General features: G+C 68.7%; 52 protein-coding genes and 1 tRNA gene (2 of these 53 cut by a window edge). 17 read left to right on the top strand and 36 right to left on the bottom strand.

Translation table 11 applies throughout. The features are described 5' to 3' along the window. Nucleotides 1–443, top strand: partial view of a winged helix-turn-helix domain-containing protein gene (locus EFY87_RS12675; protein WP_123271846.1) — the 3' end only. Its footprint begins 547 nt before the window's first position; 443 of the gene's 990 nt are visible here — the last part of the coding sequence; its start codon lies off the left edge, out of view; the stop codon is at nt 441–443. Between the two features lie 312 nt (nt 444–755). Here the strand turns inward: EFY87_RS12675 and EFY87_RS12670 are convergent, their stop codons facing one another. The 4 genes from EFY87_RS12670 to ftsE all read right to left on the bottom strand — a co-directional run bounded on the left by EFY87_RS12670 (nt 756) and on the right by ftsE (nt 4914). After that, complete coding sequence (locus tag EFY87_RS12670; RefSeq protein ID WP_123271845.1) at nt 756–1118, bottom strand: hypothetical protein; 363 nt, start codon at nt 1116–1118, stop codon at nt 756–758. Nucleotides 1119–1903: 785 nt separating this feature from the next. Continuing rightward, nucleotides 1904–3226 carry a peptidoglycan DD-metalloendopeptidase family protein gene (locus tag EFY87_RS12665; protein WP_123271844.1) on the bottom strand — a complete coding sequence of 441 codons (1323 nt, stop codon included), beginning with the start codon at nt 3224–3226 and terminating at the stop codon, nt 1904–1906. A gap of 10 nt (nt 3227–3236) precedes the next feature. Further along, the gene (gene ftsX / locus EFY87_RS12660; RefSeq protein ID WP_123271843.1) at nt 3237–4160 is read right to left on the bottom strand and encodes a permease-like cell division protein FtsX; all 924 of its coding nucleotides are present in this window, start codon (nt 4158–4160) and stop codon (nt 3237–3239) included. A gap of 4 nt (nt 4161–4164) precedes the next feature. Further along, nucleotides 4165–4914 carry a cell division ATP-binding protein FtsE gene (gene ftsE / locus EFY87_RS12655; protein WP_123271842.1) on the bottom strand — a complete coding sequence of 250 codons (750 nt, stop codon included), beginning with the start codon at nt 4912–4914 and terminating at the stop codon, nt 4165–4167. A gap of 193 nt (nt 4915–5107) precedes the next feature. On the opposite strand from ftsE, the gene EFY87_RS12650 reads away from it, so the two are divergent. From EFY87_RS12650 to EFY87_RS12630, 6 genes are all read left to right on the top strand, one after another. Beyond that, entirely contained in the window at nt 5108–6109 is a 1002-nt protein-coding gene (locus tag EFY87_RS12650; protein ID WP_123271841.1) for an ABC transporter ATP-binding protein, read from the top strand. Further along, nucleotides 6109–6924, top strand: coding sequence for an ABC transporter permease (locus EFY87_RS12645; protein ID WP_123271840.1), 816 nt, complete (start codon nt 6109–6111; stop codon nt 6922–6924). Before EFY87_RS12650 ends, EFY87_RS12645 begins: the two co-directional genes overlap by 1 nt. A 66-nt stretch (nt 6925–6990) precedes the next feature. Further along, complete coding sequence (locus EFY87_RS21170; protein ID WP_281276204.1) at nt 6991–7125, top strand: hypothetical protein; 135 nt, start codon at nt 6991–6993, stop codon at nt 7123–7125. 57 nt (nt 7126–7182) lie between these two features. Next, nucleotides 7183–7713, top strand: a complete 531-nt coding sequence (locus EFY87_RS12640; protein WP_148043320.1) for a hypothetical protein — start codon at nt 7183–7185, stop codon at nt 7711–7713. Between the two features lie 337 nt (nt 7714–8050). Continuing rightward, nucleotides 8051–9184 (top strand): sensor histidine kinase, encoded by a 1134-nt coding sequence (locus EFY87_RS12635; RefSeq protein ID WP_123271838.1) that lies wholly within the window; start codon nt 8051–8053, stop codon nt 9182–9184. Next, entirely contained in the window at nt 9181–9798 is a 618-nt protein-coding gene (locus tag EFY87_RS12630; protein WP_123271837.1) for a response regulator, read from the top strand. Before EFY87_RS12635 ends, EFY87_RS12630 begins: the two co-directional genes overlap by 4 nt. Nucleotides 9799–9950: 152 nt before the next feature. On the opposite strand, the gene EFY87_RS12625 is transcribed toward EFY87_RS12630, so the two are convergent. The 9 genes from EFY87_RS12625 to EFY87_RS12585 all read right to left on the bottom strand — a co-directional run bounded on the left by EFY87_RS12625 (nt 9951) and on the right by EFY87_RS12585 (nt 23162). Then, a complete protein-coding gene (locus tag EFY87_RS12625) occupies nt 9951–11465 on the bottom strand; it encodes a SagB family peptide dehydrogenase (RefSeq protein WP_123271836.1) in 1515 nt (504 codons plus the stop codon). 28 nt (nt 11466–11493) lie between these two features. Beyond that, a complete protein-coding gene (locus tag EFY87_RS12620; protein ID WP_123271835.1) occupies nt 11494–13794 on the bottom strand; it encodes a TOMM precursor leader peptide-binding protein in 2301 nt (766 codons plus the stop codon). Next, nucleotides 13791–15491, bottom strand: a complete 1701-nt coding sequence (locus tag EFY87_RS12615; RefSeq protein WP_123271834.1) for a peptidase domain-containing ABC transporter — start codon at nt 15489–15491, stop codon at nt 13791–13793. Before EFY87_RS12615 ends, EFY87_RS12620 begins: the two co-directional genes overlap by 4 nt. Continuing rightward, nucleotides 15488–17521 carry a cysteine peptidase family C39 domain-containing protein gene (locus tag EFY87_RS12610; protein ID WP_123271833.1) on the bottom strand — a complete coding sequence of 678 codons (2034 nt, stop codon included), beginning with the start codon at nt 17519–17521 and terminating at the stop codon, nt 15488–15490. Before EFY87_RS12610 ends, EFY87_RS12615 begins: the two co-directional genes overlap by 4 nt. After that, complete coding sequence (locus tag EFY87_RS12605; RefSeq protein ID WP_158607623.1) at nt 17518–18546, bottom strand: cytochrome P450; 1029 nt, start codon at nt 18544–18546, stop codon at nt 17518–17520. The genes EFY87_RS12610 and EFY87_RS12605 overlap by 4 nt, the downstream gene beginning before the upstream one ends. Before the next feature lie 290 nt (nt 18547–18836). Then, on the bottom strand, nt 18837–19001 hold the full coding sequence (locus EFY87_RS12600) for a thiocillin family RiPP (protein ID WP_123271831.1): 165 nt from the start codon (nt 18999–19001) through the stop codon (nt 18837–18839). A gap of 204 nt (nt 19002–19205) precedes the next feature. Beyond that, nucleotides 19206–21617, bottom strand: a complete 2412-nt coding sequence (locus EFY87_RS12595; RefSeq protein WP_123271830.1) for a class III lanthionine synthetase LanKC N-terminal domain-containing protein — start codon at nt 21615–21617, stop codon at nt 19206–19208. A gap of 39 nt (nt 21618–21656) precedes the next feature. Further along, nucleotides 21657–22769, bottom strand: coding sequence for a peptide chain release factor 2 (gene prfB, locus EFY87_RS12590; RefSeq protein ID WP_123271829.1), 1113 nt, complete (start codon nt 22767–22769; stop codon nt 21657–21659). Nucleotides 22770–22832: 63 nt separating this feature from the next. Beyond that, entirely contained in the window at nt 22833–23162 is a 330-nt protein-coding gene (locus tag EFY87_RS12585) for a hypothetical protein (protein ID WP_123271828.1), read from the bottom strand. A gap of 146 nt (nt 23163–23308) precedes the next feature. Here EFY87_RS12585 and EFY87_RS12580 point away from each other — a divergent pair, with 146 nt between their 5' ends. After that, nucleotides 23309–25240 (top strand): sensor histidine kinase, encoded by a 1932-nt coding sequence (locus tag EFY87_RS12580; RefSeq protein ID WP_158607622.1) that lies wholly within the window; start codon nt 23309–23311, stop codon nt 25238–25240. Next, nucleotides 25240–25902, top strand: a complete 663-nt coding sequence (locus EFY87_RS12575; protein ID WP_220093614.1) for a response regulator transcription factor — start codon at nt 25240–25242, stop codon at nt 25900–25902. The genes EFY87_RS12580 and EFY87_RS12575 overlap by 1 nt, the downstream gene beginning before the upstream one ends. A gap of 42 nt (nt 25903–25944) precedes the next feature. Here EFY87_RS12575 and EFY87_RS12570 read toward each other — a convergent pair whose 3' ends face one another. From EFY87_RS12570 to EFY87_RS12535, 8 genes are all read right to left on the bottom strand, one after another. Then, nucleotides 25945–26163, bottom strand: coding sequence for a methionine aminopeptidase (locus EFY87_RS12570; RefSeq protein WP_245988622.1), 219 nt, complete (start codon nt 26161–26163; stop codon nt 25945–25947). Between the two features lie 10 nt (nt 26164–26173). Continuing rightward, complete coding sequence (locus EFY87_RS12565; RefSeq protein WP_123271826.1) at nt 26174–26653, bottom strand: hypothetical protein; 480 nt, start codon at nt 26651–26653, stop codon at nt 26174–26176. After that, a complete protein-coding gene (locus EFY87_RS12560) occupies nt 26650–27117 on the bottom strand; it encodes a pilus assembly protein (protein WP_123271825.1) in 468 nt (155 codons plus the stop codon). Before EFY87_RS12560 ends, EFY87_RS12565 begins: the two co-directional genes overlap by 4 nt. Further along, nucleotides 27114–27530, bottom strand: a complete 417-nt coding sequence (locus EFY87_RS12555) for a TadE/TadG family type IV pilus assembly protein (protein WP_245988621.1) — start codon at nt 27528–27530, stop codon at nt 27114–27116. The genes EFY87_RS12560 and EFY87_RS12555 overlap by 4 nt, the downstream gene beginning before the upstream one ends. Nucleotides 27531–27534: 4 nt before the next feature. Next, complete coding sequence (locus EFY87_RS12550) at nt 27535–27759, bottom strand: hypothetical protein (protein WP_245988620.1); 225 nt, start codon at nt 27757–27759, stop codon at nt 27535–27537. Nucleotides 27760–27790: 31 nt separating this feature from the next. Beyond that, on the bottom strand, nt 27791–28723 hold the full coding sequence (locus EFY87_RS12545) for a type II secretion system F family protein (protein WP_123271823.1): 933 nt from the start codon (nt 28721–28723) through the stop codon (nt 27791–27793). Further along, entirely contained in the window at nt 28720–29583 is an 864-nt protein-coding gene (locus EFY87_RS12540) for a type II secretion system F family protein (RefSeq protein WP_123271822.1), read from the bottom strand. The genes EFY87_RS12545 and EFY87_RS12540 overlap by 4 nt, the downstream gene beginning before the upstream one ends. A gap of 138 nt (nt 29584–29721) precedes the next feature. Beyond that, the gene (locus EFY87_RS12535; RefSeq protein ID WP_123271821.1) at nt 29722–30945 is read right to left on the bottom strand and encodes a TadA family conjugal transfer-associated ATPase; all 1224 of its coding nucleotides are present in this window, start codon (nt 30943–30945) and stop codon (nt 29722–29724) included. A 339-nt stretch (nt 30946–31284) separates the two neighbouring features. On the opposite strand from EFY87_RS12535, the gene EFY87_RS12530 reads away from it, so the two are divergent. Then, entirely contained in the window at nt 31285–35520 is a 4236-nt protein-coding gene (locus tag EFY87_RS12530; RefSeq protein WP_158607621.1) for a type VII secretion EssC family protein, read from the top strand. A gap of 30 nt (nt 35521–35550) precedes the next feature. Here the strand turns inward: EFY87_RS12530 and EFY87_RS12525 are convergent, their stop codons facing one another. Further along, on the bottom strand, nt 35551–36624 hold the full coding sequence (locus EFY87_RS12525) for an outer membrane protein assembly factor BamB family protein (protein WP_123271819.1): 1074 nt from the start codon (nt 36622–36624) through the stop codon (nt 35551–35553). Nucleotides 36625–36750: 126 nt separating this feature from the next. Here EFY87_RS12525 and EFY87_RS12520 point away from each other — a divergent pair, with 126 nt between their 5' ends. Further along, nucleotides 36751–37551 (top strand): siderophore-interacting protein, encoded by an 801-nt coding sequence (locus tag EFY87_RS12520; protein ID WP_123271818.1) that lies wholly within the window; start codon nt 36751–36753, stop codon nt 37549–37551. 98 nt (nt 37552–37649) lie between these two features. Here EFY87_RS12520 and EFY87_RS12515 read toward each other — a convergent pair whose 3' ends face one another. Both EFY87_RS12515 and EFY87_RS12510 read right to left on the bottom strand, forming a co-directional pair. Then, entirely contained in the window at nt 37650–38861 is a 1212-nt protein-coding gene (locus EFY87_RS12515) for a cysteine desulfurase-like protein (protein WP_123271817.1), read from the bottom strand. A 58-nt stretch (nt 38862–38919) separates the two neighbouring features. Further along, entirely contained in the window at nt 38920–39864 is a 945-nt protein-coding gene (locus tag EFY87_RS12510; protein WP_123271816.1) for an NAD(P)/FAD-dependent oxidoreductase, read from the bottom strand. A gap of 66 nt (nt 39865–39930) precedes the next feature. On the opposite strand from EFY87_RS12510, the gene EFY87_RS12505 reads away from it, so the two are divergent. From EFY87_RS12505 to EFY87_RS12490, 4 genes are read left to right on the top strand one after another with little or no spacing between them, the layout of a single operon-like run. Beyond that, the gene (locus EFY87_RS12505) at nt 39931–40506 is read left to right on the top strand and encodes a helix-turn-helix domain-containing protein (RefSeq protein ID WP_123271815.1); all 576 of its coding nucleotides are present in this window, start codon (nt 39931–39933) and stop codon (nt 40504–40506) included. Nucleotides 40507–40546: 40 nt separating this feature from the next. Next, complete coding sequence (locus EFY87_RS12500) at nt 40547–40936, top strand: ArsR/SmtB family transcription factor (RefSeq protein ID WP_123271814.1); 390 nt, start codon at nt 40547–40549, stop codon at nt 40934–40936. Continuing rightward, on the top strand, nt 40933–41073 hold the full coding sequence (gene rpmG / locus EFY87_RS12495) for a 50S ribosomal protein L33 (protein ID WP_123271813.1): 141 nt from the start codon (nt 40933–40935) through the stop codon (nt 41071–41073). The genes EFY87_RS12500 and rpmG overlap by 4 nt, the downstream gene beginning before the upstream one ends. Then, a complete protein-coding gene (locus EFY87_RS12490) occupies nt 41073–41300 on the top strand; it encodes an uS14 family ribosomal protein (protein ID WP_123271812.1) in 228 nt (75 codons plus the stop codon). Before rpmG ends, EFY87_RS12490 begins: the two co-directional genes overlap by 1 nt. Before the next feature lie 405 nt (nt 41301–41705). Here the strand turns inward: EFY87_RS12490 and EFY87_RS12485 are convergent, their stop codons facing one another. From EFY87_RS12485 to EFY87_RS12455, 7 genes are all read right to left on the bottom strand, one after another. Next, nucleotides 41706–42575, bottom strand: coding sequence for a hypothetical protein (locus tag EFY87_RS12485; RefSeq protein ID WP_123271811.1), 870 nt, complete (start codon nt 42573–42575; stop codon nt 41706–41708). 101 nt (nt 42576–42676) lie between these two features. Then, the gene (locus EFY87_RS12480) at nt 42677–43852 is read right to left on the bottom strand and encodes a Wadjet anti-phage system protein JetD domain-containing protein (RefSeq protein ID WP_123271810.1); all 1176 of its coding nucleotides are present in this window, start codon (nt 43850–43852) and stop codon (nt 42677–42679) included. Then, nucleotides 43849–47247: an ATP-binding protein gene (locus EFY87_RS12475; RefSeq protein ID WP_123271809.1), complete on the bottom strand. Its 3399-nt coding sequence runs from the start codon at nt 47245–47247 to the stop codon at nt 43849–43851. Before EFY87_RS12475 ends, EFY87_RS12480 begins: the two co-directional genes overlap by 4 nt. Beyond that, nucleotides 47240–47818: a DUF4194 domain-containing protein gene (locus tag EFY87_RS12470; RefSeq protein WP_123271808.1), complete on the bottom strand. Its 579-nt coding sequence runs from the start codon at nt 47816–47818 to the stop codon at nt 47240–47242. The genes EFY87_RS12475 and EFY87_RS12470 overlap by 8 nt, the downstream gene beginning before the upstream one ends. Further along, nucleotides 47815–49257 (bottom strand): DUF3375 domain-containing protein, encoded by a 1443-nt coding sequence (locus tag EFY87_RS12465; protein WP_123271807.1) that lies wholly within the window; start codon nt 49255–49257, stop codon nt 47815–47817. The genes EFY87_RS12470 and EFY87_RS12465 overlap by 4 nt, the downstream gene beginning before the upstream one ends. Nucleotides 49258–49367: 110 nt before the next feature. Continuing rightward, nucleotides 49368–50018 carry a class I SAM-dependent methyltransferase gene (locus tag EFY87_RS12460; protein ID WP_123271806.1) on the bottom strand — a complete coding sequence of 217 codons (651 nt, stop codon included), beginning with the start codon at nt 50016–50018 and terminating at the stop codon, nt 49368–49370. 170 nt (nt 50019–50188) lie between these two features. Further along, nucleotides 50189–50497 (bottom strand): hypothetical protein, encoded by a 309-nt coding sequence (locus EFY87_RS12455; RefSeq protein ID WP_148043319.1) that lies wholly within the window; start codon nt 50495–50497, stop codon nt 50189–50191. 332 nt (nt 50498–50829) lie between these two features. On the opposite strand from EFY87_RS12455, the gene EFY87_RS12450 reads away from it, so the two are divergent. Then, nucleotides 50830–52494: an APC family permease gene (locus EFY87_RS12450; RefSeq protein WP_123271919.1), complete on the top strand. Its 1665-nt coding sequence runs from the start codon at nt 50830–50832 to the stop codon at nt 52492–52494. A 44-nt stretch (nt 52495–52538) separates the two neighbouring features. Further along, nucleotides 52539–53429, top strand: a complete 891-nt coding sequence (locus tag EFY87_RS12445; RefSeq protein ID WP_158607620.1) for a universal stress protein — start codon at nt 52539–52541, stop codon at nt 53427–53429. A gap of 334 nt (nt 53430–53763) precedes the next feature. Here EFY87_RS12445 and EFY87_RS12440 read toward each other — a convergent pair whose 3' ends face one another. From EFY87_RS12440 to EFY87_RS12420, 5 genes are all read right to left on the bottom strand, one after another. Then, nucleotides 53764–54195, bottom strand: coding sequence for a PIN domain-containing protein (locus EFY87_RS12440; protein ID WP_220093613.1), 432 nt, complete (start codon nt 54193–54195; stop codon nt 53764–53766). Further along, nucleotides 54192–54419, bottom strand: coding sequence for a FitA-like ribbon-helix-helix domain-containing protein (locus EFY87_RS12435; RefSeq protein ID WP_123271917.1), 228 nt, complete (start codon nt 54417–54419; stop codon nt 54192–54194). Before EFY87_RS12435 ends, EFY87_RS12440 begins: the two co-directional genes overlap by 4 nt. 59 nt (nt 54420–54478) lie before the next feature. Next, nucleotides 54479–55117 (bottom strand): tyrosine-type recombinase/integrase, encoded by a 639-nt coding sequence (locus EFY87_RS12430; RefSeq protein WP_123271803.1) that lies wholly within the window; start codon nt 55115–55117, stop codon nt 54479–54481. A gap of 213 nt (nt 55118–55330) precedes the next feature. Next, nucleotides 55331–55404, bottom strand: a tRNA-Met gene (locus EFY87_RS12425). 149 nt (nt 55405–55553) lie between these two features. Then, a protein-coding gene (locus EFY87_RS12420; protein ID WP_245988619.1) for a UPF0182 family membrane protein crosses the window boundary here: on the bottom strand, nt 55554–57671 show its 3' portion. 918 nt of this gene lie beyond the right edge of the window; 2118 of the gene's 3036 nt are visible here — the last part of the coding sequence; its start codon lies off the right edge, out of view — the gene reads right to left on this strand; the stop codon is at nt 55554–55556.

The raw sequence follows: 57671 nt of genomic DNA, 5'->3' as shown, positions 1-57671 counted from the left end.
GTGGTACGTCGGGGACGCCTATCAGAGCCCGCTTGGCCCGGCGAGTCGAGCTGTTCCCAGTGCTGGCCGGAGCACCGGCGTCTCTGGTCGTCATGGAGCGGTCGCTGCGAGACTCGCTCCAGACGCACGAATGGGCTGCGGTCGGCATCGGGTACCCGTTGCCGGGGCTCGGCACGCTGATCGACGAGACGGGACAACCGCTGCCCGAACAACCGCTGGAGACCCTGGTGGGCAGCATCCGCTCGTCCGTGCTGATGGCGCTGGACCGGCCGCTGGGCATGGGCGAACTTGCCCAGGCAGTGCAACTCACGCCCAGCCGGACCACGTACCACGTGGAGCAACTGGAACGGACCGGCGTCCTCATCCGACAGCGCCAGGGCAACAGAGTGGTCGTCGAACGCACGGCACGAGGGGAGAACCTGATGAACCTCTTCGGCCGCTGAGCAGCCCACGCTACATCGGCGACCGACCCTCCTGTCGGGCGTCGTTAACCTCCTAACCTCCCTCTTTCACGGGATAGTCCGAGACCTGCCGGACTCGCCCGCCAACCCGCAATGACGCGGCTTCATGCAGACGCTCTGCCTGACGCGCGGGGCTCTTGGCGTACCGGTGGGTGGTGTATTGCATGCAGCACCGACGCGCGGTGTCCGGTGACCAGATTGAACGACCGGGTGGCTGCCCATGGCGCGCAGCAGGTGGGACTGAACCGCCGCGGACACCGATGTGCAGCCACCACCACGCGAAGACGGCGAGTGTCACCAGCCGGCAGACCGACAATATTGCCATGCCGGTACGCGCGCGGCGCGGGAGCGCAGGCCGCGCGCCCAGCGACGCATGGGAACCCTGCCGAAGGCCAGTCCGGGCCGGCGCAACCCGACGACGAACTCGCCGGAGGTCTGCCGCAGGTGGGTACCGATGCGCTGGGTCTCTGCAGGCGCGGGTGGAACCGGTGGCGGCCGCTCTCCCCCGGCGGGTAGCTCAGCCACTGGCGGCTCCGCGTCGAAGTTGTATTCGGCTACGTGCCAGGCGATGGTCGGATTCAGTCCGTTGACGACATGAACGATGAACTTGGCCTGGACCGTCGGCCCGATCGCGGACGGCTGCACGTGGCGGATCACGGCCGCGCTGCGGGCCGCTGGACGCGCCCTGGGTCGACGTCGACTCCCACGACATCGTGCCCGAGCTCCGCCATACAGGGCGGCGTGCGTTGCCACCAAATAGCCAGCCCCAAATGCCGCGACATGCCCGCGCTTCCCTTTCGCACTGTTCCAGAACTACGTTAAGCAACGCCGTTAGCGTGATCTTGACGATTGCAAGCCCAGGATTCTGCGGCACGAACGCTTCTTTGAGTGCGCGGTGCCATAGGCTCATTCCGCGCCATCAAGAACACCTCGAATATCCCGTCCGGAGTTTTCCTAGTGAGGTATGTCCTCGCAGCTTCCTCGGAAGGAGTTTAGCCGGAAGCTCGATCGCAATCTGTCCACCGAACGGGGGTCATTTTGGACAGCCGCCCAGTCCATGGAGCCGGCGCGGGCAGGCGATTGCGGGACCACTTCGGCGTGCTGATCCCGGCGCGGTGGACACACGGCCGTCGGGGGAGTCACCACACCCGCATCCTGGACGGCTGGTATACGACAAGGTCATGCAACTCTTGGTGTTCGCGGTCGTCTACGTCAAGATCGACGACACCGCGTACCCGGCCACCACACTCCGTACCCGTCGTGCTCAGTGGATCACCGCTGCCATCTTCGACCACACCGGACCAGGTGTGTCTGCACACGTAGAACCGGATCAACCGTGGAGCTGGGACAAGGTCGCTACTTGCTACGCCGCGGGCGCCGCGCGGCACCGCCGCTATACAGATCGCGCGGTGTGGCGCGCGTGCTGTATACCGAGGAGAGAGCTACGAGATCCAGGGGATGGGGTTGACCCAGCGACCGTTGACCATCACGCCGAAGTGCATGTGGCATCCGGTGGAGCGGCCGGTGGTGCCGGAGTAGCCGATCAGCTGCCCCTTGCTGACGTGCTGCCCGACGCTGACGACTGCCGGACGCTCGAAGTGCGCGTAATAACTGTCCAGGTTGACCCCGTCCAGGTAGCCGTGGTCGATCATCACCACGTTGCCGCCGGCGCTGTCCCAGCCGGTCATCACGACGGTGCCGGCTCCGGCCGCGTGCACGGGCGTGCCGCAGGGGTAGGGGAAATCGTCGCCTTCGTGAATCATCCGCACACCCAGGATGGGGTTCACCCGCCAGCCGAACGGCGACACGATCGAGCCGATCGGTCCGGGCGCCGCCAGCACACCGCCCCCGGATCCACCGCTCGCTCCGGGGCCGCCCGACGGCGGCGTCGTGACCTGGCGCGTCGCGGTCGACGCGGCCCGCTTGGCGGCCTTGGCGGCGGCCAGGTTGCGCTTGCGGATCAGCTCGGCGAGGCGGTTGGACTCTTGCTGCTGCTTCTTCAGGCTGGTCAGCTCGATCTTCTTCTGTTTGTCGAGCGCCTTCTTGTCCGCCGTCTGCTTCTGCTGCAGCGCCACCACGCTGTTGCGGGCATTCGTCGCCGTGGTCTGTGCTTTCTTGGCGGCGGTCTGGGCGTTCTGCGCCTCGATGGTCAGCAGGGCGATGCGGCGACGCGTCGCGCCGAGCCGGTCACCCGCGGCAGTGCCGGCCGCGCGCTCGCTGGACAGTCGGGTGAGCACGCCGCTCTGCTGGCGCATCACCAGGTCCGCCATCGACAACTGGGAGGTAACGTCCCCCTTGTTACTGAGGATGTCGAGGGCCAGCTGCAAGTTGCCCAGTCCGCCCGACATGTAGCTCTGCCGCGCGATGCCGCCGACCAGGACCTGCGACTTGGCTTGCGCGGCCTTGTTCGTCGTCAGATCGTTCTGGTTCTTGGTCTCGTCGGCCTTGGCGATCGCGAGCTCGGCGTTCATGTCGCTCAGGTGGTTGTTCGCCTTCGTCAGGTTGCTGTCCGCCGTCTTCAGCGTCTGCTGTGCTGCCGCGACCTTCTTGTCGGTGGCCACCAGCGCGGCGTTGACCTTGACCAGTTGCGCGGATGTGTCGTCGAGATTGCGCTCGGTGGTGTGGATCTTGCCGTCGACCTGCTTCTTCTGCCGGTCGATGTCGTCGGCGACGGCGGGTGCGGCGATCGCTGTGCACGCGACGGCGATCGCACAGCCGGCCGCGACCAAGCGGACGCGCCGGAAACCGGTGAGAGCGAACGACATACGTGCCTCCTCAGACCCGCAGGTAACGGCGCAGAGTGATCCACGCCGTGGCGAGAGCGATCACGACGGCGCCCGCGAACAGCCAGGGCGCGAAGTCCCAGACGTCGGCGGTGCCGATCATGCTGACCAGGTCGCCGGTCGACGACCCCGAGCTGTGGAACAGTCCCTCGACGCCGTAATGCACCAGCGCCCAGAGCAATCCGACGGCGAGCGCCGCGCCGACGACTGTGGCCAGCAGGATCTCGATGACGAACGGCAGGTAGATCACGGTCGCCGATGCACCCACCAGGCGCATGATGCTGACCTGTCGCCGCCGGGTGTAGGCGACCTGGCGAATTGTGGTGGTAATCAGCAGGATTGCGCAGATCACCATCACGACAGCCAGCGCGACGGCGCCGACACTGATCACGTGCAGCAGCTTGAAGAAGGTCGACAGGACGTTGCTCTGATCGCTGACCGCTTCGACGCCCTGCTGTCCCTCGAAGGACGCGACGACCTCGTTGTACTTGCTCGGGTCGGAGAGCTTGACCCGGTATGACGAGGGCATCGCCGCCGGGCTCACGTCGGAAAGGTAGGGGCTGCCGCGGAATTGCGACTTGAAGCGGTCGTAGGCCTGTTGCGAGGTTTCGTAGTAGACGTGCTCGACCAGCGGCTTCATGCTGTCCAGCTGACTTTTCACCTGATCCTGCTGCGCCTGGGTCGCCGCGCCGTCGGCACAGGACTGCACGTCGGTGGACTGGCTGGTGCAGAAGAAGATCGAAACCTGGACCTTGTCATACCAGAATCCCTTGGCGGTGCTGACCTCGCGCTGCGCGAGCAGCCCGGCACCGAGGAAGAACAGCGACACCATCGAGACGAGCACGACCGAGATGATCATCGAGGCGTTGCGGCGAATGCCGTTGCCGACCTCGCCGAGCAGGAATGTCAGCCGCATGCGCTCAGTCCTCGTCCCGCAACAGGGCTTCGGCGGCGCGTTGGGCGGCACGCTCCCGCTCGCGGGTCTCGTCGGCGGCGTAGGTGCCTTCGGCCTCGTCACGCACGAGTTCTCCGCTGCGCAACTCCAGCACCCGCTTCTTGAAGACGTCAACGATGCCCTGGTCGTGGGTGGCCATCACCACGGTCGTGCCGGTCTTGTGGATGCGGTCGAGCACCGTGACGATCTCCGCGCTGGTTTCCGGGTCGAGGTTGCCGGTTGGCTCGTCGGCGAGCAGGATCGGCGGCTTCTTGACCACCGCCCGGGCGATCGCGACACGCTGCTGCTCACCGCCGGACAGTTCGTGGGGCAACCGCCCCGCCATACCGTCGAGACCGACGAGCTCCAGCGTCTCGGGCACGAGTTGCTTGATCCGGTGGCGCTTTTCGCCGAGGACGCGCAGCACGAACGCGACGTTCTGGTAGACGGTCTTACCCTCCAGGAGCCGGAAGTCCTGGAACACGACACCGATCTCGCGGCGCAGCAACGGCACCTTGCGCTCCGTCATGGGCACCAAGTCGCGACCGGCCACCAGGATCGACCCGGCGGTCGGCGTGATCTCGCGCGTGACCAGCCGCATCATGGTCGACTTTCCCGAGCCGGAGGAGCCGACGACGAAGACGAATTCGCCACGGTCGATCTCGCAGCTGACGTCGTCGAGCGCTGCGGAACCGCCCGCGGCATACCGCTTGGTGACGTGTTCGAGTCGAATCATGCGGAGACGGAGGCCTTTTCGCAGGTTAGATCGCTGGCCGCAACACGGTATGCCGACCCGCGGCCCCCGCCCCGGAGGCGCGCCGGGGGCTGCCTGGGTTGCGGCACCTCAGCCGAGCTGAGTTGACAGATGTCATCGGCATCCGTGACGGCAATGTCTGCCGTCACCGCCCGCCGCGGACGAGGGTGGAGGCATGCCCATCACCCAGCTCCGTCGCCCGGCTTCCGATCCGCGCACGCCCCACTCCCCAGCAGGAGCGAATCCGCGACCACCACAGGTCATTCAGGTGCACGACCTGGTCGTGTCCTACGGCTCGACGCGCGCCGTCGACGGCATCGGCTTCGAGGTGCGTGCGGGCGAGGTCTTCGCACTGCTCGGCACCAATGGCGCCGGGAAGACCACCACCCTGGACGTGCTCGAGGGTTTCCGGCGCCCGGCCGAGGGGTCGGTGTCGGTGCTCGGTGCCGATCCCTACCGGGAGCACGACCGCATCTCTCCGCGCATCGGGGTGATGTTGCAGGACGCTGGGTTCTTCGAGGATCTGAGCGTCCGCGCGACGATCCGGGCGTGGCGCCGCTTTCACCGCCGGGCCCGCAGCGTCGACGACAGCCTCGAACTGGTCGGGCTGACCCACCGGGCACGCGCCCGGGTGCGGCAGTTGTCCGGCGGCGAACGGCGGCGGCTGGACCTGGCGCTCGCGCTGCTCGGTCACCCCGAACTGCTCTTCCTGGACGAACCGACGACCGGGATCGACCCGGAGGGGCGGCGCCATACGCTGCGGATCATCCGGGACCTGGTTGCGGGCGGTATGACGGTGGTGCTCACGACTCACTACCTGGACGAGGCACAGGAGCTCGCGGACCGTCTCGCGATCATGCACCGCGGCCGGATCCAGGTCTCCGGCACCGTTGACCAGGTGCTCGCCCAGCACTGCGGGAGTCGCGTGCGGTGCGCCATACCGGCCGAGGTCGCGGAGGCGCCGGAGGTGCGAGCCGTGCTGCACGCGCGTGGCGCGGAGGTGCAGCGTCACGCGGGTGAGCTGCGGGTCTCCTTCGACACCAGCGACCCCCAGGCAGACCTGCTGCCGCTGCTCACCACCGCGGCGCGCGCGGGCGCGCAAGCACGCGATCTCACCGTCGAACGCCGAACCCTCGAGGACGTCTTCCTCGCCCTCGCCGAGAGTCAGGAGCAGTGATGAGTGACATGACCATCGGGCGCACCCTGCGACTGCTGCCGGCGCAGATCCGGCTCAGCCAGCAGGTCTACTGGCGCGACATCGCCTTCGCCATCATGGGCGCGGTGATGCCGCTCGTGCTCGGACTCGCGCCGGCGGCCCTTGCCTCGGAAAGCCTCGTGTACGAAGGTGTTTCGCAGCGCGCGTGGCTGCTGTCGAGCGGGATCAGCGCGGCCATGCTGTTCGTCGTCTACAACGTCATCAACTCCGCTGCCCGCCGCCGCGAGCAACGCATCTACAAGCGGTTGCGCTGCACGCCGGCGCCGGCGCACTCGATCCTGCTCGGTGAGGCGATCTCCGCCGCCATACCAGCAATCGGTCAGGTCGCGATCATCATGGTCGCCGGGCACTACTGGCTGGGCGTGGCGTGGCCGGTGCACTGGCCCCTGGTCATCGCGACCGTCGTGATCGGCCTGATCTCGTTGGCAATGCTGGCTTTCGGGGTGTCCGGGCTGCTGCCGTCGGGTGAGATCGCGACCTGGATCGTGACACCGGTGCTGGCCGGACTGATGTATCTGTCCGGTGCCTTCGGGGCGATCCCGGACAACCCGGTCCTGCGGTCCATCCACCGCTACGTGCCGTCGGCCGAACTCACCGACGCCATGCGGATCGGCTACCTGGGACGCGACGTGCACGGGTTCACCGTCGGTGCGCCGGTCGACCTGGCCGCTGCCGCACATGCCGCCTACCTGCCGCTGCTGTTGCTGCTCGTGTGGGCCGCGGTCGGCCTGATGCTCTTCAACTCCTTCTTCCGCTGGGAACCGCGTGCGCGGTGACCGGCTACCTACCCGGCAACCCGGGACCGCACCGAGAAATCCGAGATATCACCGAAAGGAACCGCAATGAACATCATGACCTTCATCGATCAATACGGCCTGGTCACCGGTGTCGGATTGGGCACCCTGCTGGCTGCGACGGCCATCGTGCGCAACATCCGCTCCGGCTCCGGCACCCAGGGCTCGCGCGGCCGGCGGTAACCCTGCCGGCCGTGACGGCCGAACCGACGCCATACCGGCACGAAGGAGGTGATCGACGTGGCTGGCTACCGCCTGGCCGGCGCGGTTGCGCTGCGGCTGAGTGATGTTCGCCTCGACGCTGGTGACCCGCCGCTGGAGCTGCAGGTGCAGCCGGGTACGTTGCACGTGCTGCGGATGCAGCCCGCGCGCGGGCATCGTCTGCTGCGCGTGCTTGCCGGTCTGGAGAACGCGTATGCCGGGACCGCGACGACGCTCGCCGGCGTGAGCAGACTGTCCGAGGACGGGCACCCTCCTGTGCTGCAGCTCGTCGCCCTGGCGGAGATCACGCGGCTGCACAGCCCGGCGCACGCCGTGGTCGGACTCACCGACGACCTTGACGCGCCGGCCGGCTCGTCAGACGACCTCGGGGCGACGTCCCCCTCGACGGACCAGCCGCTGCACGACCTCATGTTCCTCGTCGACGTCGAGGGTCACACGGTTCTTGCCGCCGGCCGAACGACCGACGATCCGTCCGGGCACAACCCAGATGACTCGTGTCACCCGCCGTCGATGACGAGAGGCGCCGGATGTGGTTGCGTTCGGCACTGACCCGCGGGCCGGTTCATCGCGCAGAGTGAAGACATAGCAGGACGCCGGAACACATCGGCGGCGACAGTATCCACGCACATCTGAGAAGGATCGACATCATGACGCTCAGCCAGCTCGAGGAAGTCACCGACACCGACACCGAGACCAGCTTCACCGAGGAGCCGATGTTCCTGTCCTGTTGGAGCGGCTTCTGCTGATGCCGGAACCTGCCGCAGCCGGGAACGCCGTGGCAGCCCGTGCGTGTGCTTTGATGTCCCCGGCGTGAAATTTTCACCCTTCACGCCGGGGACATTCGCATGGCTCGCGAAGCAGCGACGAAGTCGAAGGGCGGGACGGGGTGAAGGCCACTTGGCGAAGGCTCGGCGCCGAATCGCGCATCAGTCTCGTGGGCTCGGTTGCGATCGCGTTCTTCCTGTTGCTGGTGGCCCTGAGCCCGGCGATACGGGGCGGATTCGCAAATCACCGGCCGCTGCCGCCGGTGCAGCTATTGCACATCGTCCTCGTCATACTCATGGGCTGGCTGTTCTTCCGGGCTGCCACCGACCTGCTGCTCGGCCGGCCGATGACCCGCCATCAGTGGTGGCTCGTCGGGCTGACCGTGCCGGTGCTGGCCGCCCTGTGGTTCTCCGACTGGACTCTTGGCTGTGTGTGGGCGGCGACGACCTTGCTCGTTGCGGGAGGAGGGTGGGGTCTGGGCGCCCTGGCCCTACTACTGGTCAACCTGGTCGTGGAGGAGCTGCTGGTCCGCGACGACCCGAATCTCCAGCTCACCTTCACGCTCACCATCTTCACGGTCTTCGCGATCTACATTCCGCTGCGGCTTATGCAGACATCCGACCAACTGGTGCTCAGCCGGGAGGAGAACGCCCGGCTGCACGTAGACAAGGAACGCGAACGCATCTCGCGTGACCTGCACGACATCATGGGCCGCACGCTCGTCGCGGTTTCCGTGCGCCAGGAGGCGGCCGCCCGGCTGCTGCAACGCGAGCGTATGCCGGAGGCGCGTCAGCAACTGCAGGCAGCACACGAGATCGTGGCCGACGGCCAGGCCCGGCTACGCGAGATCACCCATGGGCCCACGATCACCGACCTGCGCTCCGAGGTCGAGTCGGCCAAGGCGCTGTGCGAACGCACCGGCATCGAGTGGGACGCGCAGATCGGGGCGGTCGGCACTCCGGACGCCCAACGGCTGTGTGCCGCAGTGCTGCGCGAGGCGGTCACCAACATGCTCAAGTATGCGCACCCCACTACCTGTTGGGTGCGCATACGCGACGAGGGTGACATGCTCGCGTTGTCGATCGTCAACGACGGGGTGCCTCCGACCAGCAAGGTCAACGAGGAGGGCACCGGCCTGGCCACACTGCAGGCGCGCACCGTAGCGCTCGGTGGCACGCTGGAGGCGCTGTCACCCCGCGCCAGCCTGTTCCGGGTCCTGATGCACGTGCCGATTTTCGTCGAGGAGGGGCGATGACCCACGACCCGATCACGATCCTGATCGCCGAGGACGTCGACCTCGTCGCCGAGGCGTTCGAGGTGCTGCTCTCCATCGAGGATGACCTGGAGGTGGTCGGCCGGGTCGACCGCGGCGACGCGGTGCTCGAGGCCGTGGGGCGGCTGCGCCCCCAGGTCGCGATCCTCGACGTCGACATGCCGGGCGCGACCGGTCTGGAAGCGACCGCGCAGCTGCGGGATGCCGGCAGCGACGTGAAGATCCTGCTGCTGACCGCGCTGCCCGGCAGCGGTCATATCCCCCGCGCGCTGGCCGCAGGAGCCAACGGTTATCTGGTGAAGTCGACCACCGGTCAGCGGCTGGTGGAAGCCATCCACGTCATCGTCGAGGGTGGCACCGCGATCGACCCGCAGCTCGCGGCAGATGCGCTGCGCAAGGGGCCGACGCCCCTGACCGAGCGGGAGACCGAGCTGCTGACTCTCGTGGCCAAGGGAGTCGGCACCGACGACCTCGCCGATCAGTTGTTCCTCTCCAAGGGCACCGTGCGCAACTACCTGTCCAGTGCCATGGCGAAACTGCAAGCGAGCAACCGCACCGAGGCGGTCGCGAAGGCCAAGGAGCAGGGCTGGATCTGAGCCGCTAGGCGCTGCGGCACTGGAGCGCTCCCACCACCCGCGAATGACGGCTTCCTCGCCGAATGACGGTGCCATTGCGGCGTCATTCGGCGAGGAAGCCGTCACTGGGCGAAGGCGGCGAAATGCCCCCGGCGGGGTGCAGCGGCGCGGAATCAGCTCCGCCGCTGCGCCGAGCGCACCGACCAGTCCTGGCCGGGGTACTCCTGGTCGCGCAAGTCCACCTCGGGCAGGTCGTGCAGCGATCGCGATCCCTCGGGAGCGGAGCCGATCAGGAACTCGCCGATCGAAGATTCCCGCAGGTAGTCCAGACCGAAGGCGCGCACCGACGTCTGCGCATTGCCGCTGCCCAGCCCGCAGGCGCCGATCTTCATGGCCGACGCCACCAGGTAGAACGTCTGGTAGAGCACGCCCGCGTGCTTGAGCGACACGGCATACGCCATCGAGCGGTACTTCCACTGCAGCCGCTGGAAGCGCGAGGTGATGGTCAGCAGCACGTCCGGGTCGACGTCTCCCCCTGCCGACACCGAGGCCGCCTCGATGAGTTCGGCGCGATCGGCCGCCGAGGTGGCCAGCTTCCGCAGGCGATGTGCGTCCGGTTCGTAGTGGTAGGACGCCGACTCGAGGCCGGCGACCCGCTGCACGGTGAGGTAGACCTCCAGCTCGTATGCCGCGCCGCCCGTCGGGTACGGGCGCTTGCTGCCTTCGTAGGGCATGCCCGGCAACGGTCCGTAGACGTCACGAATGCGGCAGGTTCGGAAGAGGAACTCCCCCAGTTGCTGCAGATCCAGCGGCTGCGCACCGAAGGTGCGGCAGGAATGCCGGGTCTCCATCGCGAGCAGCACCGACGGATCGTGCTGCAGCACCTCCTCGAAGTCCGGGCGCGGCAGATCCACGACCGGGCCGTCGTGCCGGGCTCGCACGGCCGGCTCCGGGTCGATCTCGTCGACATAGGGAAAGATTCCGCCGAACGGTTCGGTAGTGCGCCCGTAACGGGATCGTGAGTGAAACAACAGGTCGTGGAAGTCCCACTGCCGCAGCACCGGGTCCGTGTCCGAGGGGAAGGAAGCGGGGTCGAACGGGTCTGCGGCCACCTCCAGGAACCCCGTGCCGTACAGCAACGCCAGCACCTGCCGGGCGGCCTCCTTCGGCAGCGACGGCACCCTGTCCAGCAACTCTTCGACGCGGATGGCTCGCGCGGACGCGGCGATCAGCTCCCGGACTCGGTCATCGAGGGCGATGACCCTGGCCCCGGCTGCCGGCGACTCACATCGCACTTCGTCATCGGCGCGGTGGGAGTAGGCGAACTTGCTGTGCCGGATCAGCGCACCGTCCGGAACCGGCACCGGTGGGATGCGCTCAAGATCGGTGCGCAGCGACTCCGCGACAGCGATGAGCACCTCGCCGTCATACGCGCCATGTACGACACAGCGACGCACCGGAGCGGTCAGCCGGTCGAACTCCGCGCGCAACTCCTGGTCGATGAGCAGGTCGGTGGGGATCGGCCCGATCTCGCACAGCCGGGTCCGCAACTGGTCGCTCACCCCGGACACCCGCAGGATCGGGCGTTCCCGGTGCCGCACCAGGAACTGCCCCGGTGCGGCGGGCGCGAAATCGACACCGGGCCGCATCGACAAGCGGTCCTGTGGTGGGGAATCGACGATGGACATGATGAATCTCCTTTGCGGTGAGCGGTTTTCAGATGAAGACGCCGATGGGGTTCAACTCAGCCTCGTCCGTGGGGCGATCGGCCCAGCCGAGCTGGACCGGCACGTCATACAGCCGGCCGGGCGCGTAGCGGGGCCAGAAGTGCCGCAACCCGGGCACCATCACCCGCGCGACCGGAAGGCCGATGTCGATGCGCGTCTGGTCGAGCACGAGCAACTCCATGCCATGCCGCTCGACGATGCGCCGGGCCAGGTCGACGTCCTGTGCGAGGTCGTCGGTGGAGACGTCCACGTAGTCACCGGCGCGTGTCGCGGGCAGGTCCGGATCGGGCACCAGATAGGGGTTGCGCTCGATCGTCTCGTGCTTCCAGAAGTCGACCTGCGCCTGATCGCTGAAGGTGTAGCTACCCGACCCGTCCGCGGGCAGGTGTGCCACCGGTCCGATGAACTGGTTCATCTCGCTGAGCGCCCGGCCGATCGCCACCGACAGGTCGAAGTGGCTGCCGAGCGCGAAGAGAATGTCCTGGGCCGGCTTGTCGGTGCGATACGAGACTGCGACTACCGTCGGTATGCCGAGATCGGTCGTCAGGTCCAGCACCCACGCGTCGCGGTGCAGCGCCCGGTACTGCCGCTGCCAGTGACCGAAATACGGGTTGTCGAAACTGTCCAGATCCACCCGCGGCCGGCGCAGCCGGTTGTACCACCAGATCGCCGTCGCGTCACGCTCGACCAGCTCCATGAAACCTTGCAGGATCGCGTCGGCCAGGCTCGACCCGGCCGCACATCCGTTGGAGTTGGACGACGCGTAAAACGGATAGTCGGCGCTGTGGTAGGCGTAGAACATCGTCGCGGTCGGCACCAGTTTGAACCGCTGCTCGCTCATCGACCACACGGGAGTCCACTCGATCAGCGCGTGCGGATCCAGCGGGTCGCCAACCCAGTGGAAGTGCGAGGGCCGCTGGTTCCACTCCGCCCGGTCGCGGAACTGCGCGTCGCTGAAGTGGTGCAGCTCGTTGGGGTGGACGAAATCCTGCGGTGCGAGGTCGGCCGCACGTGCCAGGACTCGCGGCTCGTCGCCGTGGAACAACCCCGAATAGCGCTCGATCGCCTCACCGAGTGCGCTCGCCTTCGCCTGGATCGCGGTCTGCCCCTTGCCGCAGCTCATGCTGCGCAGTCCGGCGCGCAGGTCGGCGAGACCCCGCATCGGCACCGCGAAGTTCTGACCGGCGGTGTAGACGTGCAGTCCTTCCCCCACGCTGGGCGACGGGGTGAGATGGCTGACCGGCCCGGTGATCGGGCTGACCAGCGACTCGTGCGCCGTCACGAACGCCCCGGGGGACATCGCCCGATGCCCGCCGTCGTTGCGCACCGCCTTCGGTTGCGGATCCAGGTGGATCGGCGCGCTCATCCGGCGCTCCTGCAGGCTTGCCTCGCCGCAGACGGGGCACTGGGGCCGCGGGTCGAGGTGGTGGCGCTCGGTCTCCAGCGTGCGCAGGTCGAGCGTCACGACGTCCCCGTCGCGGCGCGCCGTCTCCCGCGGCACCTCCCCCTGGGTGGCCAGGTGCGTCTGCGCCGTGTGTATGGCGAGCCGGAGCGCTGCACCGATGCCGCTGCGCAGCCCCAGCGCCGTCGGGGTCGCGTCGCCGGTGAGAGCTCCGCGCTGCCGCAGGTACGACTGCGGCAGGTTCTTGCTGGCCAGCCGCACGTGCAGGCATTCGAAACAGGCCGTCACTCCGGGGTGCACCAGCGGTCCGACCCAGGCGCTCGTCCCGAAGGGCTTGACCAGCAGCCACGACAGTCCCCGGTGCACCGCGACCCGGTTGATCTCCCTCAGGGCGCTGCGCTGGTAATCGTCCGTGACGACCAGCAGCAGGTCTACCGACGGAGGAACCTCCTCGATGCCGGCATACTCCACGACCGTCGCCTCCGCGTCCTGCCGGATCGGCGTCAGATCGATGTTTCGCGCCTGGCCGATGCGGAGCACGGCGATGGTGGCCGCGTGCAAGCGGCGCACACCGCTGTCGCCATCCCGGCCGAGCGCGTCGAGATAGCCCGCGGCGCCGTCGTCAAGGTTTGGGTCGACCGCCACCACGTGACCGGTGTCGAGCAGTGCCCGGACGGCCCGATCCGCCTGGTCCACACCGAGCTCGTCCGCAAGGGCCTGCACGACCTGCGCCTGGTCACGTGTGCCGTCCAGCAGCGGAGCAGCGGCACTGATCGCGGCGCCGTGCAATCGGGTGCTTCCGCCGGACTCGCTGGCGATGAAGACACCGTCGCCGGGGACACGGGTCACCACCTCGTCGCGCCGGAACCGCAATACAGGTGTACTCATGAGGCAACTCCTTCAAAGGTGGTGTCGGTAATCAGCGCACGGAGCGCGGTGGTGTCACGGGTCGCGACCGGCCGCAGCCGGCCCGCCGAGAGCAGCAGGATCTGGTCGGCGCAGGCGAGGGTCTCCAACCGGTGAGCGACGACGACCCGGGTCATCCGCAGATCCGCAATCGATCGCGAAACCGCTTCCTGCGTCTGCAGATCCAGCGCGCTGGTGGCTTCGTCGAGCACCAGCACGGACGGTTCAGCGACCAGCGCTCGCGCGATGAGGATGCGTTGTTCCTGTCCGCCCGAGAAGCCGGTTGCACCATCGGAGATGCGGGTGTCCAGGCCCATCGGCAGGCGCGCCACGACCTCGCCGAGTCCGGCGCGCGCCAGTGCCTGGGTGATGTGTGCATCGGACACCTCGGACCGGAACCCGCGCACGGCGTCGCGCAGGGTCCCTCGCAGCAGGGCTCCGGTCTGCGGCACGTAACCCAGGTCCCGCCGCAGGTCCGCGTCGTCGATCGCACGCAGGTCGATGCCGTCCAGCTGCACCTGTCCAGCGGTGGGTGTCATCAGCCCCAGGAGCAGGTTGAGCACGGTCGACTTTCCGCTGCCGGACTGTCCGATGATGGCGGTGAACGAACCCGCCGGAATCACCGCCGAGGCGTCGCGCACCAGTGGCTCGATATCTCCGCCGTAGCCGAAGGACACCGACCGGAGCCGCAACTCCCGGCCGGTCGGGCCGCTCGGCGGCAGCTGTGCACGCTCGGCCGCTGCAGCCTCGGCCTGATCCGCGACCATGGGCAGCAAGCGCTCGCCGGCCAGCTGTATGGCGAATACGGCAGGCACGACCGGCAGCAGCCGGGTCACGGCGTTCCCGAGCTGCAGCGCGATCACCGCGATGGTGCCCAGCCCGAGCAGCCCACCACGTTGCGCGAGATCGCCGGAGCACAGGACCGCGAGGAAGATGACGGGTGTCGCCGTCAGCAGCGCGCCTGCGGCGTTCGCGTAGCGCAGCCCGGCAAGGTCGGCGCGCTTCTGGGCGCGGAACACTCGCAGCCATCGGCTCTGCACGAAATCAGTCCCGCCATACGTCGTCACCTCGTCGCGGCCGGTGATGGCCGGGTAGAGCAGCGTCTGCGCGGACTCGACACCGCCCATGACGGCAACGTCGTGGTGTTGCTGCCGCCGGAAGAGCCAGCCTGCCGCGAGCCCGATCATCCCGGCGACGACGAATGCGATGACAGCTAGCCAGGGGTCGACCAGGACCAGCACACCGCAGGTGATGAGGACCGACACGCCAGCCACCAGAGCGTCTATCGCCTCGGCGCCGAGCAGTCGCCGCAGCATCGAGACAGCACCTGCGTAGCTCAGCAGGTCGCGCGTGGAGCGAGCCGTGTAGAAGTCTATCGGCTTGCGCAGCAACCGATTCCAGACATCTTCCTCGACCAGCGAGAGCATCCGGCGCTGCACCGAGCGGCTGGCTGCGCCGGATATCCAGTTGAGCAGGTAGGCGAAGGCAACGAGCCCGGCCGCGATGGCCAGCGCCAGACCGGTGCGTCCCGCCGGCACCAGGACGATGGCGACCAGCAGGGTCGCTGTGACGGTCAGCGCCGAGATCGCCGCAGTGACGACGGCGATCGCGATCAGGGCACGATTGGCGCGCAGCGCCCGGCGCAGCACGGGCCGCAGCACGCTCGTGGTCCGTGTCATGCCACGACCTCCTGCTCGGCGCACCCGGTGATCGTGACGCTGCCGTCGGCGTGGACGGTCAAGGCCCTGAAGCCGGCCGCTGCTTGGGGCACCCGGTGGGCGACCAGGACGACGGCGCTCTCGCACGTGGCCAGATCGGTGACGATCACCTCGGCCACTGCATCTTCGACGGCACTCAGTGCTTCGTCGAGCAGCAGCAAATCGGGTCGATCGGCCAGTGCGCGGGCAAGCGCGAAACGCTGGCGCTCGCCACCGCTGAAGTTGGCGCCGCCGTGGAGCACCACGGCGTCGAGACCGCCACGCCGCCGGACCACATCGTGCAGCCGGACCCGGTCCAGGGCGTCGAGCAGTGCTGCATCGTCCAGTTGCCTGCCGAAGCAAAGGTTTTCGCGCACGGTGCCGTCCAGCAGCGTCGGCCGCTGGGGCACGTAGCCCACGCGCGAGGTGCGCAGCCCGACGTGGCCGCTGCGGGCCGGCAGGAACCCAGCCATCATCCGCAGCGCCGTGGATTTGCCGTTGCCGGAGCCGCCGAGGACGAGCAGATTGTCGCCCTGGCATACCTGCATTGTCAGGGGACCGACCGACCTGGCCCTGGGGCCTGGCACGCTGAAGGACGCTGCGTCGCACCGCACGAGCACGGTCCGCGACAGCTCCGCCGGCGAAGCGGTGGCTGCCGGCTGTGTCTCGGACGGATGTATGTCGGCGGAGTTCAGGTCGTCGACGGCACGCCAGCCGGCCTCCAGACTGGCGCGCCCGTCAGTCTGCAGCTGCTCGATCTGGTGGACGGCGGTGAGGAAGACCGACGTGATCAGGGGTGCGATCACCACTGCCTCGGTCGGCACGTGGTGCAGCACCGCGATCACGACCACGGCGACCAGGGTGCCGGTGTCGATGACCGTCATCAGGCGGGTGCGCCGGCTGGTTACCCGGAACAGCCGATCTTCCACGTCATCGCAGTCCTGCTGGGCACGGGCCCAGCGTTCCCGCACGTCGTCGGCAGCGGCCTCCGCGCGCACGATGTGCATGCTCGCCAGTGACTGCAGCAGATCTCCGTCGCGCCGCATGGTGAGCGCGCCGAGCCGGCGTTCGAATTCCGCGGCACGGTCCTTGCAGACGGCGGTCAGCGCCAGGCCGACGGTCACGCCGATGACGGCGGTGGCGGCGACATACGGCTCGACGAACGTCAGCACACCGACCGTGACAAGTGCTGTGCAGATGGCAGCCGAGCAAGTCACCAGGGTCTGCACCGATGCCCCGAGCACCGTGTCCAGCCGTTGCGGTCGCATGGCGACTTCAGCCAGGAAACGCCGTTCGAGGAAGTCGTTCTTGACGCTGAGCAACCGGGCCGTGAGGTGTTCGACACGCTCCACGGTCAGCCGGCTGATCGCGGCTGCGCACACGCTGGACCCCCACCAGGCGAGCAGCGGGGCGGCAACGGCGACGGCCAGGAGCGTGCCGATCACCAGCCAGACGGGCAGCGTCGCCGCGGTGCCGGAGCGTAGCCAGGAGGCCAGGGCGAGGACCGTGGTGCTGACCACCAGGGCGGCGACCGCCGCCCACAGCAAGCGCGCCTGCTCACCGCGGCGCATCGACAGCCAGAGACGACGGGTCGCCGACACCGGCCGCGCGCACCGGGCGAGATCTGCGCCGGCTTCGAAGGTGAGATAGAGGCCACGGCACTGCGCGACGAAGTCGTGCACGGTCTGTGTCGACCGGCCGGACGCAGGATCGATCACCTGCACGCGGTCGCCGCGCACCTTGCTGACGATGACGAAGTGGTGACCGGCCAGCAGCGCGATCGCCGGCAGGGCGACAGCTCGCGGATCGGTCGCGCGCACCGCCGTGCCGGTGAGGCCGATGGCACGTGCCGCACGCAACAGCCCCGCAGCGGAGGTGCCATCCCGTCCGGCGCCGGCCAACCGGGCCAGGTCCGGAACGCTATGGTGTGCGCCGTGTGCCGCCGCGATGCTGGCGAGAGCCGCTGGACCGCAGTCCGCCTCCTCCAGTTGCGCGATGATCGGGATTCTCATGCCGCGACCTCTCCTCCACGGCCGATCCGCACCAGCAGGTGCTTCGGCGTATTGATGCTGGGAATGTCCTTCCAGACGACGTTCTCCCCGGCCGCGCTCAGACCGGTGCGCGCGAGCCGGTGGACGACCGAGACGACTTGCAACCGTGCGAGCGAGCCACCGAGGCAGCGGTGGGCTCCGTGTCCGAACGACGATGACGGCGGACGGCCGAGCCGCCACTGCAGCGGATCGGGATAGCGGCGCGGGTCCAGGTTGGCTGCGGCGAGGCACAGGAACACCCGGTCTCCGGTCCGCAGCTGGTGTGTCCCGAAGTGAAAGTCCTCAACGACCTCGCGCACGGCATACGGCAACGGAGGGTTGAGCCGCAGCACCTCGTCGACGACTTCCCCGGCGCTGTGCACATCTGCGGCGGCCAGCTCGCCCAGCGCGGGCCGCTCCGTCAGGGCGAGGGCCACATTGGCGAGGGCTGCGGCCACCGTGTCGACCCCGGTCATGAACAGGAGCATCAGCAACGACACGGCCTCGTCCGGTGTCAGCATTTGATCGCGGACACTTCTGGCAATTCCGGCGGAAACTCCTCCCGTACTCATATTCGGGTCGGAGACGAGCTGCGTGAGAGTTCTTTCAAACCACCGAAAATCCGCGGGGATTATCCGCGTGACCGGTTCGGCATATTGAAATGAATACACCGTGCCAAGCATGGCGCGCGCGATCTTCTCAATGCCTGCCCAGTGCTGCACCGGGATGCCCGCCAATGCGGCGGTGGTGCGCAATGGCAGCGGATCTGCCACGGCGGCGACCAGGTCGACGGTGACGCCTTGCGGCACGTGCCGCAAGGCGTCACCGGCGATCGCGTCGACGTCTCGACGAAACGCTTCCACCGCCCGGGAACTGAAGTGCTGCAGCATCACCCGGCGCAACCGGGCATGGTCCGTGGGCGCAGCGAAGGACAGGGAGGTGGTGAAGCGACGAACGAAATCCGTGGCAGCCGCCGAGATGTCCGGCGGGAACTGGGGTGTGGGCATGCGCAGTTGAGGAGCCGCAACAAGGCGCCGTATGTCGTCGGATCCGTACGCCACAGCGATTGGACCAGACTGCAAGAGAACACGTTTCGAGGATGCTGCGGCGAAGTGCGGCCGCATTGCCGGCCCCCTCAGCCCTCCTGGTCGGAGGTGAGCCCACAAGCTAGGCGTAAGACTCGACGACATCGGTCGGCTCCTTTCTGCGGCGGAGGTGCTGACGGTGAGGCCCGGCGGAGCCGGTGGTGAAGTGTGCACGCGGGGCACTCCACCACCGGCTTCCGCACGGCATTCACTCAGAGCGAGCCGAAGGTGCCGAAAGAGGCCGGGCAGCCCGCGGTTCCGAGAGTGCCGGCGGTGCCACCGCCGACTTCGCTCTCCAGCTCCTCGGTCTCGATCAGGGCCTCGACCTCGGGGGTTGCGTCGTCGTTGATCTCGGAGTTCTTCTTGTTGTCGACCATTTGTCTACCTTCCTTGGAAAGGATGCTCCGTGCGAAGCAATCTCGGATTATTTTCTGCTGTCAGCGGGCTTTCCCGCCGACATCACAAAGGTAGGCAATTCGACGGTGCCGACAACATTGCCGGGCGTCACCGGTAGTAATGGGAAAATGTCAGCGAGCCGAAATGACGGTCGTCATGCCGGCGTGGTGATCGTCGGCGGCGGGTCAGGCCAGGCCGAGCACGCGCAGGACCGCCTCGGACCCGGCAAGAGCGGCCAGCACGCCGGCAGATCCGGTCGCCACGTCGCACGACAGCTTGCTGTTCGCGTCCGACAGCGCCACCGCCACATCGCTCCGGCCCGGCAGGGGCGCGACCGTCCACGCCAGCCTGGTGCGGTGCCGCACGACGGCCACGTCATCCGGGTCGCACCAGCCGGCAAGCCCAGCGAGGAGTCCGGCACGACCCTTCAGAAGGCCGCCGAGTGCGCACACAGGAACCGAAAGTGCCTGTCGCACAAGTGGATCCAGCTGTTCATCGCCAAGACGTAGCGACGCCAGCGCCCAGCCCGCGATGCCCTCGCCGAGGGAGGGCAGCAGCAGGGATCCGTGCGGCGAGAGCGTCATCGACCCGCCGGGGGCAGCGCGTCTCGGCTCCTGGGCGACGAGTTCCCGTGCCTGTGCACGCCATTGCGCGGCGGTGCTCGGGTCGGCGTCGTCGCGGAGCTCGGCCGCACGCAGGAGCGCCAACGCCATACCTGCATTGCCCCGCAGCAGACCCGGTCGCGGTCGTGCCGACGCCTGGGGCGCACGCAGTGCTGTGGTCGCCGCCTCCACGAGCTCGGGCACGTCCGCGATCTGCCCGATCTGCAACTGGCACAACGCAATTCCCGTGCTACCCAGACTCCACCCAAGCCCGCCGGCGGCTGTGGGCGACGGCAGCCGCCGCAGCAGGCGCAGTGACTCGTCGACTCGCCCGGCCTCGGCCAGCACCCGGGCAACCCCGTGCAGTCCCTCACCGGCGCCTGGGATCGGTGCGCACCCGCGAGCCTGGTCCGCGAGCCAGTCCAGCCAGTGCCCCGGCACCGGCTGGTCCAATGCCGCGAGCGTCGCAATCACACCGGCGGCACCGTGCAGCACGCTCAGCGGCGCCGCCGGGTGCGCGAATGCACCGACACCACCGGGGAAAAGCCGCTCTGCAGCCGCCGGCGTCGCACACGCGTGGATGCCGCGCAGCAGCGCCTCCCGCAACCGGTCTGCCTCGAGCAACGGCTCGCCGGCCCGCAGGCGGAAGCCCGGCAACAGATCGGCCGCGCCCTCACGGACGATGAGCTCGTGACCACCATCGACGATCGGTGGATGCCCGAGCAAGGACGGCAGGACCGGATTGAGCAGGTACCTCTCGATCGCGTCGGCGGCGACGTCATCGGCGTGCTGGCTCGGGGTCCGGTCACCGAATCCCGGTGTCGCGATGCCCTCGGCGACGAACTGCCCATCCAGCGCGGCACTCTCGAAGTCGATCAATCGCACGTCGCTGCCGTCGACGAGGACGTTCTGCGGGGCGATATCACCGTGCGCCACCCCGAGCCGGTGCATCGCGGCCAGTTGTTCGCGCACCTGACCGACGATGCTGCAACACGTGCGGCGATAGGTGCTGGCTGCCGCCTCGATGGTCGCCTCCGTCGCCGCTGCGGGCGGATGGTTCTGGGCGACCCAGCGCTGCAAGGAGACCCCGGGCACGCGCGTGATCACCAGCACCCGGCTGTCTGCCGTGACGACCGAGTCCAGCACCTCGGGCGCCAGGCCGGTGCCGGCGAGGCGGTGCAGCACCCGCTCCTCGTGTTCGTGTCGCTCCGTCGCGGTCGCGCCACCCAGGTCCACCCCGGCACCCGCGCGCGCGGTCTTGACGACGGCCGGCTCTCCCTGCCACCTGGCGGCATAGACCGCGCCCGCCCCGCTGCGCTGCAGCAGCACCGGCTCGGTCATCGGCAAGGCCGGATCCTCCGGCACCGGCAGCACGTCCAACCAGTCGCGCACGTCCTGCGGCAGCGACACCCCGGCACCGCGACGCCGGTCGTCCCGCTCCCACCCGGCGGACGTGTGCCGGGCGGGTCGCACTCCGTCGTCGAACGCGAGCCAACCCTGCGTGAAGGCCCCGAATCGCAGGTAGATGCCGCTGCGCCCGACGCGCTGCTCTCCCATGATCGCCGGACCACCGCGCCCGGGCAGGGCGTCATACAGCTCGTGGAGGACGCGCAGCAGACCCGCTGCGTCGCTCGGGTAGGCAGTCAGCGTCTTGCCGACCTGGGTCGGCGCGGCGAACTTCGCGCGCGAGCGGCGTTCCACCCGCGCGGACGACAGCACCTTGAATGGCGTCCCCAGCGCGACCAATGCCGTTGCCGCAGTGACCATTTCGGCAACGGTGTACCGAGGGTCGGCGCTCACGTGGATCTTCCATCCGGTCTGCGGCAACCGGTGACCGGCAGGAGACGCATGCGTCCACCAGCCATGGCGTTCGATCGACCACCCATCCGGCACGATGCCAGGCAGGTCGATCAGTGGGGGCTCTCCCAGCAAGTGCGTACCCGACTCGAAGAACACCGAATCGGCATACAGCAGACGCTTTTCACCGGACCGCATTGCACACCCCCATCAATCCGTGGTCGCGCCCCGACCGGGTCAGGCGTTGTCGCGCTCCTGGTTGCGCTTCCACCGGATGCCGGCCTCGATGAAGCCGTCGATGTCACCATCGAAGACCGCGGAGGTGTTGCCGACCTCGTATTCGGTGCGCAGGTCCTTGACCATCTGGTAGGGGTGCAGCACGTAGGAGCGCATCTGGTCACCCCAGCTCGCCTTGATGTCGCCGGCGAGTTCCTTCTTCTCCGCAGCCTCCTGCTCGCGGCGCAGCAGCAGCAGACGCGACTGCATGACCCGCAGTGCGGCGGCGCGGTTCTGGATCTGGCTCTTCTCGTTCTGCATCGAGACGACGGTGCCGGTGGGGATGTGCGTCATGCGCACCGCAGAGTCGGTGGTGTTGACCGACTGCCCGCCCGGTCCGGAGGAGCGGAACACGTCGATCTTCAGCTCGTTCTCGGGGATCTCGATCGAGTCGGTCTGCTCGATCAGCGGCACAACCTCGACGGCGGCGAACGAGGTCTGGCGGCGGCCCTGGTTGTCGAACGGGCTGATGCGGACCAGCCGGTGCGTGCCGGCCTCGACGGACAGGTTGCCGTAGGCGTAGGGCACGTTGACCTCGAAGGTCGCGGACTTCAGGCCGGCCTCCTCGGCATACGAGGTGTCCATGACCTTGGTGGGGTAGCCGTGCCGCTCCGCCCACCGCAGGTACATGCGCAGCAGCATCTCGGCGAAGTCGGCGGCGTCGACGCCGCCGGCCCCGGAGCGGATGGTGACGACTGCTTCGCGCTGGTCGTATTCGCCGCTCAGCAGGGTGCGGACCTCGAGCTCGCCGACCGCCTTCTGCACGTGGGCGAGTTCCTTCTCGGCCTCGGCGATGGTGTCGGCGTCGTTCTCCTCCTGGCCCATCTCGGCGAGCACTTCGAGGTCGTCGATGCGGCTGTCCATCTTCTCGACCCGCTCGAGTTCAGCGTTCGCGCGGGACAGCTGGCTGGTGACCTGTTGCGCGTGCTCCGGGTCGTCCCAGAGATCCGGCGCCCCGGACTGCTGCTCCAGATCGGCGATCTGGGTGCGCAGCGAGTCGAGGTCGGTCACCTCACGGACGGAGTCCATGGTGGCGCGCAGCGCCTTGATCTCGGCGGAAAAGTCAGTAGCCACAACCGGACAGCCTACGGCGTCGGCAAATGTATGCCGCAGGCGCGCTCCGGCCACCGGCCGGAGTCAGTCGACACCGATCACATCGCGACGGGCGGCCCGCCCGGCCCACTGCTCGCGCATCCGGCCGGCGAGAAAGACCAGGCCCATCCCGGCGAGCGCGATGATCAGGTTCACGGCCCCGTAGCTGAGCGGCTTGCCGTCGAAGGCCATGTTGCGCTGCGTGTGCCCGCCGAAGGCCTCTTCGGAGCCCTGCACCCACTCCATCACCAGCGTGCTGGTCTGGTAGGTGAACACGAAGCAGTCCAGGAATAGATAGACGAGCAGCGCCCGTCCTCGCGGGCGCACGAAGTAGCCGATCGGGAACGCGCACAGGATGGTGAAGATCAGGTTCATCGCAACTCCTTGAAAGAATGCCGGCAGGCCCATCGTCCGGCCGTTGCGCCCGCGTCGCATCCGGTCCGGCACGCACTGGGACAACCGGATCGCGCCTGCGGGCCAGCACGCATGCCGCGGGTGCTCCGCTGTGTCACGATGTGGGGGTGCGACCGTCGATCGCGCGGGCGGCGACGGCAGCCGCTGCCGCGGCGCAGGGTCTGTGCATCGTCATCGTGCTGGTCGCCCGCGAACGCGAGATACTGCACGGCTCGGTCGCGGACCTGGCCGTCGCAGTAGCCGGTCTCGCCTCTGTCGGGGGTGGCGTGATGCTGACCCGCCGGGTGCCTGCGAGCGCGGTGGGGCCGGCGCTGGCCTGGTGCGGCGGGTCGACGTCGTCGTGCACCATCCTGGAGACGGTCGCGGACTCCTCCGGCCGCGCCGATCCGCTGCCCTTTGCGGGGCCGCTCGGGCCCCTGGTGAACTCGGTCTGGCCGGTCCAGTTCGCCGGGTTGCTCATGCTGCTGCTGGTGTTTCCCGCCGGCCGGATGAGCTGTCGGCTGTGGCCGGTACCGGCCCTCTTCGCCGCCGGGACGGCAGCCGTCGCGGCCGGCAATTACGGCACCGGCCGGACACCCGACGGAGGCGCCTCACCCGCCGTGGACGGTCCCCACCTGGCCCTCGCCCTGGCCGGCAGCTTGGTCGTCGGGCTCGCGATGGCGTTCGCGGCCGGCGCAGTGACCGTCCGCTACCGGCGCGGCCCGGCCGTGGTGCGCCGCCAGGTGCGCTGGCTGATCCTCGGCGGTGGGACCGTGCTCTCGCTGCTGGTCGCCGGCTGGATCCTGCAGGCGTTCGGCGCCGGCCTCGATGCGGCATACACCGGTTTCATCGTGGCCCAGGTGGTGCTGATCCCGGTGGCCGTCACGATCGCCGTAGTCCGGCACGAGCTGTATGACGTCGACCGGTTGCTGAGCTCGTCGACGGCATGGGCGCTGACCCTCCTGCTATCCGCCGCGGTGTCCGGCGGGGTGGTCGTCCTCGGCAGCGAACTGCTCCACGGCCGCACCCGCATCGGCGTGGGTGTGGCCAGCTTCGCCACCGCGCTCGCCCTGCTGCCGCTGCAGCGCTTTCTCAACCGTGCCCTCGGCCAGCTGGTCGACCCGGACCGCCACGTCGCGCTGGCCGCGGTGGAGAGCTTCGCAGCGGCGGTCAGCGCCGGCCGTCGCGAACCCGAAGAGATCCAGCAGGTGCTGCGCGCGGCCCAGTCCGACCCGGGACTGCAGCTGCTGCTGCGGACGACCGCGGGCCGCTGGGTGGGAGTCGACGGGCGGCCGGTGACGGCCGGGCCGCGCGGCCTGGATCTGGAGTCACGCGGGGCGGTGGTGGCCCGCCTGGAGCTGGCGCACGACTCCGCGCGCTCTCGCCGCCGCGCAGCGGACCTGGTCCGCGCGGCACGGGTGCCCATCGAGGTCACCAGGCTGCGACTCGACCTGCGGGCGGCGCTGGCTGAAGCCCGGGCAAGCCGGTCGCGACTGGCTGCGGCCGGCGCGCACGAGCGCCAGCGGCTCGAGCGCGATCTGCACGACGGCGCGCAACAGCGGATCCTCGCCGTCGGCATGCGGTTGCGGTCGGTGCAACAGCAGCTGTCCGGCGAGGCGTGGGCCGAGCTCGACCGTGCTGTGAGCGATCTCGAAGGCACGGTGGCCGAGTTGCGCCGGCTGGCCAGAGGGCTGCGGCCGAGCCGGCTCGACGACGGTCTGGCGGCTGCTCTGCAGCAGGTCCGCGCCAGCAGCCCGCTACCGGTGCGACTGAGCATCGCCGACCTTCCCGACCTGGACGAGACCCGCGCACAGACGGCATACCTGGTCGTGGCGGAGTCCGTGGCCAACGTGCTCAAGCACGCGCGCGCGTCCGCGATCGACGTGACCGCTTCGATGCAGGCCGGTCGCCTGATCGTGGAGATCGCCGACGACGGCGTCGGCGGGGTGGACCCGGCCGGCAGCCTCGGCGCGATCCGCGACCGCGTGGTCTCGGTCGGCGGGCGGGTGCGAGTGGACAGTCCGCGCGGCGCCGGAACGCGCGTCCGGGCGGTGCTGTGATGACCGGATCGTTGCGTGTCGTCGTCGCCGAGGATGCCGTGCTGTTCCGGGAGGGGCTGATCCGACTGCTCGGGGAACTCGGCCATCGGGTGGTAGCGGCCGTCGACTCCGCGCACCTGCTGCCCGGAGCCGTGGAATCCACTGCCCCGGACCTGGCCGTCGTCGACATCCGGATGCCGCCCGGCATGGACTCCGACGGCGCCAGGGCCGCCGTGCGGCTGCGCAGCCGCCAGGCCGGCCTCGGCATTCTGCTGCTGTCCCAGCACGTGCAGTTGCGGGACTGCCGTCCGCTGATCGGCACACCCGGCTTCGGCTATCTGCTGAAGGACCGGGTCCTGCGGCTGGACGACTTCGACGAGGCGGTACGACGGGTCGGCGCGGGCGGCACAGCGCTGGACCCGCAGATCGTGCGAGCCCTCGTGGAGTCCACCCCGGATGGAGCGCCGGTGCTGGGGCTCACCGACCGAGAGCGGCAGGTTCTCGAGCTCGTCGCGCAAGGACACTCCAACACCCGGATCGCCGCGCTGCTGCGGGTCTCCGATCGCACGGTGGAGAGCCACATGCGGGCCGTGTTCGGCAAGCTGGGCCTGTATGACGACGGGACGACGCACCGGCGAGTGCTCGCGGTCCTCGCTCACCTGGAGTCACGCGACCGCGCCTGACAACGCGTCACCGGGAGCGCGCTGGCCGGTCGGGCCACGCGCTCACCGATCGTTCCACTCCTCATCCTCCTTGTCCCACTTCGCGGTCCGCTCGGCGGCGGTCTTCAACGCGTTGCGCGCGGCGTCCGCGGTGTCGTAGGGACCCATCAGGTTGCCGTGGGTCAGTCCGTCCCGGTGCGACTCGACGACTTCGTTCTTCTCAACGTCATACCAAAAGGCCATCGCGATCTCCTTCGTCTCGTCGGTGCTGTCAGCACCCAACCTACGGCGCTCAGTGCACCTGCGCCTGTGCGCGGGACTGCACGGTGAGGTGCACGTCGCCGAAGATCGAGGACATCACGCTGCCGAGCAGCGGTGGACGCACGACTGCGGAGACCTGCACGACCGCCGACCGCGAATCCGGCGCGCCGGTGCCGTCAGCAACCCGCCAGCCGAGCACGTGCGCCGGCAGGTCCTGACTCGCCAGGGTCCGGCCGGCGACCTGTTGCACGGAGCGGTCCGACAACGTCAGCTCGGTGCCGACCCCACCGTGGTAGATGCCGCCCTCGTCAGCGGCATCCGCGGCGTCGGCCGCCGCTGCGTCCGCGGCATCGATCACCTGCAGCCGCGCGAGCTGTATGGCGGTGACGTTCACCCCACCCACGATCAGCATCGACAGCACGCCGAAGAGCCCCGCGATCAGCAGCACGATCCGTCCGTGCTCGTCGGAGCGTCGCGGCAGCCGGGCCAGCAGGGCAGCACCGATCCTCATGACGCGCGGTAATGGTCGACGACTTCGACGTGCCGGGAGTGCAGGTGGATCGTCGACGGCACCACGGAACGCAGGAAATCGGGCACGAGCGGCAGGTCGACGTCCAGGTCGGCGACGCTCTCGATCTGCGCGTCCGGGCTCAGGCAAGGCTGCTTGCTGCAGCCGATGCGAGCGCTCCCCTTCCCGCCGAATCCCTGGTCCGCGAAAGACATCGCGGCCGCTGCCTGCGCTCGCGCCTGGCCGGCCGACTGGTCGGGCGCGGTCACGAACATCCGCGACGACTCACGCGCAGCCGACGCGACGGCATAGGTGCCCGCCTGCAGCCGCGCCAGGGTGATGACGAGGTAGAAGACCGGCAGGGTGAGCAGCAGTCCGATGACGATGAATTCGATGAGCGCACTGCCGTTTTCGCTGGCGTCCGCGTCCCTGGCGACCTGCAGCCGGCGGCGCAGCGCGGCCGTCATGGCTGCGCCTCGGCATACGCCCGCCCGGAGACGGTGAGCGCCTGCGACGGCCCGAACGGTCCGACGACCGGCAGCGGTGCGCGCACGGTCACTTTCACGACCTGAGCACCCCCTTCGGACTCCACGGACGCCGACACGTGGCCGGCATACCGTCCGGACAGGCTGGTGCGGATCAGCTCGGCCGCGCGCTCGGCCCCCATCCCGGGGGTGGCGTCGGCGCGCGCACCGTAGCGGGCGCCCTCCGCCGCGTGCTCGATCAGCGTGTTGCGCACATAAAGCGAGAAGCCGACCTGAAAGGCGGCCAGGAAGAGGATCACCACTAATGCCCCGACGAGTGCGAATTCGGCGACGGCAGAGCCGGTTTCGTCGGTGCGTAGTCGTCGCAGCACGACCTGCGGGCGCAATGCCCGCACGGCGCTACTGCTTACCGCCGACGCTGTGGACGGCCTTGTCGAAGAGCTCGGTCAGCGCACCCTGGGCGGTGGTCCACAGCACCGTGACCAGCCCGGCGGTCATGATGGTGATGAGCACCCAGCCGGGCACATCACCCCGTTCGCGCTCGTCCGCGGCCGTCGCGAAGCGCTGCTGCGCGGCACATGCCGTGCGCAACGTCCTGGTCCGTAGCTTCGTCAGGGTTGTCATGGTTCTCTCCTCGGGACTTTCTGGTGACGGTTCAGATGGACATGTTGAGGACGTCGAGCCCTGGATAGATGGCAAAGAGCACGGTGACCGGAAGCACGAGGAAGACGACGGGGATCATCATCATCAGCTCGCGGCGCCCGCCCAGCTCGATGAGTTGCTGCTTGCTGGAGTCGCGGGCGTCCTGGGCCTGGGCGCGCATCACGTCGGCGAGCGGCGTGCCTCGTTCGACGGCGATGACCACGCCGTCGACGAACCTGGCCAGGCTGGGTATGCCGGTGCGGTCCGCCAAGCCCTGCAGCGACACCGGCAACGAAGACCCCGCACGCGCGTCGACCAGGCATCGGGCGAGTTCGCCGGACAGTTCGCCCGACGACAACTTCGCGACCCGCTCCAGTGCGGCCGCTGCACCCTCGCCCGCGGTGACCGCGAGTGCCAACATCTCTGCGACTGCTGGGAATTCGGCAAGGATCTGCTGCTCGCGGCGCTCCGCGGCGCGCGTCAGCAACTGGTCGCGCAGCACCACGCCGGCGGCGAACGCGATGACCAGGATGAGCACCGCTCGCACGGGAGACCCGGTGCCGCCGACGAAGCTCAGCGACACATAACAGCCGCCGAACAGCATCGCGCCGAGCCCCCACAGCGCCTGCTGGGCGCGGAACCCTTCGAGGTCGGGCGGCTGCCCGGCGCGTTCGAGGCGGGTGCGCACCGACGTCGCGCCGCCGAGCAGGTGATCGACCAGGTGCCCGAGACGCCGCAGCAGCGGCGCCAGCACCTGGTTGACATCGAGCCGGTCGGTGGGTGTGGAGAGCAGCCGCGAGGGCATCGGCGCGTCACGCACGTAGGGCTCGATGCGCGCGTTGAGGTCGGGTTTGCGGTGCATGGGCAGCCCGGCATAGGCCAGCAGCACACCTGCGCCGGCGAGCGCTCCGAGGAGCGCGCCGAGCCAGGTATAGGTCGCGATCATCGCAGCACCCTCGCCTCGACGGGCAGCCTGCCGATGCGGCGCATGATGCGGTAGGCGAGGAGGGTGACGGCGGTGCCGATCGCGAGCACCATGACCCCGGCCGGCTGCCGGTATGCGGCCAGGGAACTGCCGCGAGTTGCCAGCATTGCCAACACGATCCACGGGGCTGCCACTGCGAGCCGGGCGGCGTTGACCGTCCACGACTGGCGCGCCTCGAGCTCGGCGCGGGTGCGCGCGTCGTCCCGCAGGAAAGTCGACAGCGTGCGCAGCAGCTTGCCCAGATCGGTGCCGCCGACCTCGCGCGCGATGCGCAGCGACTCGATCAGCCGGTCGGCGACCGGGTCACTGAGCCGTGCCTTCAATGCATCGAGACAGTCGTGGAACCGGCCGGTGGCTCGGTAGTCGTGCGCGAACTCCGCGAACGCCGGCCGCAACTCCTCCGGACCGCGGATCGCCAGCTGGGACAACGACTCCGGCAGTGCAAGACCCGCCCGGACGGCCGAGGCGATGTGGTCGACGACGTCCGGCCACAGGTCGCGCAACTGGGAGCGCCGTCGCCGGGCCTTGGCCCGGACGAACGCAATCGGTGCGTATGCCGTGAGCCCGCCGAACGCCAGCGCGATCGCCGGCACAGCGGTCACCGCCATCACGACGAGCAGCGCGAATGCCCCCGCACCGCCCGACAACCAGAGCAGACGCCCGCGAGTGAGCCCGGTGATGCCGGACTGGACGACCTCGTCGGCGAGGCGGTCGGTCACCACTGCGCCCGTGCGGCGCCGGGCTGTCTCCTCGCGCGGCCAGAACGACCACCAGATGCACAGCAACCCGGCACCGAAGATGAGCGGAATCACGACGCTCATCGCGGATCCCTCCTACGTCGTGATCCGCGATTCGCCCTGAGCCCTGTTGGTCCCTCGCTTCGCTCGCTCATCGCGGCCCCCTCCTACGTCGTGATCCGCGATTCGCCCTGAGCCCTGTTGGTCCCTCGCTTCGCTCGCTCATCTGTCCCCCAGAAGTTCGGCGACGTGGTAGCCAGCGCGCTCGAATTGCTCCTGATGCGTGGGGAATCCGCTGCCACGGACGAGTTGTCCGTTCCGCTGCGCGTAGATATCGGCGAGTTCGACCACGTCGCCCTCGACACGACCGGGCACGGCGACGATCTCGCGAACGCGGCGGGTGCCGTCCCGGTCGAGCGCAATGTGCACGACCAGGTCGATCGAGGCTGCGACGGTCGGCACCACGAACGTCGAGCTCACATTGGGGCCGGCGAGCAGCGGGAGCGTGCACATCTTGACGATCGCCTCGCGAGCCGAGTTGGCGTGCAAGGTCGCCATACCAGGCAGTCCGGAGTTGAGCGCGATCAGCAGGTCCAGGCTCTCCTCCTGACGCACCTCGCCGACGATGATGCGCGACGGGCGCATCCGCAGCGCTTCCTTGACCAGTCGCCGCAACGGGATCTCGCCGGTGCCCTCCAGGCTCGGCTGCCGGCACTGCATCGCCGCCCAGTCACGCAGGCTGAGCTGGAGTTCGAAGACTTCCTCGCACGACACGACGCGTTCGGTGGACGGGATCGCGCTCGCCAGGCAGTTCAATGTGGTGGTCTTCCCCGACTGGGTGCCGCCGGCGACGAGGACGTTGAGACCGGACGCCACGGCCGCCGCGAGGAAGCGAGCCGCCGGGGCCGTGATGGTGCCGAGCCGGACCAGGTCCTCCAGTCGCCGGGCGCGCGCCACGAACTTGCGGATGTTGATCAGCCAGTGGCTGCGGGTGATGTCCGGGATCGCGACGTGCAAGCGGCTGCCGTCGGGCAGCGTCGCGTCCACGAACGGCGAACTGAGATCGATGCGCCGCCCACTCGGCTTCAGCATCCGCTCCACCAGGGTGCGGACCTGCTCGGCGCTGAGGATGGTCGGCGTGAGTTCGGGCACCCCGTGTCGCGCGACGAAGACGCGCTCCGGCTCGTTCACCCAGATCTCTTCAACAGTCGGGTCGTCCAGGTAGGGCTGCAGCGGGCCGAAGCCGAGCACCGCGTCGAGCACCCGCTGGGTGGCCTGCTCCCGGTCACCCAGCGGGGCGAGCCCGCCGTGCAGGCTGCGCTCCTCATAGTCCTGCACCGCCTCACGCACCAGACCGTGCAGCACCTGCTGATCGTGGGCAGGATCGAGGCGCTGGCGACGGATCAGCTCGCGGATCTCGTCCTCAATGACATCGGCGCCGTCCATCGATCAACCTCCCCTGACATTCACGTCGAATTCAGAGCAATCGCGCACCTAAAACACAGGAAACCACCAGCGAGACGCGACACGCCGGGACTTTACCGATTCCATACCTTGGCTTGTCCACCGTTGGCGCACGCTGCCCCGCGGTGCGGCGAGACCCCGGGGCCGGGGTCCGTCCGGGGTGCTCGCCGCTTCTTCAGCATGCCCCACGTCGGACACCCGAAAACGGTTGTCCACAGGCGCCGTTCGAAATCGGTGGTTGAGTACCGGAATCCCGCGCGTTATCCACAGCTGCGTCGGCTGCCGCAGCGCCGTACCTGCCAGACGGCCCAGAATCCGGGCATGCCTGCCGTTGCCGAGTCGCCGGAACAAAGCACGACCCGCGCCATACGGCTGCACCTGGTGGGCCGGGAGTGCAGCCGCACCGTCTGCGTGCGCGCCGGCGACGGCACCCGCTGGGCACAACTACGGGAGTCGCTGCGGGCGGCCGGGCTGAGCGTGCCCGAGCCGGCATACATCGCCGATCAGGTCCTGTATGACGACAGCGTCCTCGGCCAGCACCCGCTGCTCACCGGTGCGCAGGTCGCCGCCGCACCGACGGCCCAGACGCCCCAGCATCTGCTGGATCTCGTCGTCGCCGAAGGCCCGGTCACCGGCGCGCGCACCCCGCTCGGCACGGCGCCGCAACGGATCGGCCGCGCACCCTCCAACACGCTGGTGCTGCATGACCCCGGCCTGTCGCGCGCTCATCTGGTGGTCGGTGTCGACCAGGGGCGCGCCATGGTCTCCGACGCCGGGTCCACCAACGGCAGCGCGATCGATGGCGTGCGACTGGCGCAAGGCTGCCCCGCCGAGCTGCGCGCAGGGCAGCGGCTGCGCGCAGGGTCGTCCACGCTCATCATCGAACGTGCGCTGCCTCATGCGGTGCGAGCCGCGAGTGACGAGACCTGCCGGATCCCCTTCCAGCGCGCGTCGCGCACTCCGCCGCAGCTGAGCACCACGACACTCGAACGCCCCACTCCCCCAGAGCAATCCGAACGCGCCCGGATCCCGTGGCCGGTGATCGCGCTGCCGATGGTGGTCGCCGTCGCCATGGCCTGGCTGCTGCACAACACCATGTTCCTGATGTTCGCGTTCCTCGGGCCGGTAATGATGATCGGGCAGTACCTCTCCGACCGCCAGGGCGGAAGTGCTCGCGCGAAACGCAAGACCGCCGAGTATGCCGCTGCCTGCACACAACTGGCCGATGACCGGCTCGCAGCGGCCGCGTCCGAACTCGCACTCCGGCGGCGGCTCACGCCGCCGATCAGCGACACGCTGCGTGCTGCGGCCGCCCGCGACCACCGCCTATGGGCTCGATCGGTGACACATGACGACTACCTGATGTGCCGGGTCGGCACCGGCACGATTCCTAGCATGGTGCGGGTGACCGGTGGCGGGCTGCCGACCGAGACGATCACCCTGAGTGAAGCGCCAATCTTGCTGTCTCTCAACGAGTCTCGCGTCATCGGCATCACCGGCAACCGGGCGGATTGCCACCGGTTGGCGGATGGGCTGCTGCTCCAAGTCGCTGCCTGGCAGTCTCCGCGATTCGTGCGGGTAGCCGTGATCTGCGACTCTGCGGCGAGCCGCGCGGACTGGGAATGGGCTGCTGACCTGCCGCACCTAACGCCGCGCCCGCATGCGAGCAGCAGCATCGTCGACCTCGAGACCGACGAAACTGCTTGCCAGCAGCTGCTTTCCGCTCTTGCGCCGGACGGCGACAAGCTGCGAGGTGCGCACGAGACAGCGCCCGTCTCCACCGTGCTCGTCCTGGATGGCTGGTCCCAGCTCGGGCACCATGCGGCGGTGAGCGCGCTGCTGGCCGCGAGCGATCCGGCCGGCGTTGCCATCATCGCGCTCGGTGACAGCGACGACCTCCCGGCCGAGTGCGCAGTGACGATCGAACTCGCCGACCCGACACGGCTGGTCACTCGGGGTGCCGTCAACGCCGCAGGCTGCCCCGATCTGGTCGAGCCGGCCCTGACACGCGCCGTCGCACATCACCTGGCGCAGACGGCCGACGCGACACCTGATGCAGACGCGGGCACGCCACCGGAGCGTGCTTCTCTCGTGGACGTATGGCGCACCGCCGGCGTCGACATCACGTCCGGCGATGACGTCGCCCGGCACTGGCGATCGCATCCCCGCGCGACCCGGACACCGTGGGGCGTTGCCGCGGACGGTGTGCTGTGGACCGATCTCGCAGCGGATGGTCCGCATGCCCTGATCGCCGGGACCACAGGTGCGGGCAAATCGGAGTTGCTGCAGACGCTGGTGACCTCGCTCGCCGTGGCCAACCGGCCCGACGAACTGGTCTTCGTGCTCGTCGACTACAAGGGAGGCGCGGCCTTCCAGCAGTGCGCCGAGCTGCCGCACACGGTCGGCCTGGTCACCGACCTCGACGCGCACCTGACGGCGCGAGCGCTGTCCTCTCTCGGCGCCGAGGTGCGGCGCCGCGAGCAGCAACTCGCCGCCGTCGGTGCCAAGGACCTGGAGGATTACCAGCGGCTCGCACCCACTCAGTCACTGCCGCGGCTGGTGCTCATCATCGACGAATTCCGCGTGCTGGCAGACGAATTGCCCGACTTCATCGCTGGCCTGGTCCGGCTGGCGGCCGTCGGGCGTTCTCTCGGCATACATCTCGTGCTCGCGACCCAACGGCCGGCCGGGGTCGTGTCGGCGGATATCCGGGCGAACGTGAATCTGCGGATCGCGTTGCGGATGCGCGACGGCACCGACTCCCAGGACGTCATCGAGAGCGCGGACGCAGCGCAGATCCCGGCCACCCTCCCGGGGCGGGCGATCCTCCGGACCGGTGGAGGCCGGCCGGTGACCTTCCAGAGTGCCCGGATCGGCGGATGGAGCGGCATCGGGTCGGCAGCCATCGAAGTGTCGAGGGTGCCAGCCACCGGGCATTCACCCGTCCTGCTGACCACCACCCGCAGCACCGACGACGGACCGACTGACCTGCGCCGGGCCGTAGACGCAATCCGTTGGGCCAGCGAGAAGCTCGGCATCGCGCCACCGGACTCGCCGTGGCTGCCGCCCTTGCCTTCGCTGGTGACCACCGGCGAGCTGAGCGGGGATGCGGTGGACCTGAGCGGCAACGCGCGCGGGCCGGAGGCGATCCGCTTCGGACTGCTCGATCTGCCTGACCAGCAGGCAACCCGCCCGATCGCCTGGGCACCCGAGTCGGACGGGCACCTGGCAGTCATCGGCGGTCCGCGCAGCGGTCGCTCATCGCTGCTGCGCACGATCGCCGTGCAAGCGGCATCCGCCTGGCCGCACGGCGGGCTGGCGCTCTATGCGATCGACACAGGTTCCGCACTCGGCGCGCTGGCTGCGCTCCCCCAGTGCGGCGCGGTGATCGAGCGCGACGACGCCGGTCGCATCAGCCGGCTGGTGCAGTGGCTGCAAGACGAAACCCGCTCTCGTCAGCAGCAGTTCGCTCGTGAAGAAGTCGCCGGATTCGGCGAGCATGCGCGCCTGGGCGGCAGGCTGCCGCGGATCCTGCTGCTCATCGACGGCTGGGAGGCATTGACCGAGGTGAGCGAGGAGACCACGATGGGGCGCCTCGCCGACGACATCCTGCAACTGCTGCGGGACGGCAGAGCCGTCGGGCTGTATGTCGCCGCCTCCGGCGGACGCAGCCTGGGCACCGGCCGGGTCGCGAGTCATTTCTCCGGCCGGCTGGTGCTCGGACTCGCCGACCGCACCGACGTCGTCCTGCTCGGCATGAAGGAGGCCGACCTGCCGGTCGAGATGCCACCGGGGCGGGCCGTCAATTGCCCCGACGGTCTCGAACTCCAGGTGGCAAGCCTGATCGACGATCTGTCGGGATCCTCTGTCGTCCAATATATTTCGGCGGTCGCGCAGGGAATGGTGGCGCCGGAGGTGCACCGTTTCCGGCCGATGCCATCCCGGTGTTCCCGGGCCGATCTACGTGCCGAACAGGGCACGGTCATGCTCGGCATCGGAGGTGCGACCGTCGAACCGGTCGGGCTGCCCCTGGGCAGCTTCGGGGAACTGGCCGCCCTCATCGCCGGACCCGCGCGCAGTGGGCGCACCACCACCCTCACGACCATCGCGCACCAACTGGGCGACCGGGCCATCTGCTGGATCGACGGGCATGGCCGTCCACCGCAGTTGCCCAGCGTCGCGCGGGTCGTCGACGCGGCCCGGCCGGAGGCGCTCGCGACCTGGCTGAACGCGACACCGGGCGGCGCCCTTCTCGTGGACGATCTCGACGAGCTGATCGGCTCGCCGATCGACGACCTGATCGCGGACTACCTGCAGCACGGCCGCCGAGACGGCGGAATCGTCTGTGCGACAGGGCAATCCGAGACTCTCGCGAATGCCTTCCGCGGCGCGGTGGCCGAGCTGCGCCGCCGGCAGACCGGCGTGATCCTCCAGCCGGGACGGCGTGACGGTGACCTGCTCGGCGCGACGCTCGGGCCGGCCGGGCGACCACAACCTGGCAGAGGCGCTCTCGTCATACGCAGCAGGGCGGTGCCGGTGCAGGTCGCTGCCGCGTAATCGCATGTGCGGCACCGCGACCGGAGTGAATCACGGCATCACCGGATCCAGTACCAGGAGTGAGTTCTTCGTCACCAGGAGCGCCCCGCCATCCGGCAGCGCACGCAGCTCGCTCGGGCGGAAGCCGACTGAGGTCTGCCGACCCACCAGCCCCTGCGCGGGGTCCACGCTCACGAGCGCGCCGTCCTCGGTCGCGACCAGGAACCGACCTCCGGGTGCCCTGACCACGCCAGGAACAACGGGCGAGCCGGTGCCGACGTAGGCGCCAAGAGTGCCCGTCGCGTGCCTTGTCGCACCGCTGACGATGCGGCCCGTCGCCCGACGACGCAACATCGGGCGAAGGCGACGCCCACCGCGCACTCCGTGGGTGAAAATGACTGCACCACCATGCTTTTCGCGCACCCAGACCAGGTCGCCGGTGACAATCGGCGCCTCATCCGCGAGCTCTGCCCAATGAGTCGCGACCGGCACTACGCCGGGTCGACTGCGGCCCAGGCACCATACCGAGCTCCCGCCAGCGCGCACCACGGCGAATTCGTCGTCGACCACGCTGCAGACCGCGTCACCGTGAGTCTCCGCGAGCGGCTCCGGTGGCTGCCACTGCGCGATCTGGGCGCCGTCGCGCCGGTTGAGCAACTGCACCTCCCAGCGCCCTCCGAGCAGGACGGCCCCGGCCCAGTCCACAGCTGTGGCGGACTCGATCCGACGGCTCCACAGCCGCTGGCCGGTCGCCAGGTCGACGGCTTCGACCGGGCTGTAGCCGCGCCAGCCGCCCATCACCGCAACATCGCTGACTACACCGAAACCTTTTACCGGCCGGCGGTTTTCGACCCGCCACAGCAGCTCGCCCGAGCCAAGTTCGCGACAGGTGACGGTCCGCCCGCTCGTCGCCAGACATCGACCACCGGCGATCTCGATGAACGAGGTGACGCCCGCCGGGCGCTCCCAGCGCACCGTGCCGTCGCGCACGTCGCGACATACCAGCCGGGTCTGGCGTTCCTGCGCAACCACCACCTCCGCGGAGACCGCGACGGCCGATGCGCGCGGACGCTGGCCCACGGAGCTGGCCCAGCGCTGCTCCACCAGCGGTGCATCCGATGTCATGCCACGATTCTTCCTCGTCCGCCCGTGCGGCGTGCACGAGTGGCAACGGGTCGCCGGCGGGGTGCGCCGCGCAACCGTGCGCGAACCTGAGATCCATCTGTAGTTAGGTTCGGCTAACCTAACTACATGGGATTCAGTGATGGACGGAAACAGTCCGGCCTCTACCACGCCGAGGTCACGCGCTCTGCGCGGCTCTCGCCGCACGTCCAACGTGTCACCTTCGCCGGGGACGACATACGACGGATGCCCCAGCACGGCTTCGACCAGTGGTTCCGGCTCTTCCTGCCTCGCCCGGACGGGACCACCGACTTCGATGCCGTCCCCGACAGTTTCGGCTTGGGCGGTTACCTGAGATACCTGACGAAGAAGTCCGGCACCCGGCCGCCGTTCCGCAGCTACACCGTGCGCGAATTGCGCAGTGATCAGGGCGAACTCGACGTCGACTTCGTGATCCACGGAGACGCCGGCATCGCCGGGCCGTGGGCACAGCGGGCCGAACCCGGCGAGCACGTGGTGCTGCTGGACCAGGGACGCGGCTTCGATCCGCTGGACGATGCCGCGTTCGTGCTGCTGGCCGCGGACGAGTCCGCGCTGCCCGCGGTCGCCGGTATCCTGCGCGACCTGCCGCGAGACGCGACCGGGCTGGCGATCATCGAGACCGGCGACCCGGCGGACCGTCAAGCACTGGACGCACCGGACGGGTTCGAGATCCGGTGGCTGACTCGCGACGACCCGCACGCAACCGCCGGGGTGGCCGCACTCGCCGAAGTCGCCTCGTTCACCCCGGACGAGCCGGTGCGGCTCCAGGCCTACTTCGGCGGCGAGCAGGCGATGGTCGCCGGATCCCGGCGCCACCTCGTCGCCGCCGGCGTGCCCAAGTCACGCATCGAGTTCACCGGCTACTGGAAGGTCGGCCGCGCCGGCTGACCACCGGTCGCACCGCGCCGAGTGACGGCGAATTCGCCGAACGACGGCGCAATCTCACCGTCGTTCGCCGAGGAAGCCGTCATTCGCGGGACGCCTGCTCAGCGGCCCAGGAGATCGCCCAGCGACACGATGAACCGGTCGACGTCCTCCTGGGTGCTGTATGGCGCCAGCCCGATCCGCAACCCGCTGTCCACCCCGAGCCGCCGGGCGGGCTCGTAGGCGTAGAACGTGCCTGCCGGTGCATCGATGCCGTCCGCCGCGAGATGGTCGGACACCTCCTCGGGCGAGCGGCTGTCGAAGGTCATGAAGAGCGTCGGCGTCCGTTCGGCCGCGCGTGAGTGAACCGTCACCTGCGGGAGCTGCGCGATTGCCTGCTCGACCCGGTCCCGCAACGCGTCCTCGTGCACGGCGAGCGCGGTCAGTGAAGCGCGTAACCGGTCGCGTCGCGCGCCGTCACCGGGCACCAGCCCGGCCAGGAAGTCGACCGCTGCCGCGGTGCCGGCGAGCAATTCGTAGGGGAGAGTGCCGAGTTCGAAACGCTCGGGCACTGCGTCGGTGGACGGGCGCAGTTTGTCCGGCGCAAGGTCGCGCAACAGGTCGGCCGGGCCGGTCAGCACGCCGTGGTGCGGCCCGAGGAACTTGTAGGGCGAGCACACGTAGAGGTCCGCGCCCAGCGCCGGCACGTCCACGAATTCGTGCGCGGTGTAGTGGACACCGTCGACATACAGCAGCCCGGGCGTGCGGTGCACCGCCTCGGCCACCGCAGCGATATCCGGTGTGGTGCCAATGAGATTCGACGCGGCGGTGAGCGCGACGAGCCGCGTGCGTTCGGACAGCCGGCCGGTGATCGAGGCGAGGTCGAGCTCGCCGGTGGCCGGGTCGAAGTCCGCCCAGTGCACCCTCACTCCGGCGCGCTCGGCGGCGATCAGGCACGGCGCGACGTTGGCGTCGTGGTCGAGGCGGCTGACGATGATCTCGTCCCCCGACTGCCAGGTCCGGGCCAGCGTGCGTGCCATGTCGAACGTCAGGGCCGTCGCGCTGCGCCCGAACACGACGGTGCCCGGGTCGACGCCGAGCAGGTCGCCCATCGCGTCTCGGGCGGCCAGCACGAAGCTATCCGCGTTGCGCTCGGCGGGAGTGCGCCGGCCGCGGTTGGACAGCGGGCCGGCGAGTACGTCATACACGGCCCGGGCGACCGGCTCGGGAGTCTGTGTGCCGCCCGGCGCGTCGAAATGTGCCCGCCCGCTGCGCAGCGCGGGAAATTGCGCGCGCACGAGTGCGGCGTCATACGGCTGGACTGCTTCGGGCATGCCACGGACCTCCTGGCCTCTTCGCTGATGGGTGACCACAGCATGGCAGCCCCCCGGCTCAGCGCACGGGCATCTGCTCCCGCACTGCCGCGTCGAAGTCCCAGGCGACCAGCGCACCGTTCACCGCACCCCCGGCGAACGCACCGGCACCGATCGACATCGGCACGTTCGCAGCGGGATTCACGATGTTCCCGACCGCCCATACCCGTTCGTCGCTGGTCCGTCCCGTCGCATCGGTGCTCACGAACGAACCAAACGGTGTCTCGGTGCGATCCAGGCACAGGTGCGCGAGATAGCGGTCGCGCGCGACCGCGGCGCCGGCCGTGAAGATCGCATCGACCGAGACCGTCCGCCCACCGCGTAGCCGCACTCCGGAGATGGCTGCGCCCTCGCCGAGGATCTGCTCGACCGGCTCGGATTCCAGCCGGACGCCGCGTGCCCGCAGGCGAGCCTGCGCCTCATCGCCCAGCTCACCGAGCCCGGCGGTGAAAACCACCACCCGGTCACTCCACTGCCGGATGAGCTCGGCCTGATGCAGGCCGACCGGCGATGTCGTCAGCACGCCGAGCCGCTGGTCGCGCACCTCCCACCCGTGGCAGTAGGGACAGTGCAGCACGGTGCTGCCCCACCGCTCGGCGAGGCCGGCAACCTCCGGCAGCCGGTCCCTCAGCCCGGTCGCCGCGACCAGGGCGCGAGCGTGCAGCGCCATACCGTCCGCAGTGGTCACCAGGACGCCCTCGGGTTCGCGGTCGACCCGTTCCACCACCGTGTCCCGGAATTCGACCCCGTAGTCTGCTGCCTCCGCCCGGCCACGCTGCGCGAGTTCTGCCGGTGCGACCCCTTCCTGGCCGAGCACCCCGTGCATGTGCGCCGCGAATCGGTTGCGGGGACTTCCGCTATCGATCACCAGCACCCGGCGGCGCGACCGGCCGAGCATGAGCGCGGCAGAAAGTCCGGCCGGACCACCGCCGGCGATGATCACGTCCCATTCGATGTGTTGCATATCGCCAGCATGCGAGAGGTGGTGCAATAGTTGCAAAGAATCTTGCCAAAACAGCAAGGAGAGGCGATGGGTGAGCCGCACGGACACGCACTGAGCGAAGATCTCAGCCACATCGGTCCCAGGTTGCGAGCCGCGCGGCGTGAGCGCGGCTTGACCCTGGAGGGGCTGGCTACCGGTGCCGGTATGTCGGCGAGCACGCTCTCCCGCCTCGAATCGGGCAAGCGGCAGGCGAACCTCGAGTTGCTCGTGCCGCTGACGCGCCGGCTCGGCATCCGCCTGGACGATCTGATCGCGACGGAAGCCGACCCACGCGTCCGGCGCCCGATGATCCGCAGGGCCGGTCTGGTGATAGTGCCGCTCGCGCCGGAGAATTCGCCGGTCCTGACCTACAAGATCACCTACCCGGCCGCTGGCGTCCTGCCCGAGTTGCAGGTGCACGACGGATATGACTGGCTGTATGTCCTGCAGGGGCGGTTGCGGCTGCGCCTGGGCAGCCAGGATCTCGTGCTGACACGAGGGGAAGCAGCGGAGTTCGACACCCGCACTCCGCACGCGATGTCGGCCGACGGTGGGCGCCCCGCCCAGGTCATCAGCATCTTCAACCGGTCCGGCGCGCGCATGCACACGCACACCACCGAGTAGCCGACCAGTCGCACTGCGGTCGAGAACCATTCCCACCAACATGGTCACATTGCAATTCGTCTATGCGTGTGAGTGGCTGTGCCTCACGGACACGCAGCCGGGACTTGCCGAGGCTGCGCAGCCCTTCAAGGTACTGGGCAACGAGTCGCGATTGTGGCTGCTGCACCTGATCGGCGACGAACCACGCACGGTCGGAGCGCTGGCGTCGGCGACGGGTATGTCGCAGCCGCTCGTCTCGCAGCACTTGAAGACGCTGCGCCTGGCCGGGCCGGTCACCGCGAACCGCACCGGCAAGGAGGTCACCTACCTCCTGGCCGACCGGCACGTCGCACACGTCGTCGCCGACGCCCTGGAACACGTCCGCGAACCCGCCACGGCGACCGCCGCGGTGGAGCGACCGACCCCACCCGGACACCAGCAGACACCATGACAACCGAGCACGAGCAGCATCACACCGGCCGCCGCTACGTCACCAAGAAGTCCCGCCGCAACAACCCCAACCGGCTCGTGCTGCGGCGCTACGACCCGAAGATCCGCCGGCACGTCGAGTTCAAGGAGACCCGCTGATGGCCAAGACCAGCAAGATCGCCGCGCAACGCCGCCGTGAGCAGACCGTGGCGAAGTATGCCGAAAAGCGTTCAGAACTCAAGGAACTCGCGCGCACAGCAGCCAGTGCGGCCGAGCGCGACGGGCGGCCGCGCGGGCACCTGCGCAAGTTCGGCCTCTCCCGCGTGCGGTTCCGCCAGATGGCGCTGAACGGGGAACTTCCCGGCGTCACCAAGTCCAGTTGGTGAACCGGTCGATGGAGACCGACTTGGACGCCACGTCGGCGGAGTTCTACGACGTCTCGGCCTGCGGCAGCGGGTGGGCGAACGAGCTCGGCATACCGCCGGCCGCGCTGAGCAGCTTCCGCTCCGCACCGCGGGCCGATCCTGGACCTCGGCGCCGGCACGGGACTGTCCACGGTCGCGCTGGCCGACGCGGTGCCGGACGTGCCGATCTTCGCGGTCGAGCCCAGCGCAGCCATGCGCGCGGTGCTGGTGTCGCTGGTGCTGGCCCGGCCGGACCTGCGCGAGCGGGTCAGAAAGTGTGCTGGTGATCGGACGACCGGGAGACCGCGCCGCCAGGTGAGTCGCCGCGCCCCGAGCTGGGGCGGCGAGTGGACAGTAGTTGCGGCCAGGCTCGCCCTCTCACGACAACTACTGTCCTCTCGGTGCGGACGCTGTCGCCGCCGACAGGGCCGGCCCGAGCGTGACAGCGAGCTGGAACATCCGGCCGATCACGTCCGGCTTGATTTGCGCGTCCTCGGAGGAAACCTCGTGCGACAGGAAAGCGTGCGACCCGTGGAACTCGATCTTGCAGTCGTGTGCCTGCTCGATCAGCAGCGCCGTGAGGTTGTCATCGAAGAAGCCGGCGGCCCGCTCGTGGGTGGCGTCGGCCATCTGGGCGGCGTACTCCTTGCGCAACTGGCGGGTCGCCTTGTCCCGGTGGAACAGGCCGGCGCCGGAGTCCTGCAGCTGCTGATCCAGCTGGAACGTCTCGGGACCACCGGTCACCGTTCTGGGCAGAAACACCGTCGCACCCGTAACGTCGAAGTGCTGGTCGAGCGGGTTTGTCGCGTCGCGCTTCCGGTGGTGCCTCGGGACGAGTTTGATCTGTGGCGACGGATGGCCGAGAGCGACCCGGACGAACTTGGTGAACCGGCCGGAGCCGAGCGTCATACCAGCGCTCCATTCCTCGGTGGAGCCGACCGTGATGCGGCCGTCTGCAGTGGTGAGGGTGTGATGGACGCGGAACTCGGAATTCGGCGACAGGTCGACGTCGGCATACGGCCGTTGACCCGGGTCCGACTCATACGCCAGGTTGTTGATGCGGGCGAACTCGGCCTGCTTCCAGCGCAACACCCACGACCAGTCGCCGACCGTTCGCGACACCAGCGGCTGGGCGGCTTCCCGTGGTTCGAAGTAGGCCCGGTATGCCTTCACCGCGTCCTTGCACTGTCGGCGGGAAAGCTGCAACGGGCCGTAGTCCAGGTGCTGCAACCACTCTTCATTCGGCGTGCCGGGCACGAAAATCCCCTGTCTTATCGGGCGATCGAACGCTCGGAGGATACGCGGGCAACCCGGGTGTCGCCCGCGAGTGGACAGTAGATGCACTCAGGCTCGCGCTCTCACGACACCCATTGCCCACTCGGCGCGGCATAAGCCAGGCGACGGCGCGCCCAGGTCCAGTCCACCCGCTCCTGCTCCAGGCGGACCTTCGGCCCGAACGCGTCGCCGACCAGGTCGGCGTAGACGTCCTGCTCGGCACCAGTCAGGCGGGTGAGCGCGGCGCGGGTCGGGCGCCCTTCACGTACCCAGCGTTCCCGGTGCGCGAGCAGCGTCTCGCGATCCATCAGCACCGATCGTGTCTGCGGCAGCCAGGCGCGCAGCTGATGGAGTATGGCGAAGCCATGCGTGTCCAGGTCGCCCCAGTAGACGACATCGGCATTCGCCAGCCACGGCAGGCGGCCGACGTTGTCGACGTCGAAACCCTTGCCCCACAACACGACTCCGTCCTGCGGGACGTCGACGCTGAGGTAGGTGATCTCGTTCTCGATGACCAGTGCCCGGCGCGGCTCGATCGCCAGTTGCGCCAATTCGGTCGCCCGGACTGCGAGTTCGCTCATCGGCGCCGGAAGGCCGAGGCCCGCCGCCGGTCGCAACCGCACCAGCTCCGGCTTGGCCCGCAGACCCAGCGCGGTGCGGAACCCGGACGCCGAGGACGGCACGCCGAGCATCGCCGCAAGCACGCCGCGGTGGCGCTCGGCGAACTTGGTGTCGACGCCGGGCGCGCTGATCTCCCGCAGGTAGTGCGGCTCGCCGCGGTGCTCGTCCAGCCAGCGGTATGCCGCCAGCAGCGGGAGCATCTCGTCATACAACTCGAGCGCCCGGTGCGGGTGGTCGAGCACCCAGGCACGCACCGCAGGGTCGGTTGCCGTCAGCGCGACGAGCTCCCGGAACCGGCCCACGTCCGCCGCGACACCGAGCAGCGCCCACGCCTGGTCCAGCGACGACACCTGGACCCGGGACGGCAATTCGTTGCGGCCGATCCGGCGCCCGCCGATCGCCTGCCGGTGCACGGTGTAGCGCCGGCCGTCGCGGCTGCCGGCGTCCAGCGCGGCCACCCACTCCCGCACCGAGTTCAGGTCGTCGCCGATCTGCGACGGCCGCGGGCCCCGGACCGGGATGTCGATCGCGGTCAGCGGCATGACACCGGCGTCGGCGCGCAGCAATGACCCGTCGTCCCAGCGCCGGCGAACCGCCGCGGCGATGTCGTCCGGCGTCGTCCAGCGACGGGCCGTCACCGACGGCTGCCGTCGCGGCGGGTGCGGTAGTCCTCGATCGTCATCGTCTGCAACCGGGAGAAGGTGCCGGTCGGGTTGTCGACGAAACCGATTGCCTTGACGTAGGGCTCAATGACGTGAACCTTCTGCAGCGGAGTCACGATCAGCAGTTGCAGGCCCAGCTTGGCGAACAACTCCAGCGCGTAGCGGGTCGAGGCGTCCGAGCCGCGGCCGAACGCCTCATCGATCACCGCGAAGCGGAAGTCCTTGGACCGGGCGACACCCCACTCCAGGCCGAACTGGTAGGCGAGCGACGCCGCCAGGATGGTGTAGGCGAGCTTCTCCTTCTGACCGCCCGACTTCCCGTCGGAGTCGCTGTAGTGCTCCCACTCCTGATGCGACTCCAGGTCGCGCTCGGAGGCGGAGAAAACGAACCAGTTGCGGACGTCGGTCACCCGACGGGTCCAGGTCTTGTCCGAGTCGGCGAAACCGTCCCGGCCGCGGAACCGCTCGATGATCCGCTGCACGTCGAGGAAGCGCTGCTCGGAGTATTGGTCGCCGTCGACGACCAGGCTGTCATTGGTCAGGTTGCGCAGGTCGGCGCGGAACTGCGCAACCTCCTGGTTGACGGTCGCTTCCTTCTCCAGCCGGATGTAGCGACCCGGGTTGTAGGGCACCGCACCGAGCGCCTCGTTGATCCGCTCCACCCGCTCGTCGATGGCCGCCGCCTGCCGGCCGAGCCAGTTGTTGAACCCGGCGAGCTCCTGGATGGCGTTCTTGTTGAGCTGGTCCTTGAACTCCTGCTCGAAGCGCGGCAGGTCGTCACCGGCGACCCGGTCACGCAGCGCCACGAAGTCGGCCCGCGAGTCGACCGTCGCGTCCAGGTCGGCACGCAGCTCGGGCCACCGGCGCAGCACCTCCCCCATCGCCTGCCCGAGACTCTGCCCGTATCCGCCGAGTTCCCTGCCCAGGCGCTCGATGCGCGCGGTCAAGGTGTCGGTCAGCTGCTTCTCCGCGGCCGCGCAGTCGGCCGACCGCGCCGGCACCGTGCGGCCGAGGCGTGCGGTCAGGGCGTCGTATGACGCGCGCGCCGCCACCGCCTCGCCGGCCGGCCATCCCGCGATCAGCTCGTCGTCGCGCTGCTTGCCGTGCCGGGCCTGCTCGGTCGCCTTGGTCGTCGTCGCGACCTCCCCGGTCAGCGCGTCGATCTGCTCGGCCACGGCCGCCGCGGCCTGCGCGTTGCGCTCCAGTGCCGCGGTGATCTCGGCCAGCCGGGAGGAACCACTGGCCAGGCGGGCGCGCTCGGCGTCATACGCCTCCGCCCGGGCGACCGCCTCGGCGACGTCAACGTCGTCCCAGCTGCGGAAACCCTCCAGCCGGGTGAGCGCGTCCAGCTGCGCCTGGATCGCTTCACGCCGCGCGCCGACTTCGGCAGCCTCAGCCACGGCGCGGTCGCGCTCGGCGGCCAGCTCGTCGACCTCGGCACGCAGCGCCGCGATCTTGCGCTCGTTGGCCCAGCCGAGCACCCACCGGCGTGGGTCGTCGACGCGGTGCCGGTCGTCCTTCTCGTGCCGGTCGCCGGAGCGCACCTGCCCCTGCGTGGTGACGGCGCGGCGCTCGCTGCGGAACTCGGCCAGCGTCCGCGCGCACCGGTGGTCGGCGCGCTTGCTGAGTTCGTCGGTGAGGTATGCCGCGAACGGCCCGTCCTTGACCTCCAGGCAGTCCGCGAGCAGCAGCGTCGCACTGGGATCGCGTTGCAGCGGAACCCTGCGCTCCGCGACGCGTTCGTAGATCAGCCGGGCACCGACCGTGCGGCCTCCCCGGCCGCGCACGCTCAGCCGGTTGTCGTTAACCCACCCGGTGACTGCGTCGTAGTGCTGCTGCGGCACCAGCAAGGAGAGCGCGAAGCCGCGCAGCACGCGTTCGGCGGCGCCGCGCCATGCGGCCTGGTCCCCGTGGACGTCGAGCAGCTCGCCGGCATACGGCAGGTCCTCAGTGGTCAGGCCAAGCTCGTCGCACAACCGCTCGCGCAGCTCGACCTGCTCCGACGGCAGGTTGCTGGTGCGCTGCTCCAGGCTGTGCAGCTCCTCGGTCAGCCGGTCGACGCGCCGGCCGAGTTCCCGCTCGGTGGCGAACGCCTCGGCCGCCGCGTTGTCGAGGGCGCGCTTGGCATCGGCGAGCTGCGGACGCTCGGCCGCGACCCGCCCGGCCAGCGCGACGAAGCCGGTGCGGTCGCCGACCGGATCCCAGCCGGCGCCGGCCACCGCGAGATCGAACAGCGCACGCGTCTCCCGGCGCTGTTCGGCCTGGGCGCGGGCATCCCGGGTCAGGCGTTCCAGCTCGCCGATGCGGTCGCCGCCGGCTCGCGCACGCTCCTCGACCAGCGCCTCCCGCTCGCCGGCCAGCCGATCGCGCTGCTGCCGGGCTGCGCCCAGCTCGTCGCGCAACCGGGTCTCCTGGGTCTCCAGCTCGGCGATCTCGGCGGCGAACAGGCCGGAGCGCAGCTCTGCGACGAACAACGCCACCGCGGACCGGTCACGCTCGGCGGCCCCGCGTTCGGCGAGCGCACCGTCATACCTCGCGGCGATGCTGACGACGGGTTCGAGCGCGGCCAGTTGCTCCCGCGCCCGGGTGACCGCGTCGTGCGCCTTGGTCAGGTCCTCGAAGTGGCCGATGATGTCGCGCACGCGTCCGGCGGCGTCGCTGGGCTCGAGCATGTGGTCGCGGACGAAGTCGTTCAGGTTGCCGACCGACTTCATCGAAACCGTCTGGTGGAAGAGTTCGAGCGCCTGCTCGGACCGTATGCCGAGGAGGCGTCGCAGCGACGTGCCGTACTTCGGGAAGTCGTCGAAGACCTGCGCGCCGGCGTCCCGCAGCCGCTTGCGCAGGTCACGCAGGTCGGTGCCGAAATCGGCGAAATCGGTTGCTATCGAAAGGGATTTGTCGGCGGTCACGAAGAAGCGGTAGGGCTGGCCGGTGCTCTCGCGCTGCTGGAAGACCTGCGCGAGAGTGACCGTCTCGTCATACCCCTCGTTGGCGAAGATGCCCAGCACCACCGAATAGGACCGGCCGTTGCTGCGCAGCCCGATCGCACGGGAGCGGCCGGACGCCTCGGTGCGCTCGGACTTGTAGTGGCCCTCGACATACGACCGGAGGGTGCGCTCCTTGGCGTCGGCGCCCGCGGCCTTGTTGTAGGCGATGCGGTGCGCGGGCATCAGCAGCGTCGTCAGCGCGTCGACGAGGGTGGACTTCCCGGAGCCGATGTCGCCGGTGAGCAGCGCGGTGTCGCAGCCGGGGGTGAGGCGCCAGACGGACTTGTCGAAGGTGCCCCAGTTGAGCACCTCCAGCTGCTGCAGCCGGTAGCCGGCGCGGCCTTCGGCGGCCAGCTCGACGCTGGAGAAGAGCGCGTCAGTCATCGGCGGTGGCCTTTCCGGCATACTCGCGCAGCTTGCCCGCGAAGTCGTTCAGGGTCTCCGCGTCGACATACGCCTTGAGGATGCGGCGCACCTCCCAGCGGTCTCGTTCGCCGCGCGACTGGCGCAGGAAGCCGAGCTCGGCGGCCTTGCGGATCGTGGTCTCGGCGGTGTCGGCCAGGCGGGCGTCGTTGGTCGAGTCGGCCTGGAAGAGCCGCAACAGCTCGACGATCTGCTCGGTGCTCAGCACCAGCCGCCCTTCGCCGCCGAGCGTCTCGAACTCGACCAGACGCTTGCGCAGCAGCACCAGCAGCAGGCTCACCGGATAGGTCAGCGATCGCCGCCGCACCAGCCGCGGCAGCGCCTCCTCCCCCTCGACCTCGGGCCGGGAGCGCAGGAAAGCGTAGCCCTCGTCCTCGTCGACCACGACGTCCACGCCGATGGTCGCGAAGTGGTCGCGGACTCCCGCGCCGGAGCGCTCCAGGGTGAGCCAGGTGGTTTCGTCGGTCTCGCGGTAGACGACGCCCTGCATCAGCTTGATCACTGCGCTCGCGGTCGCGTGGGTGTCGGTCATCGTCGTTTCACCGTAACTTTCGGGAGCCTGGCCCGCTTCGTCGCGGTGGGGTCGGCCGGGTCGTCGTAGTCGAGCACGGTCTGGTCAGAGTCGTCCATCTCGACGCTGATCTCCCCGTCGTCGAGCGCGAGGTAACCGACGATCTCGGCCGCGCCCTGCTCGACGGGATAGAAGGTCACGATGTCGGACAGCAGGGCTGCGGAGTGCTCGGGGAGTATGGCGCGCACGTTTCGCAGCAGCCGCACCGGATCGACGAACGACTCGGCGAACAGCGCGTCATTGTCGACCTCCTCGGCTGTCGGCTCGATGAGGCTCTCGACCTCCGCCGCAGCCGGCGGCGTGTAGAGCGGGCGCTCGAACGGCAGGTTGATCGCAATGCCGGGTTCGTCCATCTCCAGTCCCCACGACGGCGGCTTGTCACGCACCTGGAGCGCCGCCGCCTCGACCTCACGGACCAGGTCGAGGACGCGGCGGTTTTCCAGCCACACCTGGTCGTCCAGGAACCGGCGCAGCTGCTCCGAGATCTGCCGGACAGTCCGCTGAGCGCGTTCGGCAGCCTCCGACCAGTCGTGGTGGATGCCCTTCATCCGCCGGTCGGCGTCGATCTCCCGCAGCGCCGACACACGGGCGAGCAGCTCGGTCAGCTCGTCCTGGCGCTGCTGGGAGAGGAGGAAGTCGTAGAACGCCTGGAAGCTGTGGCCCTGGTCGGAATGCGTGATCTGCGAACGGCTTCCGACCAAGCCGGCGAGCAGCTCCCCCTTGGCTCCGTCCCAGGTGGCGATCTTCTCGCGGGCTGACCGGTCGAGGCGGCGGAAGTTGTCTTCGACCTCGCGGAAGTCGGACAGCAACTCGCGCGCCGTCGCGGTGAACTGCTGGTATCGATCGCGTATGCCGGAGGGCTCGAGCACGGCGAACCGGCCTTCCTCGACGGCGGCGATCTCGGCGTCCAGCTCGTCGCGGCGGCGCTGCAGGTCGGCCAGCCGGCTCTCCGGGTCGGTGTCAGTGCCCTGCACGATCTGCCGCAGCAGCGCGACGGCAGTGTGCAGCCGCGACTCGGTCGCCACGAACGGGCGCACCTGCAGCGACTCGGCGAAGGCGTAGGCCTTCTCGAACGCAGGGGTGACTTCGTAGTGGACTTCGTCGTCGCCGGGTGGGTAGAAGCGGCGCAGAAATCCTGCCTCCGTCGCCGCCCAGTCCTCCAGGTAGGCACGCGGCTCCTTCGGGAATCGCCGCTCACCGTCAGGAGATCCGAGCTCGGTGTTCAATGCGTAGAGTTGCTCGTCCAGGGCGGCCGCGAGCTCACTCGCCGGGCAGGCGCCCCGGTTGCCGTCCACGAAGAAGTCGCCGAGGAAGGCCAGAACCAGGCTCGCGTTCCCCGCGCGCAACAGGCGCCACGCGGGGTGCCGGTCGCGCAGCGACTCGATCGATCCGAATTCCATCCGCCGATTGTAAGGAGTGGCTGGGACAGCGTCCGGCGCGCCGGACGGTGCTGGGAGCCTAGGCCGCCGGGTGGACAGCTGTTGTGGTCACGCCGCTGCCCTCGCGACAACTACTGTCCTCTCGGGGACGACCGTCGGACGGGAGCCTTGGCCGCCATACACAGGAAGAGACCGAATTCGCGGCCTGCCTTGACGACGGTCGTGGCGTCGGAGAAGTGGACGTCAACGAAACCGGCGCCGGCCACTTGCTCGGCGAGCCGCTGCCTGTCGAATCCGTGATGCCCGTCGAAATCGGGCTTGGCGGCGTGGAAGGCACCATCGGGGTCCGCGTCCAGGTCGGCGATCGCCAGGCGCCCACCGTCGACCAGCAGGCCAGCCACGGAGCGCAACAGCCCATCCACGTCGTGCACGTGATGCAGGGCCATCGAACTCCACACCACGTCGTAGCTGCCATCGATCCGGTCGGTCGTCAGGTCTGCCTGCACCGCGCGCACCCGGTCACCGAGGCCGGCGGCCGCGATGCGCTGCGCGGCGACCTGCACCATCCCGGCGGAAGGATCGGTGACGACCACCGAGGCCACCCGGTCGGCGAGCAGGATGCTGAGCCGGCCGGTGCCGCCGCCGATGTCGAGTGCACGCATCTCCGATCGCAGGTCGGCCGCCTGCTCGATCGCGCGGGCCACCGCCAGCTGGCGTTCCTCGTGCCCCGGCTCGTCGTCCCAGGCAGCAGCTTCGTCGTCGAATCGCGTATGTTGCGGCACGTATTCGACCTTAAGCCCGGCGGTCGCACAGCTGCATCCCGTTGCGGAGGACCTGTCGGATTATCGGTGTGACGCGGCCGAACGCTGCACCATCCGCACTGGAGTTGCGGCCGATGACCCGCCACGTCCGTCTGGACCGTTCGCGTTCCGTTAGCACACCCACAGGTTGTTCAGGCCGGACCGTGGCCCCAACCGGAGGAACCGGTCGGGTCATGCGACCTTTCGAGCTCGCGCAGGCCGCCGACGACCGTGATCCACCGCCGCAATGACGCCAGGTATTCAGTGCTGTAGCTGTCGTCCATGCGGCGGGAGATGACCTGGGCGTGCGACACCAAGACCATCCGCAGATAGCTCCTGCCCGACGGAGTTGCCAGACACCACACCCCGGTCATCCGGCTGCCGAACCGCAGCCGGAAGTGATCCTTGTCGGCCGCGATCCGCAGGACCGAGGTCGAGTTGCTGAAGTACCGACTCGACACAGGCGCTCCCTGCTTTCCGTCCGCGGGCACTTGCTATCCAGCAAACCACAACCATATCGAGCGCCGGACGCAAAGGCTGAGTTGAGACTGATTATAACCCGGGAAAACCATGGGACTTCCAGCAGGTTACTGACTGTCCACTCTCCGCTAGGACAGGATTCTGCCATTCCGCGTCGTCTTGAGCTCGGAACCGGATGACGGTTCACCGACGCACCGCTTCGGAGGTCGAAGTAGATCAATCAAGGTCGTCCCGAATCTGAACCACGTCACGGAGGTTGGACAATGCGCGAGCGATACACGTGGTCGGCGGGGATCAGCGGGAGGCGAACGGTATGAGTGTCGACACCGCAGCTCCGGTCCAAGCAGGTGAACTGCCGAGGACAGTCGGCTTCCGCGGCTTGATGTTGATCTCACTCGGATCGATTATCGGCTCTGGGTGGCTGATGGCGGCGCTGGACTCCTCGAAAGAGGCTGGACCGGCCGCGATCATCAGCTGGATCCTGTGCGCGGTCCTGTTTGCCTTCCTGGCCTTGTGCTATGCCGAGCTCGGCGCGACGTACCCGGTCGCCGGTGGTACCGGGCGCTTTCCCTTCTTCTCCCACGGCCGGGTGGTCGGCTTTCTCAGCAGCTGGTCCTCCTGGCTGCAGGCGGTCCTGATCGCACCGGTTGAGATCATCGCCGCAGTCAGCTACCTGAATGGCCTGCACTCGGTGAACAAGCACTTCCCGATGCTGAACAACCAGGGCCTGTTGAACCTGCGCGGCATCCTCGTCGGCCTGGCGGCCATGGTGGTCTTCACCGCCATCAACCTGGCCGGTGGCAAGTTCATGTCCGAGAGCAACACGATCATGATGATCTGGAAGACCGCGATCCCGCTGCTGGCGGTCGTGGTCGTCCTGTATGAGTCGCACCACCTGGGCAACCTGAACAATGCCCACGCCGGCGGCTTCGCTCCGGACGGCATTCATGGCATCCTGTCCGCGCTGCCCGCTGCTGGTGTGGCCTTCGCGCTCCAGGGTTTTGAGCAGGCCGCTCAGCTGGCCGGTGAGGCCAAGAATCCGGGCAAGGACCTGTCCAAGGCGATCATCGTCGCGATGGTCATCGGCGCCGGGATCTATGCGCTGCTGGAGGTGGCCTTCGTCCTGGGTGTCTCGCCCTCGGACATCGCCCACGGCTGGCAAACCCCACTCGGGGTCGCGAACGCCAACACCAGCAGCGCCTGGTACACGCTGGCTGAGGCCGTGGGCGTGACCTGGCTGGGCACTTTGCTGATCGCCGACGCGGTCATCTCCCCCAGCGCCACCGGCGTCGTCTACATGGGCACCACCTCGCGACTGACCTACAACCTGGGCAAAGAGCCGGAGATGCCCGGCTTCCTGTCGAAGGTGAGCCCGAATGGAGTCCCGGTCAACGCGATCATCGCCTCCGCGATCATCGGCTGTATCGGCTTCGGCCCGTTCAAGAGCTGGTCGGTGATCGTGAACATGGTCACGGCCTTCACGGCGATCATGTATGGCTTCGCCCCGATCGCCCTGGCCGGGCTGCACAAGAAGGACCCCGACCGGGCACGCGCCTACACGATGCCGATCCCGAAAGTGCTGCTGCCGATCGGTTTCATCTCTGCGAACTTCCTCATCTACTGGGGTGGCTGGGACAACACCTGGAAGCTGATGATCGTGCTGGTCCTCGGCCTGATCTTGTTCGCGATCGGCTCCCGACGTGCGGCCGATCCTTTCGACGGGGTCAAGAACGCGGTCTGGGTTCCGGTGTGGCTGGCCGGCACCGCCGTCATCGGCTACCTCGGCCGGTATGGCGCGGGGACCGACCCCGATCACGACGGGCACCTCAACTGGCTGCCGAACTATGTCGACCTGGGCGTAGTGATCGTCTTCTCCCTGGTGATCTTCTTCTGGGCCGTCAATTGCACCCGGACCGCTGAGCAGGTGCAGCGCGCCATCGACGCCGACCTCGGCCGGACCGACCTGCTGTCCGAATAGTTCGAAGTCCCTCCGCACCGTCCGCCCTCATGCAAGGAGATGTTGTGACCACGATTGTTGCCTATCGTTCCGGGTCGGGTGGCCGCGAAGCGCTTCGCCTCGGAGCCCTGTGGGCTCGCTCAGCTAGTTCCAAGCTCTTGGTGGTGTCGGCATTCGCCGCGGATGACGAGGGCGTGCCCACCATCGACATCCACTACCGGGACATTCTGCGCGAGCAGCTGTCCGAGGCGATGGCGGACGCCAAGTCGCGCGCACCCGAAGGCGTCGACGTCGAGTTCCGGATCCAGGACGGCCATTCGATCCCGAGTGCCCTGACCCAGTTGGGCGAGCAGGAATCCGCGGATCTGATCGTCGTCGGAAACTCCGCTCACGGGATGCTCGGCCGGGTGAGTCTCGGCAGCGTCGCGAACCACCTGGTGCACTCCAGCCCGGTGCCGATCGCCTTGGCGCCGCGCGGCTTCCGGACAAGCCGGAACGACAGGGTGACTCGGGTGGTCGCCGCATTCGGTGGTCAGGCCAGCAAGTCCGGCCTGGTGCTGGCCGCCGCAGGAATCTGCGCCCAGACCGGCGCGGAACTCCAGTTGGCGGCATTCGTGGTTCAGCCGCGGTCCGCGACCCCCGAATCGATGCAGGCTCTCACCCGTGACATCCACGACAAGGCGCAGGAGGTGCTCACCGTAGTGAAAGCCCTGCCGAACGCACCGAAGGTCGCCGACACGATCGTCCGCACCGGCGAATCCTGGACTGATGCCGTCGAGGGCCTGGAGTGGGAAACCGGAGACGTGCTCGTCGTCGGCTCCAGCGACATGAGCACGGGTCGGCGAGTCTTCCTCGGTTCCAACGGGATGCGGATCGTGCGCGCTTCGCCGGTCCCGGTGATCGTGGTCCCCCGCGCTGCCGTCGACACCCTGGCCGAGCGCGCCGCGGAGGGCTGATTCCAGAGGCTGGCGCTGCGCATCTGCGCGGCCCCAGCTCTCCCCGCTGGCCGGCGCAGTAGTGCCCGCGTGGACTCCTGTCTGGGCCTCGGGGACTCGAACGAACCTGAGCGGACGAGCATGGAAGACCGGATTCAGGTCGTGGTCTACACCGATAAGAGCCCGCCGTTGTTCCTGGCTACGCCCTGACGTCGACGGCGACGATCGGCAGCCGACGAACCGGTTCGCGACGTGGCGTCCAGGTCGCCTGCCTAACGTCCGAACTATGCCGCGATCCGCTGGGCGCGCGGGTGCGTCACTTCGCCGCCAGTGGGTCACAGCCACACGGTCGCCGCTACGCGCCTTGGTCCCACGGGCTCAGGCAGGCGACGCCGAGTGGTTCGAAGTGCCGGGTGTTGCGGGTGACAACGGTCATGTCCGCGGCTTGAGCAACGGCAGCAATGAGTGCGTCGTCGAGCGGAGCGTGTTCGGGGACTCGGTGGGTGGCCAGTATCCGGGAAGCGGGGAGGTCGAATGGCAACACCCGATCGGCGAACGCCGGCAGAACGTGGTCTTCGAACCAACGGCGCAGGATCTCGCCTTGAAGCCGGTCGAATCGCTCCTTGGCAACCACGCCACGTTCGATCTCTGCCATCGTCGTTGCCGTCACGAACTGATCCGCGATGGGCACCGATGCGGCCCAAGCCTCGACCTGCGGATTGCGCCCTCGGACCCGCAGGGCGGAGACCACGTTGGTGTCCAGCACGTACTGCATCAGCCGAGTCACAGATCAGGCGTACCAGCAGTCACCCCGAGGCGCTCGGGCTCGAACTCGATGTCCGACCCTTCGTCGGTGCTGAGCAGGTCGACGAGGGTGACCGGCTCACGTTCGAGAGCGTCTGCAAGGATCTCCCGCGCTTCGGCCTCGACGGACCGGCGGTGCTGTTCGGCACGCGTCTTGAGCGCAGCCTTGGTCCCCGCGGGAAGGTTGCGAATCAGAATCTGCTCCACGACGATCATCTCCGATATCAACACAACGATATCACCTATGGACTCAACCTGTTGTCCGCTCAGAGGCCGAGGTCACGGCTGGTGCTGGTTGCGAGCGCTTCAGCGGGGCGGATGTAGTGGTTGAGCAGGGTGCCGAGGTCGCGGTGGCGGGTCTGGGCGGCGATCCGGTCGATAGAAGCGCCGTTGATCGCGGTGGTGGTGGCATGGCCGGCACGCAAAGAGTGACCTGTCACGGGAATCCCGTCGAACCCTGCTGCTTGAGCGCGAGCCTGGACGAGTCGGCTGAGAGCTCGCGACCCGATGCGCTGAGTGGTGACGTGACCGTGGTGGGCGACCCGCGGGTGAAGAGCGGTCCCGCCTCCGGCGAGTGGATCTTGAGCCAGGCATCGAGGGCGCGGATCGGATCGGTCAACGGGTTGCCTCCGCGAGCCACTCCGACCAGTTGACCCCGCTTGACCCCGCGCGTCCTGATCGGTCTTGGAGCGGCGCACCGTGACGAGAACACCGGTGGGCTTGGTGGTGATGTCGTCTACGTCGAGGGCGGAGACCTCACCGGGTCGCATCGCGGATGCGTAGCCGAGGGGGATGACGGCTCGGTCACGAACACCGATGGCTGTGCTTGTGTCGATGGCCGAGATGATCTGAGCAACCTCAGCAGGAGTGAGTGGAGGGGCTTGGTGACGCGGAGCGACCCCCATGATCCGACGGAGCCCTCGATGCACACGCCGCACGACGACATCGACAGTCGGATCGGCGAAGCCTTCCTGGTAATGCCTGTGAGCGATCCCGGAGCAGTACCCGTCGAGCGTCCCGAAGGTGAGACCCCTCCGCAAAGGAGGGCTTGTGGAAGGGTGGTCAAATCCCTAGAACCTTTCAGGCCCGGGAAACCTTGATTTCCCGGGCCTGATTCGTAGCGGGGGCAGGATTTGAACCTGCGACCTCCGGGTTATGAGCCCGGCGAGCTACCGAGCTGCTCCACCCCGCGTCGGTGAACACAACCTTACGCGACGGCCAGCGCAGCGCCAAATCGGCGGATCCGCGCGCCGTTCGGCATACCCGACGCCACGTACGCCAGCCCGAGCATGCCCAGCGCGCGCCATACCGCGCGCCCGGCATGCTCGGGACCGGCGCAACCTAGTTGGAGCCGGTGGACGAAGGTTCCGGTGAGGAACTGGACGACGGCGTCGTGCCGCCTTCGGCCTCAATGGCCCGCTTCAGCGCGGCGGCGAGTTCCTTCTGGTCCTGCCCGTATGCCGCGAAGTCGCCCTTCTTCAGATCGGCCTGACCCTTGGCATACCACTTCTCCGCGTCGGCGAGCGCCGCCCGCACCGCGGCGTTGGACGTCCCGGACGACTTTGCGGACGAGGAAGGCGACGACGAAGGCGACGACGACGGGGCCGAGCCGGACGACGGCGCTGTCGCCTGCCCCGAATCCCCAGCAGTAGCACCGGAATCGCCGCCGAAGAGGGAGTTGAGCGCACCATTGAGTGTGGTGTCCCAGGCGAGCTTGTCACCGAAACCGACCACCACCGCCTGGAGCAGCGGGAACGAGGTGCTGCCGGACGCCTTGACATAGATCGGCTCTACATACAGCAACCCGCCGCCGACCGGCAGGGTGAGCAGGTTGCCCTCCTCCACCGAGGAACCGACCTGCTTGTTGTAGGTCAGGAACTGCGAGAGCGTCTGCTTGGTCGTCGGCGACACCGCCTGCGAGGAGTTGATGTCGTTCTGGAACTGCCCGGGACCCTTGATGGTCACATTGCGGGGCATTTCCAGGATGCGGAACGTGCCGTAGTCGGGCGCCTTCTTCCCCGGTGTCGAGCCAGCGTCGGCGTCGACCGTCATGAACGCCGACAGGTTCTGCCGGTCGCCTGTGGGGATGTAGGTCGTCGTGAGCGAGAACGTCGGCGAGGTCTGGTCCGGCATCGCAACCGACAGGTAATAGGGCGGCACCTGGGCGCCGGCCTTCGAGGACGGGTCGGTCGGCACCTGCCACTGGTCGTTGCCCTGGAAGAACTGGCCCGGGTCAGTCACGTGATATTTGGTGAGCAGTTCCCGCTGCACCTTGAAGAGGTCCTCCGGGTAGCGCAGGTGCGCCATCAGGTTCGCGGAGATGTCCGACATCGGCTTCACCGTGCCGGGGAAGGCGGCCATCCAGGCTTTCAGCACCGGATCGGTGTCGTCCCACGCGTAGAGCGTCACCGCGCCGGTGTAGGCGTTCACCGTCGCCTTGACCGAGTTGCGGATGTAGTTGATCCGGCCGCCGGCAAGCGTGCGCAGGTTGTCCGACTGACTGGTAAGCGAGTCGGACGTCGCGTTGCCGAGCGACTGCAGCTCCGAGTTCGGGTAATGCGCGCTCGTCGTATAGCCGTCGACCACCCACTGCACCTGCCCGTCCTCCACCACCGGGTAGGGGTCGCCGTCCACCGTCAGCCACGGCGCGACCTTCTTCACCCGGTCGATCGGGTTGCGGGTGTCGAGGATCCGCGAGTCAGGGTTGATCGCCCCGGAGAAGAGGAAGTTGAGGTCGTGATACTTCGTGGCATACGCGACCCGGCGCGGCCACGACCCCATGGCGACGCCGCCGCCCCCGGTGTAGGTCGTGCGCTGCTCGCCGCCGGACGAGGAGTCGGGGTAATCGAGCTCCCGTTTGGTGCCGTTCTTCGGGCCGCCGACGATCGAGAATTGCGGGGAGGATTCCCCAAAGTAGATGCGTGGCTGGAAGGCGCCCAGCTTGCCCGTCGGGGGGATGCCGGACTCCATGAACACCGGCTGGCCGTTGTCGGTGCGCTTGTTGCCGTATGCCGCCACGACGCCGAACCCGTGCGTGTAGACCATGTGGTCGTTGACCCAATTGCGTTGCGACGCAGGGACACCGGCCAGGGACATCTCGCGCACACCGATCACCACGTCGTCGGTCTGCTTGCCCACCTTGTAGCGGTCGACGTCCAGCGTGTTGGCGAACTGGTAGTAGCTCTTCTGCCCCTGCAACTGCCGGAAGGTCGGCGACACGATCGAGGGGTCCACCAGTCGGATGCCGGGCACCGTCTCGGCGTCCTGCGCGAGCTGGCCGGCGCTGGTGGACTTCGTCGGGGTGTATGGCGTGACCTGCACCTTGTCCAGGCCGTAGGCCGCCTTGGTCGCCGTGAGGTTCTGGCTGATGTATGGCGATTGCAGCGCCTGCTCGTTCCCGCGCACCTTCAGGCGCTGCACCAGCGCCGGGTAGATCGCGCCGAGCACGATCGCGCACAC

The organism is Flexivirga caeni (genome assembly GCF_003724155.1).
Lineage (GTDB): Bacteria > Actinomycetota > Actinomycetes > Actinomycetales > Dermatophilaceae > Flexivirga > Flexivirga caeni.
The sequence above is the reverse complement of the archived record's forward strand: the minus strand, read 5'-3'. Positions and strand labels throughout refer to the sequence as shown.

Bases quoted from the DNA above. Each gene is read 5' to 3' on its own strand.
- EFY87_RS12665 (WP_123271844.1), bottom strand. From the start codon at position 3,226: ATGTCGTTCGCTCTCACCGGTTTCCGGCGCGTCCGCTTGGTCGCGGCC.
- ftsX (WP_123271843.1), bottom strand. From the start codon at position 4,160: ATGCGGCTGACATTCCTGCTCGGCGAGGTCGGCAACGGCATTCGCCGC.
- ftsE (WP_123271842.1), bottom strand. From the start codon at position 4,914: ATGATTCGACTCGAACACGTCACCAAGCGGTATGCCGCGGGCGGTTCC.
- EFY87_RS12650 (WP_123271841.1), top strand. From the start codon at position 5,108: ATGCCCATCACCCAGCTCCGTCGCCCGGCTTCCGATCCGCGCACGCCC.
- EFY87_RS12645 (WP_123271840.1), top strand. From the start codon at position 6,109: ATGAGTGACATGACCATCGGGCGCACCCTGCGACTGCTGCCGGCGCAG.
- EFY87_RS21170 (WP_281276204.1), top strand. From the start codon at position 6,991: ATGAACATCATGACCTTCATCGATCAATACGGCCTGGTCACCGGTGTC.
- EFY87_RS12630 (WP_123271837.1), top strand. From the start codon at position 9,181: ATGACCCACGACCCGATCACGATCCTGATCGCCGAGGACGTCGACCTC.
- EFY87_RS12625 (WP_123271836.1), bottom strand. From the start codon at position 11,465: ATGTCCATCGTCGATTCCCCACCACAGGACCGCTTGTCGATGCGGCCC.
- EFY87_RS12620 (WP_123271835.1), bottom strand. From the start codon at position 13,794: ATGAGTACACCTGTATTGCGGTTCCGGCGCGACGAGGTGGTGACCCGT.
- EFY87_RS12615 (WP_123271834.1), bottom strand. From the start codon at position 15,491: ATGACACGGACCACGAGCGTGCTGCGGCCCGTGCTGCGCCGGGCGCTG.
- EFY87_RS12610 (WP_123271833.1), bottom strand. From the start codon at position 17,521: ATGAGAATCCCGATCATCGCGCAACTGGAGGAGGCGGACTGCGGTCCA.
- EFY87_RS12605 (WP_158607623.1), bottom strand. From the start codon at position 18,546: ATGCCCACACCCCAGTTCCCGCCGGACATCTCGGCGGCTGCCACGGAT.
- EFY87_RS12600 (WP_123271831.1), bottom strand. From the start codon at position 19,001: ATGGTCGACAACAAGAAGAACTCCGAGATCAACGACGACGCAACCCCC.
- EFY87_RS12595 (WP_123271830.1), bottom strand. From the start codon at position 21,617: ATGCGGTCCGGTGAAAAGCGTCTGCTGTATGCCGATTCGGTGTTCTTC.
- EFY87_RS12585 (WP_123271828.1), bottom strand. From the start codon at position 23,162: ATGAACCTGATCTTCACCATCCTGTGCGCGTTCCCGATCGGCTACTTC.
- EFY87_RS12575 (WP_220093614.1), top strand. From the start codon at position 25,240: ATGACCGGATCGTTGCGTGTCGTCGTCGCCGAGGATGCCGTGCTGTTC.
- EFY87_RS12565 (WP_123271826.1), bottom strand. From the start codon at position 26,653: ATGAGGATCGGTGCTGCCCTGCTGGCCCGGCTGCCGCGACGCTCCGAC.
- EFY87_RS12560 (WP_123271825.1), bottom strand. From the start codon at position 27,117: ATGACGGCCGCGCTGCGCCGCCGGCTGCAGGTCGCCAGGGACGCGGAC.
- EFY87_RS12550 (WP_245988620.1), bottom strand. From the start codon at position 27,759: ATGACAACCCTGACGAAGCTACGGACCAGGACGTTGCGCACGGCATGT.
- EFY87_RS12545 (WP_123271823.1), bottom strand. From the start codon at position 28,723: ATGATCGCGACCTATACCTGGCTCGGCGCGCTCCTCGGAGCGCTCGCC.
- EFY87_RS12540 (WP_123271822.1), bottom strand. From the start codon at position 29,583: ATGAGCGTCGTGATTCCGCTCATCTTCGGTGCCGGGTTGCTGTGCATC.
- EFY87_RS12535 (WP_123271821.1), bottom strand. From the start codon at position 30,945: ATGGACGGCGCCGATGTCATTGAGGACGAGATCCGCGAGCTGATCCGT.
- EFY87_RS12530 (WP_158607621.1), top strand. From the start codon at position 31,285: ATGCCTGCCGTTGCCGAGTCGCCGGAACAAAGCACGACCCGCGCCATA.
- EFY87_RS12525 (WP_123271819.1), bottom strand. From the start codon at position 36,624: ATGACATCGGATGCACCGCTGGTGGAGCAGCGCTGGGCCAGCTCCGTG.
- EFY87_RS12520 (WP_123271818.1), top strand. From the start codon at position 36,751: ATGGGATTCAGTGATGGACGGAAACAGTCCGGCCTCTACCACGCCGAG.
- EFY87_RS12515 (WP_123271817.1), bottom strand. From the start codon at position 38,861: ATGCCCGAAGCAGTCCAGCCGTATGACGCCGCACTCGTGCGCGCGCAA.
- EFY87_RS12510 (WP_123271816.1), bottom strand. From the start codon at position 39,864: ATGCAACACATCGAATGGGACGTGATCATCGCCGGCGGTGGTCCGGCC.
- EFY87_RS12505 (WP_123271815.1), top strand. From the start codon at position 39,931: ATGGGTGAGCCGCACGGACACGCACTGAGCGAAGATCTCAGCCACATC.
- EFY87_RS12500 (WP_123271814.1), top strand. From the start codon at position 40,547: ATGGTCACATTGCAATTCGTCTATGCGTGTGAGTGGCTGTGCCTCACG.
- rpmG (WP_123271813.1), top strand. From the start codon at position 40,933: ATGACAACCGAGCACGAGCAGCATCACACCGGCCGCCGCTACGTCACC.
- EFY87_RS12490 (WP_123271812.1), top strand. From the start codon at position 41,073: ATGGCCAAGACCAGCAAGATCGCCGCGCAACGCCGCCGTGAGCAGACC.
- EFY87_RS12475 (WP_123271809.1), bottom strand. From the start codon at position 47,247: ATGACTGACGCGCTCTTCTCCAGCGTCGAGCTGGCCGCCGAAGGCCGC.
- EFY87_RS12470 (WP_123271808.1), bottom strand. From the start codon at position 47,818: ATGACCGACACCCACGCGACCGCGAGCGCAGTGATCAAGCTGATGCAG.
- EFY87_RS12465 (WP_123271807.1), bottom strand. From the start codon at position 49,257: ATGGAATTCGGATCGATCGAGTCGCTGCGCGACCGGCACCCCGCGTGG.
- EFY87_RS12450 (WP_123271919.1), top strand. From the start codon at position 50,830: ATGAGTGTCGACACCGCAGCTCCGGTCCAAGCAGGTGAACTGCCGAGG.
- EFY87_RS12430 (WP_123271803.1), bottom strand. From the start codon at position 55,117: ATGGGGGTCGCTCCGCGTCACCAAGCCCCTCCACTCACTCCTGCTGAG.